Raw genomic sequence first — 56539 nt, 5'->3', positions numbered from 1 at the left:
TCGGTCGCCTCATGGTGGCCCTGAGCGACGGCCTCAACAGCCTGCAGGGCGGCTCGGCGATCATCCTCGGCGTCATCCTGGGCCTGATGATGGCCTTCGACATGGGTGGTCCCCTCAACAAGACCGCCTACGCGTTCGCCACGACTGGCCTCGGCGCCGCCGCGACCGCGACCGACGCACCCGAGCTCAAGGTGATGGCCGCCGTCATGCTCGCCGGCATGGTCCCGCCGCTGGCGCTGGCCCTGGCCACGGTCGTACGTCCGAAGCTCTTCACCGTCCCCGAGCGTGAGAACGGCAAGGCCGCCTGGGCGATGGGCGCCTCGTTCATCACCGAGGGCGCCATCCCGTTCGCCGCGGCCGACCCGCTGCGCGTGATCCCCTCGATCATGGCCGGCAGCGCCGTGACCGGCGCGCTGTCGATGGGCCTCGACGTCGGCCTCCGGGCCCCGCACGGTGGCATCTTCGTGCTGTTCGCCGTCGACGGGATCCTCGGCTTCGTCATCGCCCTGGTCGCCGGCGTCCTCGTCAGCGCCGCGCTCGTCGTCACCCTCAAGAGCATCAGCCACACCGACACCGACCTCGCTACTGTCTAGTCGACCGACCGTCCGTACGACACCACCCTCAAGGAGAACCATGCCCAGCAAGTCCGTCGTCGTCGGCTCCGCCGTCGGCCTCCACGCCCGTCCCGCCGCGATCATCGCCGAGAAGGCCGGCGAGCTCGGCTCCGACGTCACCATCAACGGTGTGGACGCCAGCTCCTCGCTGATGATCATGACCCTCGGCGCCGGCAACGGCGACACCGTGGAGGTGGCGGGCGACGACCAGGCGGCCGTCGACACGATCGCCGCGCTGGTCGAGCAGGACCTCGACGCCTGACCCGCTGATCGCCCGACGGGCGGTGCGCCGGCCACATCCCTCGTGCGGGGAAGGTGGCTGGCGCACCGCCCGTCGGTGCGTCCGGGACGTACGTCAGTCGCGGGCGCGCGTGGCCAGGTAGACCGCACGCATCCCGACGGCCCGCTCGAGCTGGCTCTCGACGACGGAGAAGAACTGGCGGCGGTAGGTGTCGTCGGTGACGGCGGAGACCGTGAAGTAGAAGCCGCTGAACGAGGCCAGGAACAGCGAGACCTTCATCAGCGACAGCGAGACGTGCGGCAGGAGCGGCGCGGCCGGGATGAAGTCGCGGCCGGTCCACGACTCCTGCGTCTTGGTCTCCATCACCAGCGAGCCGAACAGCATGAAGAACACGAAGACGGTGATCGACAGCAGGAGCACCTGCACCGCCTGGATCACCAGCAGCACGAGGATCAGGTTCCAGCGCTCGAAGCCGGACACCTGGGCGTGGGCCTGCGGGTCGATCGCGGGGTCGGCCGCCACCTCGCGGCTGGCCGCCTCGAGCGGGGTGCCGGCGCACGCGCGGACGATGAAGGCGTCGTCCACCTCGTCGTCGACGCGGTCGACCTCCTCGGGCAGGCGCACGAGCAGGAACAGCACGGCCAGGCCGAACATCAGCAGGACCGTGACCCACAGCAGCCCGAAGGGCAGGTTGCTGGTCATCTCCCACGCCTCGGCGTTGACGAACAGGAACGTCACGAAGACCAGGAGCAGCGGCAGCGCCCGCGAGGCCATCGGCGCGATGAAGCGCACGCTGCCGAGGGTGCGGGACAGCGCGAAGCCCAGGATGGGTCGGGCGTGCAGGGCGGTGGAGGCGTACCAGAGCAGCCCGAGCACGGCGACGGAGAGCCACAGCGCGGGTCCGGCGGCGTACGACTCCGAGGCCCACGCGAGCACGCCGGCGCCGGCCGCGAGCACGACCAGGACGACGACCAGCGACACCAGTCGTCTCGGTCGCAGCCCGGCACGGGCAGCCGCCCGCTCCTCGGCGACGAAGTAGGGCAGCCCGTGGGCGAGGAACCACGCCTCGACCGCCGTACGGTCCCCCGTCACGCGAGCAGCTCGCGCGCCCGGCGCACGTCGTCGTGCATGGTCTCCACGAGCGCCTCGATCCCCTCGAACTTCACCATCCCGCGCAGCCGGTCGACGAAGGCGACCTCGACCTCGACCCCGTAGAGCTCGAGGTCGTCGCGGTCGAGGACGTAGGACTCGACGCGCCGCTCGCGCTCGCCGTCGAAGGTCGGGTTGGTGCCGACCGAGATCGCGGCCGGGAACCGTTCGCCGGTGTCGAGGCGGGTCAGCCACCCGGCGTAGACGCCGTCGGCCGGCGCCGCGTCGACGGGCGGGAGCGGGACGTTTGCGGTCGGGTAGCCGAGCTCGCGACCGCGCTTGTCGCCCTCGACGACCGTGCCGCGCACGGTGAACGTCCGGCCCAGGGCCTCGGCCGCGCCCGCGACGTCACCCGTCGCCAGGCACTGGCGCACATAGGTGGAGCTCCAGACCTGCGGTCCGCCGTCGAGGGCGACCCCGACGGTCTCGAAGTCGCGGCTCTTCCCCGCCTCGACGAGGGTGGCCACGTCGCCGGCGGCCTTGGCGCCGAAGCGGAAGTTGGCACCCACGACGACCGCACCCGCGTGCAGCGTGTCGACGAGGATCCGGTCGATGAAGTCCTGCGGCGTCCACGCCGCGATCTCGCGGTCGAAGCCGACGACGAGGATCGAGTCGACACCGGCTGCCTCGAGCAGCCGGGAGCGGGTCTCGATCGAGGTGAGGGTGGGTGGGGCGTGCTCGGGCCGCAGCACCGCCATGGGGTGCGGGTCGAAGGTCACCGCCACCACGGTGTCGATGCCCAGCCGCCGCGCCGTCGCCCGCGCCTCACGGAGCACGTGGGCGTGGCCCAGGTGCACCCCGTCGAAGTTGCCGATGCTGACGACCGTGCGGCCGAGGTCGGCCGGCACGTCGTCGACGTCTTGCCAGATCTGCACCTGCGCAGCCTAGCGACGCGGGGCCGGCACCCCGCGTCGCCGGGTCTGCCTGTCGCTAGCCGACCTTGATGCCGCGGAACATGCCCATGAACGCGTGGGGCATGCCGCCCATCGAGGCATCGGGCCAGAAGCACACGAGGACGTAGTCGCCCTTCGGCAGGCGGTAGTTCATCGCCACCGTCTTGCCGGGCGACACCACACCACTGTCGAAGCCGACGCGGAAGCTGACCGGCGGCGGACCTTCCTCGCCCTCCATGAGGCCGTCGAGCCACGCCGCGAAGTCCTTGGCCGTCTTGCCCTTCTGGAGCTTCACCAGGCTCACGAAGTGGTTCTGCGAGCTGAAGTTCTCGAAGGTCAGCGTGCCCCGGCGCGGAATGGTCTTCGGGCGCTTGGACCAGCTGGCGCTGCCGACCGCCCTGACCGTGGGTCCCGACGGCATGGCGGCACCGGTGTCGGTGCCCGCGACCGTGAACGCGGTGAACGCCGACGGCCGGTTCCTCTCGATGTCGGCGGCGTAGTAGGTGCCGACCGGCAGGTTCACCGTGAGCTTGCCGATCTTCCCGCGCAGCACGTTGACGCCGCCGAACAGGGTCACGTTGGCCTCGAACCGCTTGAGTGCCCTGAGCCTGCCCTTGTCCAGGCCCGCGTCGACGTCGGCGATGGCGTCCTCGAGGGTGTAGCCCTCAGCGAGCTGGAGCAGCTGGAAGCCGGACCGCTTGGCCTCGGTCGTCACCCGGAACTGGCTGACGCCGGGCTGGATCGTGGTGGCCATCACCACGTTGTGGGCGGCGGTGATGCTGACCGACACGGTGCCGGCTGCTGTCTCCCGTGCAGCAGCACCGGCGGCTCCGGCCGTGGTCCCTGTCAGCGCACCGGCGGTCAGCACCAGGACGCTGACGGCGGATGCGGCGATGCGATGGACGAACATGGATGCCTCCTCGAGCGCCGGGCCGCACCCTGCGACCTCTCGGCCCTCTCACACCTTGCGCCTGCATCGCGCCTGGCACCACCGACATGTCAGGTGGTCAAGACCAGCCGTTCACCCGCAGGGGTGGAAGTGGCTCGGGTCAGACGAAGACGGCGACCGGCCGGGCCTGCTCGCCGCGCTGCTCGTAGAGCGCCAGGAACGCACCGTCGGGGGCGAAGACCGCGTGCGGGCCCTCGCCCGGGAGCGCGAGCTCCAGTGCCCGCCCGACGCGCACGTGCGCCGCCTGCTCGTCGTCGACGTCGACGGCCGGGAAGGTCGCGCGCGCCGCCTCGGCGATCGGCAGGACGGCGAAGTCCTCGGACAGCTGCTCGAGCGTGCGCGCGACCGAGAGGTCGAAGGAGCCCACAGCCGTGCGCCGCAGCGCGGTCAGGTGCCCGCCGACCCCGAGCGCGGCGCCGAGGTCCCGCGCGATGGCGCGGATGTAGGTGCCGGACGAGCACCGCACCGAGACGCGTACGTCGGGCAGCGCCACGTCGTGCACCACCAGCTCGTGGATGGTGACCGGCCGCGGCTTCAGCTCGACCTGCTCGCCGTCGCGGACCCGGGCGTAGGCCCGCTTGCCGTCGACCTTGATCGCGGACACGGCGGTCGGCACCTGCTCGATGTCCCCGACGAAGCGCGCCAGCTCCGTGCGTACGGCCTCCGGGTCCACGCCGTCGGTCGCTCGGGTCGCGACGACCTCGCCCTCGGCGTCGTCGGTCGTCGTCGCGACGCCCAGCCGGATGGTCGCCTCGTAGGCCTTCTCGGTAAGCATGAGGTGGCCGAGGAGGCGGGTGGCGCGGTCGACGCCCAGCACGAGCACGCCGGTGGCCATCGGGTCGAGGGTCCCGGCGTGGCCGACCTTGCGGGTGCCGGCGAGCCGGCGCACCCGGGCCACGACGTCGTGCGAGGTCATGCCCGGGGCCTTGTCGACGACGACCAGACCGGGGTCGACCATCAGGAGCGGTCGTCCTCGTCGTCGAGCGCGTCGTCGAGCCTGTCGAGTTCGTCGTCCTCGTCCTCGTCCTCGAGGTCGTCCTCGGCCGCGCGGGGCTTCTTGTAGGGGTCGGGCTCGCCGGCGTAGGCCTCGACGCGACGGGCCGCGACCTCCTCGTCCTGCTGCTTGGCGCGCGCGAGCACCTCGTCGAGCGCGCGGGCGCTCTCGGGGAGGGCGTCGGGGATGAAGGTCAGCGTCGGCACGATGCGCATGCCGAGCTGCTTGGCGACCTCGGAGCGGATGACCCCCTTGGCGGACTCGAGCGCGGCGGCGGTGCTGGCCAGCTCGTCCTCGGTGCCCAGCACGGTGTAGAAGATCGAGGCCTGCTGCGAGTCGCCGGTGAGGCGTACGTCGGTGACGGTGACGAAGCCGAGGCGCGGGTCCTTGATCCGGCGCTCGAGCATCTCGGCGACGATCACCTGGATCCGGTCGGCGATCTTGCGCACCCGGGGATTGCTCATGGAAGTCACTCTCTCAGGAAGATGACGCTGGCCGAGCGGTCCCTTTGAGGGGACCGCTCGACCAGCGAGGGGTACTGCGTGATCAGCTGCGCGGGATCTCGCGCATCTCGAAGGCCTCCACGACATCGCCGATCTTGATGTCCTGGAAGTTGCGGAGCACCAGACCGCACTCGAAGCCCTCGCGGACCTCGGAGGCGTCGTCCTTCTCGCGGCGCAGCGAGGCGAGGTCGAGGTTGTCGGCCACCACCGCTCCGTCGCGCAGGACCCGGACCTTGGCGTTGCGCCGGATGAGGCCGGAGGTGACCATGCAGCCTGCGATGTTGCCGGCCTTGGACGAGCGGAAGATCTCGCGGATCTCCGCCTGACCGAGGGTCGACTCCTCGTAGACCGGCTTGAGCATGCCCTTGAGCGCCGCCTCGATCTCCTCGATCGCCTGGTAGATGACCGAGTAGTAGCGGATCTCGACACCCTCCTTGTCGGCCATCTGGCTCGCCTTGCCCTGCGGGCGGACGTTGAAGCCGATGATGATGGCGTCGGAGGCTGCGGCGAGGTCGACGTTGGTCTCGGTGATCGCACCGACACCGCGGTCGATCACGCGCAGGGAGACCTCGTCGCCCACGTCGATCTGGGACAGCGCGTCCTCGAGCGCCTCGACCGAACCGGACACGTCGCCCTTGAGGATGAGGTTGAGCTCCTGGCTCTCGCCCTTCTCCATGGACGCCATGAAGTCCTCGAGGCTGCGGCGCACGCGACGCTTGGCCTGCATGGCCGCACGCTCGCGCGCCTCGCGCTTCTCGGCGATCTGGCGGGCCATGCGGTCGTCGTCGACCACGATGAAGTTCTGGCCCGCACCCGGCACCGCCGAGAGACCCAGCACCATCGCGGGACGCGACGGGTCGGCCTCGGCGATCTCGTTGCCGTGCTCGTCGAGCATCGCCCGGACGCGACCGTGGGCCGGACCGGCCACGATCGAGTCGCCCACGCGGAGGGTTCCGCGCTGGACCAGGACCGTGGCGACCGGACCGCGACCGCGGTCGAGGTGCGCCTCGACCACCAGGCCCTGGGCGTCCTGCGTGGGGTTGGCCCGCAGGTCCAGGGACGCGTCGGCGGTGAGCACGACGGCCTCGAGCAGCTTGTCGAGGTTGAGCCCGGCCTTGGCCGAGACGTCGACGAACATCGCGTCGCCGCCGTACTCCTCGGGGATCAGGCCGTACTCGGTGAGCTGGCCGCGGACCTTGGTGGAGTCGGCCTCGGGCTTGTCGATCTTGTTGACCGCGACCACGATCGGGACCCCGGCGGCCTTGGCGTGGTTGAGCGCCTCGACCGTCTGCGGCATCACGCCGTCGTCGGCCGCGACCACGAGGATCGCGATGTCGGTGGCCTGGGCACCACGGGCACGCATGGCGGTGAACGCCTCGTGGCCGGGGGTGTCGATCAGGGTGATGCGACGGTCCTCGCCCTCGACCTCGGTGTGGACCTGGTAGGCACCGATGTGCTGGGTGATGCCACCGGCCTCCTTGTCGACCACGTTGGCGTCACGCAGCGCGTCGAGGAGCTTGGTCTTTCCGTGGTCGACGTGACCCATGACCGTGACGACCGGCGGTCGGACGACCAGGTCGGCCTCGTCGCCCTCGTCGGCGCCGAACTCGAGGTCGAACGTCTCGAGCAGCTCGCGGTCCTCGTCCTCCGGGGACACGATCTGGACGACGTAGTTGAGCTCCTCGCCGAGCAGCTCGAACGTCTCGTCGCCGACGGACTGGGTCGAGGTGACCATCTCACCGAGCGAGAACAGCATCTGGACCAGGGCGGCCGCGTCGACGTTGATCCTCTCGGCGAAGTCGGTCAGGGACGCACCGCGCGGCAGGCGTACGGTCTCGCCGTTGCCCTTGCGGACGCGCACACCGCCGATGGTCGGGGCCTCCATGGCCTCGAACTCCTGACGACGCGCCCGCTTGGACTTGCGGCCGCGACGCGACGGACCGCCGGGACGCCCGAAGGCACCCTGGGTCTGACCGCGCTGACCGGGACGACCGCCACCGGGACGACCGCCACCGGACGGGCCGAAGCCGCCGGGGCGTCCGGGAGCGCCACCCGGGGCGCCGGCACCGGCGCCGGGACGACCCGGGGCACCGCGGCCGGGGGCACCCGGACGACCGGGGCCGCCACCGGGGCCACCACGGGCCGGACGGGCGCCCGGACCGTTGCCGAAGGCCGCCGGGGACTTGGGCATCATCGCCGGGTTGGGGCGCGGCATGCCGGGGCGGGCGTCGCCGCCACCAGCACCCGGCGGACGCGGCGGACGGTTGTCGTCGCCACCCGTACGGGGTGCGGGGCGCTGCCCCATGCCCTGGCTGGGGGCGAACGGGTTGTTGCCGGGGCGCGGGGCACCCGGCCTGCCGACGGGCCGCGGGGCCGGGCTCGGCGCCTTGGCCGCCGGAGCGGCGGGGGGCTCGGGCTCGGCCGCGGGGGCCTGCGGCTCGGCGGCCGGAGCCTTGGGGCCGGGCTTGGGGCCGGGCCTCGCCGCCGGAGCGGCCGGCTCGGCAGCCGGCTCGGCGGCGGGCTCTGCAGCGGGCTCGGCGGCAGCCGGGGCCGGAGCCTCGGCAGGCGCCTCGGTCGCGGCAGGCGCAGGCGCCGGCTTGGGGCCGGGCTTGGGCGCGGCCTTCTTGGCGGCAGGCTTGTCGGCCTCGGGCGCCTTGTCGGCGGCGGGAGCGGAGGCCGCAGCGGCCTTCAGCTCGTCGCCGTACTGCTTCTTGAAGCGCATCTCGACGGGGGGCTCGACGGTCGACGATGCCGACTTGACGAACTCACCCATCTCCTTGAGCTTCTCGAGAACGAACTTGCTCTCGACTCCGAACTCCTTGGCGAGTTCGTGGACTCGGGTCTTTGCCACGGTTGGTAACTACTCCTTCTGGTCCGTGACCCCAGAAGGAGAGGGGAAACGGAACAGCTAGTGGGTGTGCACACTCATTACGAGTTACTCATCGAGTGCTCATGAGCTGCGTGCTCCAGTTTCTGGTCGGTCGTGCTGTGGATCGGATGGGTCGTGCAACGAGGCGAGGTAGTCCTCCACCGGTGCTCCGGCGAGCGGGACTCCCGAGCGCAGGGCCCGGGGGAATGCTCGGCGTCGCACCGCGAGCTCCCAACACTCGTGCGTGGGGTGCAGGTGCGCCCCACGACCGGGTGCCCGGCGGTCCGGATCGGGCACCAGGGCTGGCGTGCCCCCGGCGTCCGAGCCTGCGACCACTCGCAGCAGCTCGCTCGCAGCGGCCCTGGTCCGGCAACCCACGCAGGTCCGGACGGGTCCGGGCGCAGGGGTGTCAGACGTGGTGGCCACTGATCGTCACTCTACTGCGTGGGGCCACTGGTTTACGAACTGAGCCCCACGCCGGCACCTACTCCGGGGCCGGCGCCTCGTCCGAGCGGATGTCGATGCGCCATCCGGTGAGCCGGGCGGCGAGGCGGGCGTTCTGGCCCTCCTTGCCGATGGCGAGGGAGAGCTGGAAGTCGGGCACGACCACCCGGCACGAGCGCGCGGCGAGGTCGACGATCTCCACGGAGTTGACCCGGGCCGGCGACAGCGCGTGCGCAACCAGCTCCGCGGGGTCCTCGGCCCAGTCGACGATGTCGATCTTCTCGCCGTGCAGCTCGCTCATCACGTTGCGCACCCGCTGTCCCATCGGGCCGATGCACGCGCCCTTGGCGTTGACGCCGGGGACGGTGGAGTGCACCGCGATCTTGGTGCGATGGCCGGCCTCGCGGGCGATGCCGGCGATCTCGACGGTGCCGTCGGCGATCTCGGGGACCTCGAGCGCGAAGAGCTTCTTGACGAGGGTCGGGTGGGAGCGCGAGAGCGTGATCTGCGGTCCGCGCATGCCCTTGCGCACCGAGGTCACCAGGCACTTGATGCGCTCGCCGTGGACGTACTTCTCCCCCGGCACGCGCTCGCTGACGGGCAGGATCGCCTCGAGCTTGCCCAGGTCGACCATGACGTCGTCGGGGTTGCGGCCCTGCTGGATGGTGCCGGAGATGATGTCGCCCTCCTTGCCGGAGAACTCGCCGAACTTGATCTCGTCCTCGGCGTCGCGCAGGCGCTGGAGCATCACCTGCTTGGCAGTCGTCGCGGCGATGCGGCCGAAGCCCTGGGGCGTGTCGTCGTACTCGGGGCCGGCGGTGCCGTCCTCGTCGAGCTCGCGCGCCCACACGGTGACGTGACCGGTCTTGCGGTCGAGCTCGACGCGGGCGGGGTGGTGGGACTCGGTCGCGCGCTGGTAGGCGGTGAGCAGCGCCTGCTCGATCGCCTCCGCGAGCACCTCGAAGGAGATCTCCTTCTCCCGCTCCAGCATGCGCAGGATGCTCAGGTCGATGTCCATCAGTCGTCCTTCTTCTCGGTCTTGCGGTTGAACTCGATCTGCACGAGGGCCTTGGCCACGTCGGCGTAGGACACCTCGTGCCGCTCGCCGTCGACGGCGAGCGTGGCGGCGTCGTCACTGGAGGCGACGACGCGACCGGTCAGGCTCGACCCGTCGACGAGGGTGGCCTTGACCAGCCGGTCCTCGTTGCGCCGCCAGTGCCGCGGGAGCGTCAGGGGGCGGTCGACGCCGCGGGAGGTGACCTCGAGCGTGTAGGGCATCTCGCCCATCACGTCGGACTCGTCGAGCACGCGGGAGACCTCACGCGTGGCGTCGGCGACGTCGTCGAGCGTGACGCCGCCGTCCTTGTCGACGGCGACGCGCACCACACGGCGCTTGCCGGCGGGGGTGACCTCGACGGCCTCGACGTCGAGGCCCAACACGCGCAAGGGGTCGACCAGCTCCGCCTCGATGCGGTCCCGGGTGGCTTCCTGTCGGGGAGTGCTCATCGGGTGCGACCTCCTTGTGTAGTTGTCGAGGGATCACGATAGCGGCCCCCTACCGGGCGTCGACATCCCCGGGCGACCGGTCCGGACCGGAGCGTCGGATGGGTAGGGTTCGGGGGTGCCCGGACGCCCGCTGACCCGTCGTACGGCGGTCGTCTCGGCGGTCGGGTCGGCGCTCACGGCGCCCTTCGTCCTCGCGGCCTGCGACATCGATCCGCCCGCGTCGTCGGACGGGTCGTCCCCGGCCACTCCGCCGCCACCCGAGGACGCCGAGCTCGTGGCGACCGTGGTGGCAGAGCTCGTACGCGCCGGCGCGGTGCTGGAGGCGGCGACCCTGTCGGTCCCCGCCCTCACTCCCCTGCTGGAGCCCGTCGCGGCGGCCCACGCCGACCACCTCGCACTGCTCTCCGGCGCGGTCGCGGACGCCGACGTACCTGCCTCGGAGCCGCCCGCGATCGCCGCCGGTCGGGCACGCGCCCTGGCCGCGGTGCGACGCTCGGAGCAGCGGCTGCAGCGCGCGGTCAGGCAGGCCTGCCTGACCGCCGCGAGCGGCGACCTGGCGCGAGTGCTCGCCAGCGTGGCGGCCTCGACGGCCCAGCACGGCGCGGCCCTCGCGGACCCCGCGGTCGGTCAGGCGGAGGCACCATGAGCACCCTCGACGCCCTCCAGGCCGCGCTCGCCGAGGAGCACGCCACGCTCTGGACCTACGGCGTGCTCGGTGCGCGTACGTCCCAGTCGGCCTCCCCGGCGCTGTACGACGCGGTGACGGCGGCGTACCGGCGCCACCGGGCGCGCCGCGACCAGCTGCGCCTGCTGGTCCGCGACGCCGGCGGCGAGCCCGTCGCGGCAGCCGTCGCCTACGAGCTCGACGGAGCGCTCGTACGTCCGCCGCAGGTCCAGCGGGCCGCGGTCGGCCTCGAGGCGGCCGGCGTGGAGACGCTGCTCGCGCTGGTCGCCCGGTCGAGCGGCGAGGTGCGCGACTGGGCGCTCACCGAGGCGACGTGGTCAGCCGTGTGGCAGCTCGAGCTCGGCGGCGCCGCGCAGACCTGGCCAGGCGCGCCCGAGCTGGACTGAGGGCACGACCGAGGGCTTGGCCGAGAGCTTGGCCGAGAGCTTGGCCGAGAGCTTGGCCGAGAGCTTGGCCGAGAGCTTGGCCGATGAACCGCCCCGGGAACGGGAAAGCGGCCCGCGGCCTCAACCCTTGGGAAAGTCCCGAGATCTCTCCCAAGGGCCGAGGACGCGGACCGCCTGATGGGGTTGGTCAGCATCACCCTGTGTCGGCCGGCCTGTGGGGTGGCCGGTTCGACATGCACAATCATGCATTCGATCCCGGGCGAACGTAAGCACATCTCACTTGCATGTTCCTGCAACGCACGAAGTTGCAGAAGTGCCGCGCTCAGGGGGCGTCGAGGCGCCGTACGACCCCGGGGACCTCGGCCAGCGACATGACGGTCGCGTCCGGGTCGCCCTCGGTGTGCCCGACCTGGGCGGGCGGGATGGTGCTGTGCGGCACGTGGATGGCCCGCAGGCCGGCGTTGTGGGCGCCCCACACGTCGTCGAAGAGCCGGTCCCCGACGTAGACGCACGCGGCCGGGTCGCTCACGCCCACCGCCTCCATCGCGGCGCCGAACGCCTTCGGCGAGGGCTTCGTCCACGGGATCTCGCTGGTGTAGACGTCACCGTCGACCAGGTCGTAGACACCGTCGCGCTCGAAGAAGCCCACGTGCCACTCACGCGGCCAGACGGTGTTGGACAGCACGCCGACCTTGAGCCCCATCCCCCGGAGCTCCTCCCACATCGGCCGCACCTCGGGGTCGGTCGAGGTGTGCGGCTCCCAGAAGTCGTAGTAGGCGGACAGCAAATCGGGGTCGTGGTCGAGCCCCGCCTCGGCGAAGAGGTCGGCGATGGTCGCGCTCTGCTGGTGGTCGCGGCTGCGTCCCCAGACGACGTCACCCGCGCGGTGCAGACGTGCCGCGTGGGCGTGGTGGTCGTCGTCGGGCGTGGGCGTGCGGCGTACGGCCTCCGCCAGGGCCAGCGACTCGGCATGGAAGTCCACGTCGTGCCAGCGGGTCAGGGTCCCGCCCCAGTCGAAGATGACGGCCTCGATGCGCGTGGAGGTCATGGGGGCGAACCTATCGGGGGACGGACGGCGGGATCGTGGAGGATCCGAGCCACCCGGTGACTCGGATCCTCCACGATCACGGGTGACCTAGCTGCGGACGATCTCGGTGATCCGCGCGACGGCCGAGCCGACGGCGACGTCCTCGCGCTCGCCGGAGCGGCGGTCGCGGACCTCGACGTTGCCGTCGGCGAGGCCGCGGCCGACGGTGACGATCGTGGGCACGCCGATGAGCTCGGCGTCCTTGAACTTCACGCCCGGGCTCACCTTGCCGCGGCGGTCGTCGTAGATCACCTCGACGCCCTGCGCGGCGAGGTCGGCGACCAGCCGCTCGGCGGCGTCGAAGATCGCGTCGTCCTTGCCGGCGGCCACGACGTGCACGTCGGCCGGCGCCACGGCGCGTGGCCAGCACAGGCCCATCTCGTCGAGGGTGTTCTCCGCGATGGCGGCCACGGCGCGCGAGGGGCCGATGCCGTAGGAGCCCATGGTGACGGTGACGAGCTTGCCGTTCTCGTCGAGGACCTGGAGCCCGAGGGCGTCGGCGAACTTGCGGCCGAGCTGGAAGATGTGGCCCATCTCGATGCCGCGCGCGGCCTCGAGGATGCCGTCGCCGCGCGGGCACGGGTCGCCCGCGCGCACCTCGGCGGCCTCGATCGTGCCGTCCGGGGTGAAGTCGCGGCCCACGGTGAGGTCGAGCACGTGGCGACCGGGCTCGTCGGCGCCGGTCACCCAGCGCGTCCCCTCCACGACCCGCGGGTCGACGAGGAACCGGATGCCGGACGTGCCCTTCTCGCCGAGCACGCCGGGGCCGATGTAGCCCTTCACGAGGTCGGGGTACTTCGCGAAGTCCTCCTCGTTGAACGGCCGGAACTCCGCCGGGTAGAGGGTCGCCTCGAGCCGCTTGGGGTCGACCTCGCGGTCGCCGGGGACGCCGATGGCGAGCGGCTCGCTGGTGCCGTCGAGCTGGGTGACCACCATCAGCACGTTCTTGAGCGTGTCCTCTGCCGCCCACGGGCGGTCCTCGCGCGGGAACGAGCGGTTGAGCAGCTCGACCAGCGAGTCGATGGTGGGCGTGTCGGGGGTGTCCTCGACGTGCGCGTCGGGCGCGTCGTCGTACGGCACCGGCGCGGGGGACGGCGTCTCGACGGCCTCGACGTTGGCGGCGAACCCGCATGCGGGGCAGGTGACGTAGGTGTCCTCGCCGACCGCCGCCTTGGCGAGGAACTCCTCGGACTTCGAGCCGCCCATCGCGCCGGCGTGCGCCCGCACGATGACGTACTCGAAGCCGAGCTTGTCGAAGATGCGGATGTAGGCCTCACGGTGCTTGGCGTACGACGCGTCGAGGCCGGCGTCGTCGACGTCGAACGAGTAGGAGTCCTTCATGATGAACTCGCGCCCGCGCAGCAGGCCGGCGCGCGGGCGGGCCTCGTCGCGGTACTTCGTCTGGATCTGGTAGATCGAGAGCGGCAGGTCCTTGTAGGACGAGTAGAGGTCCTTCACCACGAGGGTGAACATCTCCTCGTGGGTGGGGCCGAGGAGGTAGTCGCCGCCCTTGCGGTCCTGGAGACGGAAGATGTTGTCGCCGTACTCGGTCCAGCGGTTGGTCGCCTCGTAGGGCTCACGGGGCAGCAGCGCGGGGAACGACAGCTCCTGCGCGCCGATGTCGTCCATCTCGTCGCGGACGATGTTCTCGATCCTGCGCAGCACCCGCAGGCCGAGCGGGAGCCAGGTGTAGATGCCGGGGGCGGCGCGGCGGATGTAGCCGGCGCGGACCAGCAAGCGGTGGCTCGGGACCTCGGCGTCGTTGGGGTCGTCGCGCAGGGTGCGCACGAACAGGGTCGACATGCGGAGGATGCGGCCAGTCATGGGCGCATGATAGGTGCGGGGCCCACGGCCCAGCGAACCCATGAGGCGGTCGACCCCCGGAGGCGACCGACGACCCCCGCCGGACGTCTCCTCGACGACATCCACGACACCCCGGGGGAACACCATGCGCCACCCACGCCGGACCCGCTCCATGCTCGCAGTCCTCACCACCGTGCTCACCACGATCCTCACCACGACCGCCACGACCGCCACGACCGCCACGACCGCCACGCCGGTGCTGCCCGCCCACGCCGCCGCACCGACCGTCGAGCTCCAGCCGGAGCGGTTGCCGCGTGGCGCCGACATCGGGGTCCCCCACATCGACGACGGCGACTTCGTCGACGGCGACCGGCGCGTCGAGCTGCCCGGGCAGGCCGCCGAGGTGATCGGCCGCTCCGGCGACGCCTGGCTCGTCGGCACCTACGACGTCGACCCCATGCGCAACCGGCGTGTCGTGCGCGTCGAGGCGGACGGCACTCTGCGCCCCGTCCTCCGCGGGCTGGACCCGTGGGAGGTGGTGCTCACTGCAGACGGCAGCCGGCTCGTCGCCGTGCCCCGCCCCCGACTGCGGGGGTCGGTCGTCAACGTCTGGGCCGCCGACGACGGGAGCCTGCTCGCCCAGCGCGAGTTCTCCGGCTACCTGGGCGTCGTGGACGCCGACGAGCGCCGGGTGCTGCTGCACATCAACCGTCGGCTGCTGTGGTGGCGGGTCGCGAGCGACCGCGTGCGCACGCTCACGCGGAAGTACCCCAACGCGGCCAGCATCGAGCACGACCTGATCAGCCTCTACACCAAGGACCCCTACCGCGGCGGCTGCACGAAGCTGGTGCGGCTCAGCGACCTGCACGACACCCTGTGGGAGTCGTGCCGCGATCGGATCGCGGACATCTCGCCCGACGGGGCGCAGATGTTCACGATGCGCATCCTCACCGACGGCCTCGGCGCCGACGAGATCCGCCTGCGCGAGATCGACGGCACGAGGTTGGCGACCTACACCACGGGCTGGTTCAGCGACTGGGCGTGGGAGTCGCCCACGACCGTGCTGCTGAAGGTCAACGGCACGAAGAAGGCGGCGACCGTGCGCTGCACCCTCGACGCCTGCGAGAACGCGACCGACCCGGTGAAGGTCCAGATGCCCTGACCCTCTCAGGTCCCCAGGACCGTGAACGAGGCGGCGGTCGCGGCCAGCACCGGGTCGCCGGCCGCGGCCTCGCGGGCGGCGAGCATCGCGTCGCCCAGTCCGCCGCCCTGCCGCAGCCTCGCGTGCAGCGCGACCATGACGTCGACGGTCGCGGCGTCGTCGACCTCGGCGAGGCTGGAGACGACCCCGGCGGTGCCCATCGACAGCAGTGCGGCGGCCAGGCCGAGGAGCTCCTGGTCGCCGACGGGCTGCATGACGCCGGACTCGCAGGCCGACAGCACGACCCGGTGGGGCGGGCGCTCGAGGCGCTGGAGGTCGTGCACCAGCAGCGGGCCGTCGGCGAGGGTGAGTGAGGAGAAGAGCGGGCTGTCCTCGCGGAAGTGGCCGTGGGCCGCGACGTGGGCCAGCGACGCGCCGTCGAGCGCGGCGAGCGCGGCAGCCACGGTCGCGGCGTCGCCGTCGAGCACCTCTGCGCCGGGGTCCTCCGCGGCCACCGCGGGCACCTCGGCCCCACCGCTCCCGAGGCCCGGCCCGACCAGCATCACGCGCCGGTCGTCGTCCGCGGGCCGCGCGGACCTCGCCCGCAGCCACAGCCGGGCAGAGGGGGTGCTGGTGACCGGCCGGTGCGCCAGCGACGGCAGCAGCCCCCACGGCACGCCCTGCAGCGCAGCGGTGCCGGACACCACGATGCGGGACTCCCCCACCCCGTCGAGCGCCGCACCGAGCAGCGAGCGCTCGAGCCGGGCCCCGGCGACGTCCAGCTGGGCCCGGCGGCCGCGCGCGGCCTGGCGCAGCGTGAAGAGGGCGAAGTCCACGGCCTTCGCGGCGGCATCGGCCTCGCCGACGACGCGGTGCCGTACGCGCCCACGCCCTGCGGTGAGTGCGTGGAGGACGCCGTCGACCTCCGTGAGCTCGACCATGACCGTGTCGTCATCCGCGAGCCCGTCAAGAAGCACCCTGACGTCGAGGCTCGCCGCCGTCTCCCCGGACCCCCGCTCCTGCAGCAGCCGGCGCCGCACGGTCTGCTCGAGCCGGGTCGCTCGCGCCTCGAGCGGGCCCGTGGGCGAGCCGTCCGCGCGAGCCTCGTCCAGGCGGCGCCGCTGCGCGCGCAGGGCAGCCAGGTCCGCTGCGGTCTGCGGGTCGTGGCGGGCCGTCCTCGCCGGCGTGGAGAGCGCCGTGGCCCGCCATCGCTCAGACCACCGCAGCACCTGCCGCGCGTCGCGACGCTCGATCGCGATCCGGGTGCCGAGCTCGGCGAGCGCCGCGCCGTGTCCAGCCGCCCCGGCCCGCAGCTCCTGGCTGCCGAGGGTCGCGTGGTGCTCGTCCAGCGCCCGCAACCCCAGCTCGCACGCGCGGAGCACACCGCCCGAGTCGCCGGCCGCCTCCCGCGCCCGGGCCTCCGCCAACCAGCCGAGCGCACGGACCGAGCCTGTGGCGGCCCTGCGGAAGGTCGCCGCCTCCGCGAGCCATGCGGACGCGAGCCCGTCGGCGCGCGACGACCGGACGCGGCTCGCCAGGCTCGCCCCGAGCAGCAGCGCCTGCGGCAGCTGCGGAGCGCCGGCCTCCCGCATCGCGGGAACGACCCGCTCCACCCGACGCAGCAAGGAGGCGGCCGGGGCCCCGGCCCGGTCCCGGGCAGTGATCGACAACAGGTCGGCCTCGAGCCTGTGGACGTCGCGAGACTGTCCGCGCAGCATGGCCGATCCGTCTTCCGCGGCCGAGACGGCGCGGTCCCAGTCCCCTGCTGCGAGGGCGACCTCGGCCACGGCCACGAGCAGGTCGGCCTGCTCCCGCGGCTGCAGGGGGCGTGCGACGAGTGCCGCCTCGACCACCGCCAGGGCGTCCCCCGCGAGTCCACCGGCCAGGTAGGCCACCGCCTGGTCGATGACGAGGTCGACCATGGTCACGCCCATCTCGTCCAAGATCGCCGCAGCCGCGGCGTAACGCTCCAGCGCCTCTGGCAGGTCGCCCCCGACGGATGCGAGCCAGCCGATGTTGAGCTCGCTGACGGCCACGTCGATCGGATTGTGCAGGGCGGCCGAGATCTCGCCGTAGCGGGCGAACGCCCGGGCAGCCGACGCGAGGTCCCCCGTCTTGGCGTCGACGAGTCCCTGCAGGTTGAGCGCTCGCGCCTCCCACACCTGGTCACCGGCGCCCGCGAACAGCCGGCGTGCCTGGCGCAGGTCCTCGGCGCTCTCCTCGAAGCGGGCGAGGACCTGGCCCAGCACGTGGGCGCGCCGCACCAGCACCCGCGCCAACGGCACGCCCTCGACCGCGGTCACGGCGTCGTCGAGGTGCCGCAGCCCCTCCCGCATCCGTCCGGCGAGGCACAACGAGCCGCCCAGGGTCGCCATGGCGTCGGCCGACCGGTCGGCATCACCTGAGCGGTACGCCAGCCACAGGGCCGTGCGCAGCTCGGCCAGTGCAGCATCCGTGTCACCGAGGTCGCGCAGCACGATCCCGACGACCTGGTGCCCGATCGAGGCGAGCGCCGGGTCCGGGCTCGGCACGAGGACCTTCGCCGCACGTGCGCGCGCTGCCCGCGGGTCGGAGAACAGGTTGCGGAGCAGCTCTTCTGCCTCGTCACGCTCCACTCGCCCATCCTCGCTGATCGGCACCGGAAACTGTGCGAAACCGGCATACGCCGCGCGCGACCGGCGCTAGCGTCGAACCATGGCGAGCGACTGGAAGATCGGCAGCGACGAGCGACGGCGTGCAACGGACCAGCTGCGGAGCTTCCGCACGGCCAACGACGGACAGGTGGCGTGGGACACCGAGGCCCCCGCCGACTTCACCTACCTCTTCCATCCGCACCGCGTGCTCGTGCGCGCCGCGGACGCCGCGAGCTTCGAAGGTCTCGTGGCCCAGCTGGGCGAGCGGGTCCTGACCGGCGAGCTGCGCCGCGACGATGTCTCGCTGCTGGACGGTGAGCTCGTGCGCTACGTGCTGCCCGAGCGTCGTGACGGCCAGTCGGTCCCGGAGGTGCTCGACTTCTTCGAGGAGAACGGGCTGCAGCGCGGCGCGGCGTCGCCCGACCACTGGGTGCACGTCGCTCCGGGAGGCGGCGGCGGCCTCCTGTGCCCGGCCATCGAGCCCCAGGAGACCGGCCTCACCGAGCCGTGGCCACCGGTCGCCCCGCAGGAGAAGGGGCACGAGGTCAGCGTGGTGGTCGTCGACACCGGCTGGCACCCGCCCGCCGCGAACGACCCCCGTACGCCGTGGCTGAAGGGCGTCGACGGCGACGACGAGCTCAACGGCCCGGACCTGCGCCCGTACGCCGGCCACGGCACGTTCATCGCCGGTGTGGTGCGGTGCGTGGCCCCGGTGACGAAGGTGTTCGTCGAGGGGTTCGCCATCGGCGGCGTCGGTGGCGGCGGCATCCTCGAGTCCGACCTCGTGGTGCAGCTCGAGGAGGCCCTCGCCCACGACCCGCAGGTGATCAACCTCTCGGCCGGGTGCCGCACCCGGCTCGACCTTCCGTCGATCGCGCTCGAGACGTTCTACCGCACCAGGCTGCGCAAGCGGGACTGCGTGCTCGTGGCTGCCGCCGGCAACGACTCGTGGGCGGCGCCGTTCTGGCCCGCAGCCTTCGACTGGTGCGTCGGCGTCGGCTCGCTCGACCGCGACGGCCGGGTCTCGGCGTACTCCAACTTCGGCGTCTCCGCGGACGTCTACGCCCTCGGGCGCAACCTCGTGAACGCCTTCCCCGACGGCACGTTCGAGTGCAACGAGACCCCGGACAAGGGCGACGTCCGGGTCTTCAGCACCGGAATGGCGCGGTGGAGCGGGACGTCGTTCGCCGCTCCGGTCGTGGCAGGCCTCATCGCCCGGGAGATCAGCGAGACGGGCTCGTCCGCCACGGACGCCCGCGACGCGGTCCTGGCCCGCGCCGCCTATGACTCCGACCCGACGATCGGTCCGCTGATGGAGCTGCGGCAGCCCTATCCCCGTCCCTGACCGGCCGGGCCCGTCGGGCAGCTCTCAGAGCTCGACCCAGCGGCTGCTGATCGCCTTGCGGCGGTGGCGGACGGTGAAGCGGATCGACCCCGTCGGCTCGGCGGCGATCGCGAAGAACCCGACCTCGTCGAGGCCGGTCGTCCAGCTCTGCCCGTCGGTGGTCTCGACGACGACCTCGACGGTCGCCAGGTCACCGTCGAAGTCGAGGAGCTGGCCGCGCACCTGGCCCTCGTCGAGCTCGGCGTCGAGCGACCAGCCCTCCGCGGCGGTGAAGTAGAGGATGCGGGACGTGCCGAGCCCCCGCACCTGGGCGGCTGGCTCGTCGGCGGAGTCGCGCACGAGGACGAGCATCTCCCACTCGGTGTCGAGGTCGGCGGCCGCGACGACCGCGATCATCGTCGGGACCAGGTCGGGCGGCGGCGGGTCGTAGGTCGTCCACATGTCACGGAGCTCCTCGAGCAGTGCGGCGTCGTTCGCGGCAGTCATCGCTCGCCTCCTCGCGTCAGGGCGGTCCGGACCTTGGCCAGGCAGCGGGCCCGCGTGGGCCCGATGCTCCCGACGGGCATGTCGAGCTCCTGGCTGAGCGACTGGTAGTCGGGGCGGTCCATGAAGGCCACGACCCGCAGGAGCTTGCGGCACCGCTCGTCGACGGACGCCACGGCACCCCAGAGCCGTGATGCCTCGTCGTCGAGCACGGCGAGGGCCTCGGCCGACTCCACGTCGGGGAGCGCGGCGTGCAGCGTCTCGTCCTGCACCGGAGTCGCACGGCGTGCGGTCCGGGCGTGTGCGGCTGCGCCGCGCCTGGCTGAGGTGATCAGCCAGGACGCGACCGCCTGCGGGTCCTCGATGGTCGCGTGCAGTCGTACGAAGCCGAGCCAGGTCGCCTGGACGACGTCCTCGGCGGCCTCGCGGTCGAGACCGTACGCCCGCACCACGTGCCACAGGACCGGTGTCATCGCGGCAACCAGCTCGTCCACCGCGCCGGCGTCCCCCGAACGCCAGGCGATGAACGCCCCACTGGCCATGTCCCACGGTGACAGCCCGGACTGCCCCTCAGTCCTTCGGTCCTCTGACATGGCGACCATTGTCCCCATGTCAGCACAGGTGTGCGTACACCCCTGCGTGATACGGACGGGGCAGATCTTTTTTTGCCGAGTGCCCTGCGCCTAGAACATGAGGGTCGCGAAGGTCGCGGTCTGCTCGAAGCCGACCCGGGCGTACGCCGCCCGCGCGGGCGTGTTCCACTCGTTGACGTAGAGCGAGACCACGGGCGCCATCCCCGAGCCGAGGACGTGGGAGACGACCGCGGCCATGCCGCTGGTGGACAACCCCTCGCCACGGCGGTCCGGGCGCACCCAGACGCCCTGCACCTGCGCGGCGTACGGCGTCACGCAGGCCACCTCCGCCTTGAAGACCACCCCGTCGTCGTCGAAGCTCGCCAGCGACCACCCGCGGCTGATGAGCTGCTGGATCCGCGCCCGGTAGAGGTCGCCCCCGCCCGCGTCGTTCTCCGGGGAGACGCCGACCTCCTCGGTGTACATCGCCACGCACGCGGGGTAGAGCACCTCCAGGTCGCGCGGGGTGTTGGGGCGTACGTCGGGGGCCGCCGGCACGGCAGGCGGCCGGGCGATCTCGAGGTGGGGCTGGGCGGCCCGGATCTCGCGGGGGCGGGACCAGCGCGGCTCGATGAGCTCCCACAGGGCGGTGACGACGTCGCTGGGGCCCACGATCGTGCCGACGGTGCCGCGGCGGCGCAGCGCGACGTCGGCGAAGGCCCCCACGTCGTCGGGCGTGCACTGCACCGGGACGAGGTTGGCGCCGAGGTGGCACCCGGCGACGAGCTCGTCGCCCTCGAACCGCCCCCACACCTGTCCGCCGAGCCAGCGCTCGTCGAGGTTGGTGAGGCGGGCGCGGTAGTCGGCGAAGACGTTGACGACCGGGTCCTGCTCCGCGAGCGCGATGAAGGCGTCCCGGTCACCCGGGCCCAGCACGCGCACCTGCTCGCGGGTCCTCAGCACGCTTGGAGCCTAGTGGGAACCGCGTAGGGCGACCTCGCAGAGCGAGGCCGTCTCACGACACGCTGACGGAGGCCTCCGCACCGTGGGGTGCCTCAGAGGTCGGCGAGCACGTCGTCAGCCGACGCTGACGACGGGCTCGCCGCCGTCAAGGGCCTCCATGCCCTCGGCGATGCGCATGGCCTCCTCGATGAGGGTCTCCACGATCTGCGACTCGGGGACGGTCTTGATGACCTCGCCCTTGACGAAGATCTGGCCCTTGCCGTTGCCCGAGGCGACACCGAGGTCGGCCTCGCGGGCCTCACCGGGACCGTTGACGACGCAGCCCATGACCGCGACGCGCAGCGGCACCTCCATGCCCTCGAGCCCGGCGGTGACCTCCTCGGCGAGCTTGTAGACGTCGACCTGCGCGCGCCCGCAGGAGGGGCAGGAGACGATCTCGAGGCGGCGCGGCTTGAGGTTGAGCGACTCGAGGATCTGGATGCCGACCTTGACCTCCTCGACCGGCGGGGCGGAGAGCGAGACGCGGATCGTGTCGCCGATGCCCTTGCTGAGCAGGTGGCCGAACGCGACCGCGGACTTGATCGTGCCCTGGAAGGCCGGGCCCGCCTCGGTGACGCCGAGGTGCAGCGGCCAGTCGCCGGCCTCGGCGAGCAGCTCGTAGGCGCGGACCATCACGACCGGGTCGTTGTGCTTGACCGAGATCTTGAAGTCGTGGAAGTCGTGCTCCTCGAAGAGGCTGGCCTCCCACACCGCGGACTCGACGAGCGCCTCGGGCGTGGCCTTGCCGTACTTGTCGAGGATCCGCTTGTCGAGCGAGCCGGCGTTGACGCCGATGCGGATCGAGGTGCCGCGGTCCTTGGCGGCCTTGGCGATCTCCTTGACCTGGTCGTCGAACTTGCGGATGTTGCCGGGGTTGACCCGGACGGCCGCACAGCCGGCGTCGATGGCCGCGAAGACGTACTTGGGCTGGAAGTGGATGTCGGCGATGACCGGGATCTGGGACTTCTGCGCGATGGCCGGCAGCGCGTCGGCGTCGTCCTGGCTGGGGCACGCCACGCGCACGATGTCGCAGCCGGAGGCCGTCAGCTCGGCGATCTGCTGGAGCGTGCTGTTGACGTCGGAGGTCAGGGTGGTCGTCATCGACTGGACCGAGATCGGCGACTCGCTGCCGACGCCCACGGACCCCACCTTGATCTGGCGGGTCTTGCGGCGCGGGGCCAGGACGGGGGGCGGGAGGGCAGGCATGCCAAGGCCGACGGTCATGACTGTCATCGTACGGGCCGGGCCGTGGGATCCCCGCGCCGCCGAGGTCCCCGCCCGAGCGGTGCGGGGCCGGCGTACGGGCCTCAGCTCAGGCGCAGCGGCACGACGATGTCGGCGACGATCAGCACCACGCCCATGACGAGCATCGCGAGCCCCACGACGTACGCCACTGGCAGCAGCCGGGCGACGTCGACGTGACCCGGGTCGGGGCGGCCGAGGAGCCGGGCGACCCCGCGCTTGAGGCCTTCGTACAGGGCACCGGCGATGTGGCCGCCGTCGAGCGGCAGCAGCGGCACGAAGTTGAACATGCCGATGAAGAAGTTGAAGCTCGCGACCAGGAAGAGCAGCGTCACGATCTTCTCGGTGAGCGGGAACGCCTCGCTGGCCGCGGCCTCCCCCGCGAACCGGCCGCCGCCCACGATCGAGACCGGGCTCTCGGGGTCGCGCTCCTGGAGCCCGACGACCGCCCGGCCGACCTCGTAGACCTTCACGGGGAGCTGGCCGAGCGCCTGGACCGTCTCGACGGTCATCGTCCCCATCTGCGCGGTCGTGTAGATCAGGCCGCCGGTCTCGAAGCGCGTCTCGGGCTGCACGCCGAGGAAGCCGACCTCGGTGAGGGTCTCGTCCTCGATCGACGTCTGGCGCAGCGTGACCGTGGTGTTGGTGGTCAGCGTGAGCTGCTCGTCACCGCGCCGCACCTCGATGACGGCGTCGCCGTCGGCGTTGCCGCGGATCAGCGACTGGAAGCTCTCCCAGTCGCGGAACGGGGTGCCGTTGAAGCTGAGGATCTCGTCGCCGGGCTGGATCCCGGCCTCCTTCGCCGGGGTAGGCGGGTCGTCGGCAGTGCAGGCACGACCCTGCTCCTCGACGGGGATCACGCACTCGGGGACCGCCGCGACCGTGGGCTCGACGACCTCGTCGCGCGGGTTGCCGTAGGTGGCGAAGAGGATCGTGAACAGGCCGAACGCGATGGCGATGTTGACCGTCGGGCCACCCGCCATCACGATCACCTTCTTCCACCAGGCCAGGCGGTAGAAGAGCCGGTCGGTGTCGTGCTGCTTGACGTACTCCCACTCCGCGGCGCGCGCGTCGGAGATCAGCTGGGTGAACATCCCCGTGTTGGAGCGGCGCACCTTGTGCACCGGCTCGCCGTCCTCGTCGTACGTCGTCTCCTCGACGAGGTGCTCGGCACCCGGCGGGAGCATGCCGACGATCTTGACGTAGCCGCCGAGCGGGATCGCCTTGATGCCGTACTCGGTGTCGCCGACCTGCCTGCTCCACACGGTGGGGCCGAAGCCGATGAACCACTGCGGCACCTTGCAGCCGAACTTCTTCGCCGGCACCAGGTGGCCGAACTCGTGGAGCCCGATGGAGACCAGGATCGCCAGGACGAAGGTGACGACACCCAGGGTGTAGAGCAGGGCGGTCATGTGCGCAGATCCTTGTCAGGTCAGGAGCGTCAGGAGCGTCGGATGAGGGCGGCCGCCTCGGCGCGCGCCCAGGCGTCGGCGGCGAGGACGTCGTCCACCGTGAAGTGCTCCCTCGATGGTACGTCGTGGAGGTCCAGGACCTGCGCCACTGTCGACACGATGTCGGGGAACCGCAGCCGGCCGTCGTGGAAGGCGTCGACCGCCACCTCGTTGGCCGCGTTGTAGACCGCGGGTGCGGTGCCGCCCCGCTCCCCCGCCGCCCGGGCGAGCGTGACGGCCGGGAAGACGGCGTCGTCGAGGGGCTCGAAGCGCCAGTCGGCCGCCTTCGTCCAGTCGATGGGCGTCTCGGCGTCGGGCACCCGGTCCGGCCAGCCCATCCCGAGTGCGATCGGGACGAGCATCGTCGGCAGGCCGAGCTGCGCCACCACGGCGCCGTCGACGAACTCCACCATCGAGTGGATCAGCTGCTGCGGGTGCACCACCACGTCGATGCGGTCGAACGGGATGTCGAAGAGCAGGTGCGCCTCGATCACCTCGAGGCCCTTGTTGACCAGGGTCGCGGAGTTGGTGGTGATCACGCGGCCCATCGCGAAGTTGGGGTGGGCCAGCGCCTGCTCCGGGGTGACGGCGGCGAGCTCGGCGGCCGTACGCCCCCGGAACGGGCCGCCCGACGCGGTGAGGACGAGGCGGCGCACCTCCGCGGCGGAGCCGGCGCGCAGGCTCTGCGCGATCGCACTGTGCTCGGAGTCGACCGGGACGATCTGGCCGGGTCGCGCGCGCTCCTTGACGAGGGGGCCGCCGATGATGAGGGACTCCTTGTTGGCCAGCGCGAGGGTGTTGCCGGCGTCGAGCGCGGCGAGGGTCGGCCGGAGCCCGACCGCCCCGGTGATGCCGTTGAGGACCACGTCGCACGTCCGCGCGGCGGCCTCGGTCGAGGCCTCCTCCCCCAGCCCGGCGTACGCCGGCGCGAACTCCGCGACCTGCGCGTCGAACAGGTCCCGGTTGGAGCCGCCGGCGGTGAGCCCGACCACGCGGAAGCGGTCGGGGTTGGCGCGGACGAGGTCGAGCGCCTGGGTGCCGATCGAACCGGTCGAGCCGAGGATCACGATGTCGCGCGCAGTCACCGCGCCAGTTTGTCAGGATGGGCGGCGTGAGCAGCGTTGGGGAGGACTGGCGGGCGCTCGCCCACGCCGAGCAACTGCTCGACCTGCGCCGCAACGCGGAGGCCGAGCAGCGCTTCCGCGACGTGCTTGCGAGCGACCCGCAGTCCGTACGCGCCCTCCTCGGCCTCGGCCGCGCACTGAACCGGCAGGACCGCCACGACGAGGCGGAGCGGGTCGTGCGCAGCGCGCTGGCGCTGGACCCCGAGCACGCGGGTGGCCACCAGGTGCTCGTCGACGTCCTCTGCGACCGCCGGGACGGACCCGCGGCGGTCGCCGCCGCCGAGCGCGCACTGGCGCTCGCACCCCACGACTTCACCTCGCACTACCAGCACGCCCGTGCGCTCCTGAGCCTGCGACGGCCGCGGGTGCGCGACGCGTACGAGGCGGCGTTGCGCGCCGTCGACCTCGCCCCGCACAGCGCCGACGCGCACAACCTCGTCGGCCTCTGCCTGGACTCGCTCGGCTACCACGACCACGCGCAGGCGGCGTTCCGCAACGCCCTCGCCATCGACCCCGGCCACACGCTCGCGCAGAACAACCTCGCGGCCACTGAGCTCGATCGCGGGCGGCTGGGCCGGGCCGCGGGGATGCTGCGCTCGGCCGTCGGCAACGACCCGCAGGAGAAGCGGCTGCACGAGAACCTCGACGCGGTTCTCCTGCTGCTCGGCCGACGGGTCCTGCGGTCGCTCTTCGGCGCGGCGGTGGTCCTCGGCATCATGCTGGCGACCGGCGCGCCGTGGTGGGCCCGCGCGCTCGGCGGCGCGGCGTACGTCGGGGCGGTGGCACTGCTCGTCCACCGCGTGCGTGCCGAGCTGCCCGCGGGCGTCAGCCAGTGGGGGCGCGGGCTCTGGGGGCGCACCCGCTGGACCGGCCGCTACCTGATGGCGCTCCTGGTCCTCCTGTCGGTCGGGGTCCTGCTGCTGGCGTTCGCGCCGTACGCCGTGGCAGTGGCGGCAGGCCTCGCGCTCGCGTCCTCGCTGCAGGTGCTCGGCTTCGTCTGCGTCCTCGGCTGGCTGGGCTACGCCGTGGTGAACCTCGTGCGCGGCCGCTGACGTCCCACCTAGGGTGGGCGCCGTGGACGAGCGCCTGATCGAGAGCCTGGCCGCCGCGGTGCGCGCCGCCCCGGACGACCTGACGCTGCGGCTGCACCTCGCCGGCCTGCTGGTCGACGCCGGGCGCGGACCGGACGCGATCGCGCACGTGGCGACGGTGCTGGCAGCCGACCCGGAGTCGGTCGAGGCGCGCGAGCTGATGGGGCGGGCGATGGGCAGCGCGCCGGTCGCCGGACCCCCGACCGCGGAGGCGCCGAGCCCCGCGGAGCAGCCGGACCCCGCGGAGGCTCCCTCACCGACGACCTTCGACTGGCACGCCGCCGAGTCCGACCTCGGTGAGACCGTGGGCCCGATGTTCGTCGACGGGTCGACCGAGGACCCCGGCCCGGCGGCGTACGACGCCGAGACCGCCGGCGTGCGGCTCGCCGACGTCGGTGGACTGACCGAGGTCAAGAAGCGCCTCGAGGCGAGCTTCCTCGCGCCCCTGCGCAACCCGGAGCTGCGCGCGCTCTACGGCAAGTCGCTGCGCGGCGGTCTGCTGCTCTACGGCCCGCCCGGGTGCGGCAAGACGTTCCTCGCCAAGGCGGTCGCGGGCGAGCTCGGCGCGTCGTTCCTGCACGTGTCGCTGGCCGACGTGCTCGACATGTACATCGGCCAGAGCGAGCGCAACGTCAAGGAGCTGTTCGAGGTGGCCCGCAGCTCGGCCCCGTGCGTGCTGTTCCTCGACGAGCTCGACGCGATCGGCGGCAAGCGCTCGCTGAACCGCAGCTCGGGCGCGCGTACGACCGTCAACCAGCTGCTCACCGAGCTCGACGGCGTCGGGTCGGACAACGAGGGCGTCTTCGTGCTGGCCGCGACGAACCACCCCTGGGACGTCGACCCCGCGCTGCGCCGGCCGGGTCGTCTCGACCGCACCCTCCTGGTGCTGCCACCGGACCGGGAGGCGCGCGAGGCGATCCTGCGCACCCACCTGCGCGACCGGCCGGTGGAGCGCATCGACACCCGACGCCTGGCCAAGGCCACCGACGGCTTCAGCGGCGCCGACCTCGCGCACCTGTGCGAGTCGGCGTCGGAGAACGCCCTGATGGAGTCCGTCGGCTCCGGCCAGGTGCGGATGATCGGGATGGCCGACTTCGACCAGGCCCTCTCCGAGATCCGTCCCTCGATCGGCCCGTGGATGGAGACCGCGCGCAACGTCGCGCTCTACGCCAACGCCTCCGGGGAGTACGACGACCTCGCGACGTGGCTGCGCAAGAAGCGCTGAGGACGCGGCTCGCGCTAGTCCCCCGGCGCGCCGAACGACCAGAACGTCAGTCCGCCGACCTCCACGAGCGTGGCTCCTGCAGGAGCGACGGGCTTCTGGTCGTCCGACGCGCCGAGGGCGGCCAGCACGGTCAGGGTGTCGTCGGCGTGCCGGCACAGGACGGCGTCACCGGGCACGTCGGCGCACGCGGCAGGGTCCGTACGCCCCGCGCGCATCGCGACGTCCCAGGCGAGGTCCTCGCCGTCGACCCTCAGGACCACCCCGTCCGGCGTTCCGGCGAGCACGACCTTGCCCTCGGCGCCCGGCGAGTCGTCGTGCTGGACGACGGCGCCCACGCGGGCGGACGCGAGCACCGCGACCACGGCCGTCTCGTGCGGCAGCGACCCGACGGCGACCTGGTCGCCGAGCCCGACGCCGAAGGCGCGCAGCACCCCGGCGCAGGCGGCCACGTCGGTCAGCAGCCGGGCGAAGCTGTGCTCCACGCCGTCGATCGTCAGCGCCGTGTCTTCCGCCCGCCCCCGGATGACGTGGACGTCGAGGGCGTTGTAGCAGGCGTTGAGGGTGCCGGGGTCGCCGTCGGAGGGCGCGCGGAACCAGTTCACGTCGTCGGTGGTCATCGCGGCCTCAGGCCAGCCCGTTGTCGGCGGTCGCCGCCGGCTTCGCGGGCGTACGCAGCCAGGCCGTGAAGAACGACCCCAGGTCCTGGCCGCTGACCCGCGCAGCCACCTCCTCGAACTCCGCGCTGGATCCGTTGCCGCCCTCCTGCTCGCGGATCCAGCTGCGGACGATCCGCCAGAAGACGGCGTCGCCGACGCGGTTGCGCAACGCCTGGAGCGTCATCGCGCCACGGCCGTAGATGGCGGAGTCGAAGATCCTCTCCGCGCCGGGGTCGCCCACGACCACCCTCCAGAAGTCGGAGGTGGGAGCGACGTTGTCGTAGTAGCTGCGCAGGATCGAGGCACCCGAGCGGCCACCGTGGGTCTCGGCCCACCGCCACTCCATGAAGGTCGCGAACCCCTCGTTGAGCCAGATGTCCGACCACTGCTGCACGGCGATGTCGTCGCCGAACCACTGGTGGGCGAGCTCGTGGACGACGAGGCTGGTGTAGCCGGCGCCGACGGCCGGGTAGGTCGGACGGGTCTGGTTCTCCAGCGCGAAGCCCGGGTTGAGGGCGGTGGTGATGCCGCCGACGACGGAGAACGGGTACGCGCCGAGGTCCTTCTCGAGGCCGGCCACGACGGCGGGGGTCTTCTTCATCAGGCGCATGCTGGCGGCCTGGTCGCGCTCGCTCAGCCGCTGGGAGACCGCGACGAGCCACGGCAGCCCGCGGTGCCGGCCCTTCTCGATCGTGAAGTCACCGGCTGCGAAGAAGGCGAGGTAGGGCACCATCGGCTCGTCCGCGCGCCAGTGCCACGTGGTCGTCCTCCTGCCGACCCTCCTGCCCTTCAGCTCGCCGTTGGAGATGACCTCGCGGCCCTGGGGGACGCGGATCCGCACGTCGACGATCGCCTTGTCGAGCGGGTGGTCGTTGGCGGGGAACCACCAGGGCGCCATGTGCGGCTCGTTCATCGTGACGACCTCGCGCTTGCTGGCGAGCCAGTTGCGCTGCCCGGCGTAGGAGTACTTCGCCGGGCGGCCGGCGTACCTCACCACGACCGCGTGCTCGGTGCCCGCGGCAAGGGGCTGGGCGGGGGTGATCCGCAGCTCGTGCCCCCCGTCGGTCTTCTCGAAGTCGGCCTCGACGCCGTCGACCACCACGTCCGAGACCTTCAGCAGGAAGTCGAGGGAGAAGCTGGACAGGTCCTGGGTCGCGGTCAGCCTCACCGTCGTCCGGCCGCTGAGCCGCTTGGTCCCCAGCGCGTAGCGGTTGGCGATCCGGTAGGACCGGACGTCGATGCCGCCGTTGCCGTCGAGCGGCCAGTAGGGGTCGCCGATCCCGGACGCCCCGGCGACCGGAGCGGCGGCCCGCTCCTCGCCGGTGGCCGGGACGCTGGTGAACGCCACGGCGAGCGTCGCCAGCAGCGCGACGGTCAGGAGGGGCCGGGACATCGCTCGGGTGGTCACCGTCCGAACCTAGCGCGATCAATTCGGTTGCGGTGGCGCACCGTGCTCGTGGACGATGGCGCCGGCGACACCAGCCCGCCGCGTGCAGCCGCACGCAGGTGCCCCGTGACCCGAGAGGAGCCGTGACATGTCCATGACTGTCCTCGGCCTGCCCGCCGACCACCTCTCGCACACACGGAGCACCCACGTTGTCCCACCTGCACACCGATCACACCTTCCCGGAGGACTTCCTCCGGCCTGACGACCGTTCGCCCCTCGAGGGCATCGACGAGTCGTTCGTCTTCACCTACGACACCTACTCCGACGAGCTCGGAGAGGGTCAGCGCTGGTCCCGCTGGGAGGACCTCGAGGCCCTGATGAAGGGTCCCGAGCCGCGCCCCGACTGGGTCGTGACCTCCAGCGGAGCCATCGACACCGAGCTCGGCGTCCTCAAGACGGGCAAGGAGGCCGACGTCTTCCTGCTCGAGCGCGAGGACCCGCACCGCCCGGAGACGGCGGTCGTGATGGCCGCCAAGCGCTACCGCGACACCGACCACCGCTCGTTCCACCGCGCCGCGTCCTACACCGAGGGCCGCTCGATGAAGCGCTCGCGCGACAACCGCGCGCTCAAGCGCAAGTCGACCTGGGGCCGTCAGGTCGCGGCCGGCGAGTGGGCGGTCTCGGAGTGGAACGCGCTGCGTCGCTGCTGGGAGCTCGGCCTCCCGGTGCCCTACCCGGTCCAGATCGACGAGACCGAGATCCTGATGGAGTGGATCACGGTGACCGTCGACGGGAGCACCGAGACCGCCCCGCGCGTGGCCCAGGTCCGTCCGGAGCGCTCGGTCGTGGAGGGCTACTACGAGCAGCTGCGCGACGCGATGGCCACGTTGGCCCAGGCAGGGCTGGTGCACGGCGACCTCTCGCCCTACAACACCCTGGCCGCCGGCGACCGGCTCGTCATCATCGACCTGCCGCAGATGGTGGACCTCGTCGGCAACCCGCGCGGCATGGACTTCCTGCTGCGCGACTGCGCCAACATGTGCGCCTGGTTCCGCTCCCGCGGCCTCGAGGTCGACGAGCAGGAGCTGTTCGGGGAGCTGATGGCGCACGCGTTCTGAGCCGGGCCCGGACCGCTGTGCCAACTCACCGGTTGGCACGCCAACGCGTCGGTTGGCGGCCTGGGGGCCTGCCACGGGCCACTTCCACCACCCAGGTCGCCAACTGATGGGTAGCAGCCGACCCTCGGCCGCCTAGGTTTGCTCCCGTGAAGCACTCCCACGGTCGCCTCGTCGACGTCACCGCCCTGCCCGAGCTCGACCGTCGGCTGGCGGCCGGCGCGACCTCGCTCACGGGGTGGCGCCTGGTCGGGCTCGACCTCACCGACCGCGGACCGGCCCTCCTGCAGCGCTCGCTCGAGCAGGCGCTGTTCCTCGGGTGCGAGTTCGCCGAGGGGGACGACGACGCCGTACGCCGGGCGGGCGCGATGGTGCTCCACGAGATCCCCGGCGTCCCGGTCGACACCTACCGCGCCACCCTCTACTCCCCCGGCGACCTCTACGACACGCCCCGCTACGAGGACAGCCTCGACGCGCGGGCGTACGCCTGGTCCCGACGCGGCGACGGCCCGGACGACACCCTCGCGATGGCGCTGCACGACCACCACGTCGACGCGGCGCTGACCGCCTGGGTGGCCGGTCGAGACGTCGTCGGGGTCATGGGCGGCCACGCGCTCGAGCGCGGCACCCCGGCGTACGCCGACGCGGCCCGCCTCAGCCACGCGCTCGCCGACCGCGTCACCGTCGCCACGGGCGGCGGGCCGGGCGCGATGGAGGCGGCCAACCTCGGGGCGTACGTCCCCGGGGACCTCGAGCCCGCCCTGGCGGCGGTGGCGCCGGTCCCCTCGTACGCCCCCGACGTGGGTGAGTGGGCGCGGGTCGCGCTCGACGTGGTGGGGGCGACGAGCGCCGGTCGGGAGTCGCTCGGCATCCCGACGTGGCACTACGGCCACGAGCCGCCGAACGTGTTCGCCACGTCCATCGCGAAGTTCTTCCACAACGCGCCGCGCGAGGCCGTGCTGCTCGAGGTCTGCAACGCCGGGATCGTGTTCCTGCCGGGTGCCGCCGGGACGGTGCAGGAGGTCTTCCAGGACGCCTGCGAGAACTACTACGCCGACGCCTCCGCCGTGGCCCCGATGGTGCTCGTCGGGCGGCACCACTGGACGGAGCAGCTGCCCGTCTGGCCGCTGCTGCAGGCCCTGGCCCGTGATCGCGCGATGGAGCCGTACGTCCACCTCGTCGACAGCGTCGAGGAGGCCGTCGAGGTGGTGGCCGGGTGAGCTCCCCGCGGCCGCGAGGGCTCAGCCTGCGCGGCGTCGCGTGCCGGCAGGGGCGCTCACGTCGCGGTAGTGGCTCACCAGCAGGTCGTTGACGGCCCGCCAGGTGCGGTCACGCACGCTGAGCCGGGCGGCGGCAGCCATCCGGCGCCGCAGCACCGGCTGCGTCACCAGCCGGTCGACGTGCGCCGCCAGCTCGTCGCCGTCGCCCGGCTCGTAGAGGTAGCCCGCGACGGTGTCGTCGACGACGTCGATCGGTCCGCCCGCCCGCGGCGCGACCACCGGGACGCCGCTGGCCAGGGCCTCCTGGGCGGACTGGCAGTAGGTCTCGTGGCGACCGGTGTGGACGAAGACGTCGAGCGTGGCGTACGCGCGGGCGAGCTCGTCGCCGTGCAGGACCCCGAGGAACGCCGCGTCCGGGAGCAGCGCCCGCAGGCGGGCCTCCTCCGGTCCGCCCCCGACCAGCACCAGCCGTACGCCCGGGAGCCGGTCGACGTGGGCGAGGAGCTCGAGCTCCTTCTCGGGGGCCAGCCGCCCTACGTACCCGACGAGCGCCTCGCCGTGCGGTGCCAGCTCGGCGTGCAGCGCCTCGTCCCGCTTCGCCGGCTCGAAGAGCACCTGGTCCACCCCGCGCGGCCAGCGGGCGACGTCGTCGATGCCGAGCCGGGCGAGCTGGGCGATGCTGGCCGTCGACGGGGCCAGCGTCCGGTCGACACCGAGGTGGATCCGGCGGGTGAGCGACTCCATCGCCCGGGCGCCGCCGGGCACGCCGTAGCGGTCGGCGAACCCGACGAGGTCGGTCTGGTAGATCGCCACGGTGGGGACGCCGAGGGGCCGTGCCGCCTTGGCGGCCTGGTAGCCGAGCGTGGCCGGCGAGGCGATGTGCACGACGTCGGGACGGAACCGTTCCATCGTCGCGCGCAGGCGGCGACGGGTCTCCAGACCGATCCGGAAGTCGGCGTAGAACGGCAGGCTCGCCCCGCGCGCGTGCGTGACCGGGAACCCGGCGTACGTCCCGGGGCCCGTCGGGGCGACCAGCTCGGCCTCGTGGCCCTCCGCCGCCAGGTGCTCCAGCACCCGCCGGACCGAGTTGGTGACGCCGTTGACCTGGGGCAGGAAGGACTCGGTGACCACGAGGACACGGAGCCGGGACGGGGTGGTGCGGCTGCGACGCCGCCTCTCGAGCAGGTCCATGCCACGGACGCTAGGAAGCGACCCGCAACGGAAGCCCCGGTCCGTGCGAAGGTCACGTGAACGGTCTTCGACGCCCCGGCGCCGCGACCCGGGCTACTCCTTGGCGGCGAGCTGCCCGCAGGCGCCGTCGATCTCCCGGCCGCGGGTGTCGCGGACCGTCGTCGGGATGCCCTTGGCCTCGAGGCGCCGGACGAACTCGCGCTCGTCGGCCGGGTCAGAGGCGGTCCACTTCGAGCCCTCGATCGGGTTGAGCGGGATGAGGTTCACGTGGACCCAGCCCCAGTCGCCGTACGAGTTGAGCACGTCGCCGAGCAGGTCGGCGCGGTGCGCCTGGTCGTTGATGCCGCGCATCATGGCGTACTCGATGGAGACCCGGCGCTTGGTCTTCGCCGCGTAGTTCCAGGCGGCCTCGACGGTCTCGGCGACCGAGAAGCGCGTGTTGATCGGGACCAGCTCGTTGCGCAGCTCGTCGTCGGGCGCGTGCAGGCTCAGCGCGAGCGTGACCGGGATGCCCTCGTCGGCGAGCTGGTTGATCCGCGGCACGAGGCCGACGGTGGAGACGGTGACCCCGCGGGCGCTCATCCCGAGGCCGGCCGGCGAGGGGTCGGTGAGGCGGCGTACGGCCCCGATGACCGCCTTGTAGTTGGCGAGGGGCTCACCCATGCCCATGAACACCACGTTGGACACGCGGCCGGGACCACCGGGGACCTCGCCGCGGGCCAGCGAGCGGGCGCCGGCGACGACCTGCTCGACGATCTCGGAGGTCGACATGTTGCGCTGCAGCCCGCCCATCCCGGTGGCGCAGAACGGGCACGCCATGCCGCAGCCGGCCTGGCTCGAGACGCAGATCGTGGCGCGGTCGGGATAGCGCATCAGCACCGACTCGACGAGCGCGCCGTCGAAGAGCTTCCACAGCGTCTTGCGGGTGGTGCCCTTGTCGGCCTCCATCGTGCGCAGCGGCGTCATGAGGTGCGGCAGCAGCGCGGACACGAGCTCGTCGCGCTGACCGGCCGGCAGGTCCGTCATCTCGGCCGGGTCGTCGACGAGGCGGGAGAAGTAGTGGTTCGAGAGCTGCTTGGCACGGAAGCCCGGCAGTCCCATCTCCTCCAGGCGTGCCTTGCGGCCCGCCTCGTCGAGGTCGGCGAGGTGCGGAGGCGGCTTCTTGCGGCCGCGCGGCTCGTCGAAGACGAGGGGCAGGGTCGTGATCGGCTGCTGAGTGGAGTCGGACATCGCCCCGATCCTCCCACCCCGGCGGGCACCGGGTCGATTCAGCGAGCAGGCGAGGGCGTCAGGCGTCGACCATGAAGTAGAGCACCAGCGAGGCCACTCCCAGCACCACGAGGGTCGTGACGACCATCCCGACGAACATGAACTGGGCGAAGCGCCGGGTCTTGCGCTTGACCAGCATCGCGATCGGCACCACGAGGGCGAGCAGCACGAAGGGGAAGAGCTTCTCGGCGGTCTCGTAGGTGAAGAGGAGCCGCAGGATGCCGGCGAAGGCGCCCGGCACGGCCGTGACGTAGAGCATCCCGGCGAAGAAGCCGGTGATGCCGGCGAAGGTGGGGTGGCTGTGGTGCCACCACTCGAAGTGCCGGTCCTGCGGCAGCTCGCCCTGCTGGGCCTCGTGCGTCTCCACGCCGTCAGCCTAGGTGGTCGACGGCGCCCGACGACGCGGGGCACGCGGTGACCGGGGCATCCGGCCGGGTGGTGCCGGTCACGGGTCGACGCGGATGACGTCCGGCATCGCCAGCGACTCCCAGCGCTCGAGGTCGGGCGGCTTCCCCGTCAGGTCGGCCGCCACCAGCGTCCAGGCCGTGCCGTGCCCGACGAGCACGACGTCCGCGCCGGCGTGCACCTCCAGCACCCGGCGTACGGCGGTGGTCACCCGTCTGCGGCAGTCGTCCAGGGGCTCCCACCCGTCGACTGCGGGGCGGTCCGGGTGGTCGAAGGCTCGGCGCACGGCTCCGGCGAAGTCCTCGACCCACTCCCCCGTGCGCTGGTGCTCGCGGAGGTCGGCCAGGACGCCCACCTCGCCGTCGGTGAGGAGCTGGGCCGTCTGCACCGCCTTCGGCTCGGGCGAGGTGAGCCACGCTGCTCGCGCGGGCAGCCGTCCCGAGTCCCGCAGCGCCCACACGCCGTCGTACGCCGCCGGGTCGAGGGCCCACTCGGCGGCGGGGACACCGGGCGTGACGAGGGGACGTCCGTGCCGGACCAGGTGCAGGGTCATCGTGCCGTCACCCCGTCGTCACCCCGCCAGGAACTCCCGCGCCCCGCGCAGCCGGGTCGCGAGCAGCCGCGAGGCGAGGGACGAGTCGAGGCGTACGTCGATGGGGCCGGGGTCGGCGAGGTCGGACCGTCGACCCGCGCGCAGGACGCCGGGGTCCAGGCCGTCGCGCCGGGCGACCAGCCGGCCGAGCTCGAGGCGGCTCACCGGGTCCGCTCCGCCGACGTGCAGCACCCCGCGCACGTCGTTGCCCGCGAGCTCCACCAGGGCCGCCGCCAGGTCGGCGACGTGGACCGGGCAGCGTCGCTCGTCCTGGAAGAGCGCGCCGTCCGCGCCGCGGGCCAGCTCACGGAACAGCGCCTCGTGCTTCGACTCCCCGTCGCCCAGGAGGAGCGAGGTCCGCGCCACCACGACGTCTGCACCGGACGCGAGCGCAGCCGACTCGGCCAGCACCTTGGCCTCGCCGTAGGCCGACACGGGGTCGGGCACCGCCGACTCGTCGTAGGGCTGGTCGGAGCCGCCGAACACGACGTCGGAGGAGACCAGCACCAGGCGCGCCCCGACGCGGGCGGCGGCCTGCGCGACGTGGACAGCGCCGGCTCCCGTGACGTCGGGGTCGGACTGGACGTAGGCGGTGTGCACGACCGCGTCCGGGCGGTGCCGGTCGACGAGCGCGTCGACGGCTGCGGGGTCGCGTACGTCGGCGTCCGCGGAGCCCACCGCCACCACGTCGTGGCCCGCGGCAGCGCGTACGACGTGCCGGCCGAGGTATCCCGTCCGGCCGCCCGTGACCAGCAAGCGCATCTGGGGCTGCCTCAGAAGACGAGGTAGTAGAGGACCAGCCAGATCGGCGCGACCGTCGCCAGCAGCGAGTCGAGTCGGTCCATCAGGCCGCCGTGGCCGGGGATGACCTGGCTCATGTCCTTGATGCCGAGGTCGCGCTTGATGACGGACTCGCACAGGTCGCCCAGGGTGGCCATCACCGCGGCGATCACCCCGAGCAGGACCCCGACCCACCAGTCGCCGCCCAGGAACGCCGTGACCAGCCAGACGCCCACTGCGATCGTGGCGACCAGGGAGCCGACGAAGCCCTCCCACGACTTCTTCGGCGAGATCACCCGGGCCATCGGGTGCTTGCCGAACAGGACACCGGCGACGTAGCCACCGGTGTCGGAGGCCACCGTGATGGCGATGAACGTGACCACGCCGCGCATGCCGGGGTCGTCGAGGTTGAGCCCGAGGACCGGCGCCTTGCCGCCCTCCCCCAGCAGCAGCGCGACGAAGGAGGCGAGGAACGGGACGTAGACCAGGGTGAAGACCGAGGCGGTCGCGTTCTTGACGTAGCCGTCGACGCCTCGTCGCAGGAGCCACAGCATGATCACCAGCGCCGTGACGGCGGTGGCGGTCACCAGCGCCGGCGCACCCCACACGTAGGCGACGACCACCATCACCACGCCGCCGAGCATCAGCGGCTGCTCGGGGATGTCGATCCCCTTGGCCGACAACCCCTTCTGCAGCTCCCAGACCGCCACCACCACCGCGACGGCGACGATGCCCATGAAGGCGGGCTTCCAGAACAGCAGCGACAGCAGGATCGCCGCGACCAGGAGCACCGCGGAGGTGACGGCGGCGCGCAGGTCGCGGCCGGCGCGGCCGTGGTCCTTGGGCGCCTGGTTCGTCGCTCCGGGCTCGGGAGCCGGCGGCGCCGGAGGTTCGGGTGTGCTCATCGAAGGGGGGTGCTCAGACCTCGAGCAGCTCGGCTTCCTTGTGCTTGACCAGCTCGTCGATCTTGTCGGTGTGGGTCTTGGTGAGGGCGTCCAGGCGCTTCTCCGCGCCGGTGACGTCGTCCTTGCCGACCTCGCCGTCCTTCTCGAGCTTCTCGAGGGCCTGCTTGGCCGTGCGGCGCACGTTGCGTACCGACACGCGTCCGTCCTCGGCCTTCGCCTTGGCGAGCTTGATGAACTCCTTGCGGCGCTCCTCCGTCAGCTCGGGGAAGACGCAGCGCAGCACCCTGCCGTCGTTGGCGGGGTTCACGCCGAGGTCGGAGTCGCGGATGGCCTTCTCGATCGCGGTCATCGCACCGACGTCGAACGGCTGGATCAGGATCGTGCGCGCGTCCTGGGAGGTGAAGCTGGCCAGCTGCTGCAGGGGCGTCTGGGTGCCGTAGTAGTCGGCCGTGATCTTGGCGAACATGGCCGGGTTGGCGCGACCGGCGCGGATCGCGGCGAACTCCTCGCGGGTCGCCTCGACGGACTTGCCCATCTTGGCGTCGGCATCGTTCATGACGTCGTTGATCACGGTTGCTCTCTCTCGTCGTACGTCCGTGGTGCGGGCGCGGTGAAGGGTGGTCGCCGGGCCCGGTCAGGCCGAGCTGCTGACCAGCGTGCCAATCTTCTCACCCCGCACGGCGCGCACGATGGTGCCCGGCGTGGAGAGGTTGAAGAAGACCATGTCCATCTTGTTGTCGCGTGCCATCGCGATGCCCGTCGCGTCGGCGACCTTGAGGTCGCGGGCGAGGTACTCGTCGTAGGTCAGCCGGTCGAACTTGACCGCGTCGGGGTTCTGCTTGGGGTCGGAGTCGTAGACGCCGTCCACGCCCTGCTTGCCCATCAGGATCACCTCGCAACGCGTCTCGAGCGCGCGCTGGGCGGCGACGGTGTCGGTGGAGAAGAACGGCATGCCGGCACCTGCGCCGAAGATCACGACGCGGCCCTTCTCCATGTGCCGGATCGCGCGGCGCGGGATGTAGGGCTCGGCGACCTGGCCCATCGTGATGGCGGTCTGCACGCGGGTCTCGACGCCGTGCTTCTCGATGAGGTCCTGCAGCGCGAGGCAGTTCATCACCGTGCCGAGCATCCCCATGTAGTCGGCGCGGGCACGCTCCATGCCGCGCTGCTGGAGCTCGGCGCCGCGGAAGAAGTTGCCGCCGCCCACGACGATGGCGATCTGCACGCCCGACTTGGCGACCTCGGCCACCTCGGAGGCCAAGGCGTTGATGACGTCGAGGTCCAATCCCACCTCGCCTCCGCCGAACACTTCACCGGAGAGTTTGAGGAGGACTCGCTTGTACGCCACGTGCTTCCCTTCGCGCGCCTGGGTGGGTCATCCGAAACCTACCGGCCAGCAGCCCCGGGGGTCGAACCCGGACGCGACCCCCGACGACGGAGGGGCCGTACGCCGTGGCGTACGACCCCTCGTCGGTGATCAGGTGGAGCGTGGCGTCAGGCGCCGACCTCGAAGCGGGCGAACCGCGTCACAGTGGTGCCGGCCTCGTCCAGGACGGCCTTGACCGACTTCTTGGACTCGGTGACCGACTCCTGCTCGAGCAGGACGATCTCCTTGAAGAAGCCACCGAGGCGACCCTCGACGATCTTGGCGATCGCCTGCTCGGGCTTGCCCTCCTCGCGGGTCTTCTGCTCGGCGATGGAGCGCTCGGACTCGACGACGTCGGCGGGGACCTCGTCGCGGGTGAGGTACTGGGCCTTCATCGCGGCGATCTGCATCGCGGCGCCACGGGCGGCGGTCTCGTCACCCTCGAACTCGACCAGCACGCCCACGGCGGGGGGAAGGTCGGCGGCACGCTTGTGCATGTAGGTGACGGTGTTGCCCTCGAAGTAGGCGACCTCGCCCAGCTCGATCTTCTCGCCGATGGTGATGGCCAGGTCCTCGACGACCTCGCCGACGGTCTTGCCGTCGAGCTCGGCGGCCTTGAGGGCCGCGGTGTCGGCGGCCTTGACCTCGTTGGCGACCTCGGCGATCTGCTGCGCCTTGGCGATGAAGTCCTCGTTCTTGGCGACGAAGTCGGTCTCGCTCTTGAGCTCGACCAGCGCGTTGCCGGCAGTGGCGACGAGGCCGGCGGCGGTCTCGCGCTCGGCGCCGCGGGCGGCAGCCTTGGCGGCACCCTTGACGCGGAGCAGCTCGACGGCCTTGTCGAAGTCGCCGTCCGTCTCGGTCAGCGCCTTCTTGCAGTCCATCATCCCGGCCTGGGTCAGCTCACGGAGCTTCTTGACGTCGGCAGCGGTGAAGTTGGCCATGGTCCTTCTTCCTTCGATCCAGAGGGAGTTCTACGTCCGGCTCCGCGAGCCGGCGCGGTGGGACGACGCGGGTCGCCGGCCGCGGGCAGGAGCCCGCGGCCGGCGTGACCTGCTCAGTCCTTCTTGTCGGCCTCGGCCTCGGCGGCGGGCGCCTCGGCAGCAGCGTCCTCGGCGGGAGCCTCGGTCTCGGCGGGAGCCTCGACAGCCGTCTCGGCGTCGTCGGCGGCAGCGGCCTCGGCCGGGGCGTCGGTCGCAGCCTCGGCGGCGGCCTCGGCCTGCGGGGCCTCGGCAGCAGCACCGGTGGCCTCGGAGGCCGGGGTCTCGGCGGTGGCGTCGCCGGTGGCGGCCGCGGCCGTCTTCTCGGCGTCGCCCTCGAGGAGCTCGCGCTCCCACTCGGCCAGGGGCTCCTCGGCACCGACGGTCTCGTCGGCGTCGCCGGCCTTGGCACCCGAGCGGGCGATGAGGCCCTCGGCGACGGCGTCGGCGACCACGCGGGTCAGCAGGCCGACCGCGCGGATGGCGTCGTCGTTGCCCGGGATCGGGAAGTCGACGAGGTCGGGGTCGCAGTTGGAGTCGAGGATGCCGATGATCGGGATGCGCAGCTTGCGCGCCTCCTCGACCGCCAGGTGCTCCTTGTTGGTGTCGACGATCCACACCGCGGAGGGGACCTTGGACATCTCGCGGATGCCGCCGAGGGTCTTGTCGAGCTTGTCGCGCTCCCGCTTCATCTGCAGGAGCTCCTTCTTGGTGCGACCGGAGCCCGCGACGTTGTCGAAGTCGACCTCGTCGAGCTCCTTGAGGCGGTTGATCCGCTGGTGCACGGTCTGGAAGTTGGTGAGCATGCCGCCGAGCCAGCGCTGGTTGACGTAGGGCATCCCGACGCGCGTCGCCTGCTCGGCGATGGCCTCCTGGGCCTGCTTCTTGGTGCCGACGAACATGATGACGCCGCCCCTGGCGACCGTCTCCTTGACGAAGGCGTAGGAGCGGTCGATGTAGGCGAGCGACTGCTGCAGGTCGATGATGTAGATGCCGTTGCGCTCGGTCATGATGAAGCGCTTCATCTTGGGGTTCCAGCGACGGGTCTGGTGACCGAAGTGGACGCCGCTCTCGAGCAGCTGGCGCATGGTGACGACTGCCATGGGTTCTCCTGTTGTAGCGGAGGCGCTCACCGATGTGCCCGACCTTGCGGCAGGTGCGGACCGGGAGCGGACTCCTGTTGGTTTTCAGTTGCTGCGCCCGGCGGGTGCCGGGTGCCCTGACGCTCGCGCGCCGGTCCGATCCGCAGCGTGGAGCTGGCGGAACTGAGGACCGACGCCCACGGGCGGTCCGGAACCAGGGATGCATTCCGACGCGGTCAGCGAGCGTGCGAAGTCAGTCCGGGTGGACTGCTCCGCACATCGTAGGCCTTCTTTTCCCGCATCGGCGAATCCGTGTGGGGCCTCGTCACCGCCCAGCCCGAGCGTGCATCCGGCAGCCACGGACCGTCCACAGCCCGCCGCGCCGGCTCTTCGTCCACAGGCAGGGGCGGCGCGCGCCGCGAGGCGGTGCCGGATCCCGCGACGATCGGCCGATGCGCGCCCTCCTGACCGCCCTCCTGAGCACCCTCCCCGCCGTCGCGCTGACGACCCTCGTCCTGCCCTGGACCTCGCCCGCCGCGTCGGCGTCGGAGGGCCCGGCAGGCGTCTGGCCGCTGGATCCCGAGCCCGAGGTCGTCCGGGGCTTCGAGCCGCCCCCGCACCCGTACGCCGCCGGGCACCGCGGTGCCGACCTGGCCGGGGCACCGGGGCAGGCGGTGCGCGCCGCCCTGCCGGGGACCGTCGGCTTCGCGGGGTCGATCGGCGGCAAGCCCGTCGTGACGGTGCTGCACGGGGGCCGGCGTACGACCTACGAGCCGGTCGCGGCCACCGTGGAGCGCGGCCAGGCCGTCGCAGCGGGCGAGGTGATCGGGCGGCTCGTCCTCACCGACAGCCACTGCTTCCCCGCCTCGTGCCTGCACTGGGGCCTGATCGCGGGCCGGGGTGCGGACGAGGAGTACCTCGACCCGCTCACCCTCGTCGGCGGCGGTCCGGTGCGGCTGCTGCCGCTGTGGCGCGACGAGCCGGTCACGGTCAGGCTTCCGTGGGCTCCGCCGCTCGACGTCTGGCGCCGCCCGGTCGACTGGCTGGTCTGAGGTCGGCGGGCTCGCGGCGGGAGCCCCGCCGCCCCGCAGCGTCATACCGACCGGCACGTATGGGTGCGGGTTCGTCTGACGCTCGGTCCGGGGCCCGCAGCGTCATACCGACCGGCACGTATGAGTGCGGGTACGTCTGACGCTCGGCCCGGGCGCCCGCAGCGTCATACCGACCGGCACGTATGAGTGCGGGTTCGTCTGACGCTCGGCCCGGGCGCCCCCCAGCGTCATACCGACCGGCACGTATGGGTGCGGGTACGTCTGACGCTCGGCCCGGGCGCCCCGCCCCGAGCTGGAGGCCGGGCGTCAGGCGCGCGGGTGGGCCTGCTGGTAGGCCCGGCGCAACCGGTCGGTGGTGACGTGGGTGTAGAGCTGCGTCGTGGCCAGCGATGCGTGGCCGAGCAGCTCCTGCACCGATCGGAGGTCGGCCCCACCCTCGAGCAGGTGGGTCGCGGCCGTGTGCCGCAGACCGTGCGGTCCGATGTCGGGCGCTCCGGGTACGTCGGCGATCCGCCGGTGGACCAGGTCGCGGACGGCTCGCTGGTCGATGCGCCGACCACGGACGCCGAGGAAGAGCGCCGCGCCCGAGCCCTCCACGCGCAGCGACGGCCGTCCGGTCGTCAGCCAGCGGTCGACCGCGCGGCCGGCCGGGACACCGTAGGGCACCGATCGCTCCTTGCGGCCCTTGCCGAAGACGCGTACGACACGACGCTCGGCGTCGACGTCATCGATGTCGAGGCCGACCAGCTCGCCGACGCGGATGCCGGTCGCGTAGAGCAGCTCGAGCATCGCGACGTCGCGGACACCGACGGCGGTTCCGTCGTCGGCACGGGCCGCCGCCGAACGGATCAGCGCCTCGGCCTCGTCCGCGCGCAGGACCGGTGGCAGGGTCTTGTGCTTCTTCGGCGAGCCGAGTGCCGCGCCCGGGTCCGTGGGCACGCGGCCGGTGCGGTGCAGCCACGCGGTGAAGACCCGCGCGGCCGTGGCGCGGCGCGCGATCGTCGTACGGCTGCGGCCGGTGGTCTGCAGCTTCGCCAGCCAGCTGCGCAGCGTGCGCAGGTCGAGATCGGCGACGTCGTCGACGCCCAGGCGTACGCAGTGGTCGAGCAGACCGGCGATGTCGCCGAGGTAGGCGCGGACGGTATGGGGGGCGAGGTCGCGCTCGGAGACGAGGTGACGCTCGTAGTCGCCCAGCAGCCGGACCAGCCCCTCTGGGAGGGCCTCGGCGCCGGGCTCGGCCTCGCTGTCGCTCACTCCCGCATCGTAGGTGTCCCGGCGCCCCTCATCCCGCACCTGCGAGTCGCCAGCCCCCGTCGACCCGGTCGACGAACCCCCTGGCCTCGAGACGACTGAGCGCGCCCATCGCGTCGCGGACGTGGAGCAGGCTCTGGCTTGCGATGGCGTCCACCGCCATGGGCGACGCGGGCGGCACCTGCTCGAGCACCCGCCGATCGACCGCACTGAGCCGGTCACGGGGCCGCTCCGGCCCGCGTGGCACCTCGACCAGGTGCTCCCCCGACCCGCCGACGACCTCGAGCACCTCGGAGCCGTGGGTCACGAGGGTGGCGCCGCCACGCCGCAGGCACTGGTGCACGCCCGCCGAGGTGTAGCTCGTCACCGGACCCGGAACGCCCATCACCGCCCGGCTCATCTGCTCGGCCCACCCGACGGTGTTGAGGGCACCGCTGCGCAGTGCCGCCTCGACGAGCACCGTCCCACGCGTGAGCGCCGCGATCAGGCGGTTGCGCGCCAGGAAGCGCAGCTGCGTCGGACCTGATCCCGGCGGCTGCTCCGACACCACGGCGTACTCGGCTGCGAGGTGGGCCAGCAGCGGACGATTCTTCTCCGGGTAGACCCGGTCGACACCGCAGGCGAGCACCGCGACCGTGGCCCCGCCGGCTCGCAGCGCGGCGTCGTGGGCGGCGAAGTCGATGCCGAGCGCGCCGCCCGAGACCACGGGCACGCCGGACAGGGCGACATGGTGGGAGATCGCTCGCGCGGTTTCGATGCCGTAGACCGAGGCGTCCCTCGAGCCGACCACCGCGACCGAGCCGGCCAGCTCGGTCAGCGGCATCGGACCACGCACCCAGATGCCCGGCGGGGACCCGCCGAAGGTCACCGGCTCCCCCTCCGCGCTGTCCCCTGAGGTCCGGCACCGGTGGTCGAGCTGGTCGACCTGGTCGAGGTCGTCGAGCCCGGGTGGCCACTCGCGGTCTCCCGGCACCAGGAACCGGATGCCACGCCGCCCGGCCTGCTCGAGCTGGCGAACGGGGTCGACCCCGGCCAGCCTCTCCGCGAGGCCGCTGCCCGGCTTGGGCACCAGCTGCTCGGCCAGCGCCCGCTGCGCACCGAGGTCGCGAACCAGCCGCGAGGTGGTGATGTCGCCCGGCTCGACGCCGACACTCAGCACGACCCGTGCGAGCCGGTCGGCCTCGGCCGCCGTCCCACCGCCCACATCGGCGCCGGAGTCCCCGACGCTCCGCAGCCCGCTCACGAGGCAGCCACCGCGACCGCCTCCGCGGGCAGGCTCCGGGCCGGATCGCTGGAGCGCAGGGCCAGGGCCACCCGCGCCTCCTCCTCCCCGGGGCGGGGCACGCCGGCGCAGTCGGCGACCGTCCAGGCAAGTCGCTGGACCCGGGTGAGGCCACGCCGGGTGAGCCGGCCGTCCGCGAGCTCGCCGTCCACGAGATGCTGCGCGTCGGGCGTGAGCGGCCACCGCTGGTCGAGCACGGGTCCGGGAGCGGCCGCGTTGAGCATCCAGTCGCAGCCGCGGTAGCGGGCGGCCTGGCGCTCCCGGGCCGCGGACACCCGGGCTCGTACGTCGGCGGACGACTCCCTGGCCGGCGCGTAGGGGGCCTGTGACATCCGTGGCTGCGGGCGGACCTCCATCCAGATGTCGACCCGGTCGACGATCGGACCGCTGAGCTTGCGCAGGTAGTGCTGGCGCTGGACGGGGCTGCACTCGCACGCGCTGCCCGACAGTCCGTGGTACCGGCCACAGGGGCAGGAGTTGGCGGCCAGCACGACCAGCGAGCGGGCCGGGTAGGTCGCGGACTCCTCGCCGCGCGCGATGGTCACCTCGCCGGACTCCATCGGCTGCCGCATGGCCTCCACGACGTCGGCGCGGAAGTGCGGGAACTCGTCGAGGAAGAGCACCCCGTGATGGGCGAGGCTCACCTGGCCCGGCCGCACCCGGCCCGTACCGCCGCCGAGCACGCTGGCGCCGGTGGCGGAGTGGTGCGGTGCGTACCACGGCGGGCGCCGCAGCAGACCGGACCCGTCGGGGAGCGTGCCGGCGACCGAGTGCAGCGCGGTCACCTCCAGGGACTGCTCGGTCGTCAGGTCGGGCAGGATCGTGGGGATCCGCTCGGCGATCGAGGTCTTCCCGGAGCCGCGTGGACCGACCAGCATCAGCGGGTGCCCGCCGGCGGCAGCCACCTCGACGGCGTAGCGCACGTCCTCGAGGCCGTCGACGTCGCTGAGGTCGACGCCGGCGAGGCGGTCCTCGCCGCGCCACGTCGCCAGGGGGCTCGCGGACGGCGCGACCACCGGCGAGGCCTCGGGCACCTCGGCCCCACGGAGCACGGCCGACACCTGCGCGAGGGACCTGACCCCGAACACCGTCATGCCCGGCACCAGGGACGCCTCGGCCGCCTGCGGCTCCGGCACGAACACGCGCGTCAGCCCGTGGGCCGCTGCCGCGATCACCATCGGGAGCACGCCCGGGACCGGGCGCAGTCCGCCGGAGACCGACAGCTCCCCCACGAACGCCCAGCCGTCGAGCAGGTCGGGGGTGAGGTCCCTGCAGGACGTGTCCGCCGCCAGCACCGCGACGGCGATCGCCAGGTCGTAGTGGGTGCCACCCTTGGGGAGATCGGCCGGCGAGAGCAGCACCGTGACCCGCTTGGTCGCCGGCCAGCGCCCGCAGTCGTTGTTGATGGCCATCCGCACCCGGTCGCGGGCCTCGGAGAGGCTCTTGTCGACGCGGCCCACCAGTGTCGTGCCGACGACCCCGGGCGAGACGTCGACCTGCACGTCGATCACGTGCCCGTCGGCTCCCTTGAGGGCCAGGGAGCGGGCCGTCGCGAAGGCCATCAGCCGGCCCCCTCGACGTGCTCGATCTCGACCGGCATCCCCGGGGGCGCCAGGACCCCGACCATGTCGATGCGGACGTCGTCGGGGTGGCAGTCGTGGACCCGCAGCCACCGGGCGGCAAGCCGCCGCAGCCGGTCGAGCTTGCGCTGGTCGATGGCCTCGAGCGGCGCGCCGTAGGCGGTCGAGGTGCGGGTCTTCACCTCGCAGACGACCAGCACCCGGCCGTCACGCAGCACGAGGTCGATCTCGCCGGCGTCGCAGCGCCAGTTGCGGTCGATCACCTCCATGCCGAGACCGGTCAGGTGTCGGGCGGCGATGGCCTCCCCGCGCTGGCCGAGCAGACGCTTGCGCTCGGCGGCGGGGTCGCGGGCGAAGGGGGAGGCGGCAGCGGTTCGGGCCATCGTGGGGGCCTTCCGGGTCGAACGGATCGGGAAGGGACCAGCACACCGCGACGCACCGACCGTGGCGCGCTGCGCGGTGCGCCGGCTGTGGAGAACGGCTGCGGGAAGCCGCCTGTGGACGGTTCGCGGCCCTCGGCGCGCGCCGGCGTACGGCTGGTCACCGCCGTCGGACGGCACGACCTCGAGGGGTGGTCCGACACTTCGTGGGGGTTGCACGGGCCGCGAAGTGGCGGACTCCCCGCTCGAGCGGGGAGTCCCCGACCGGGCGCCGAGCCGCCCCCGGATCACACGAGCCTCGTCAGTCCTTCGGCGGGTCGATCTCCTGGGCCGCGAGCTCCTCGACGTTGACGTCCTTGAAGGTCAGCACCTTCACGTTCTTGGCGAAGCGCGCAGGCCGGTACATGTCCCACACCCACGCGTCGCTCATCGACACCTCGAAGAACACGTCCCCGCTCTCCGAGCGGGCCTTCACGTCGACCTGGTTGCAGAGGTAGAAGCGGCGGTCGGTCTCCACGACGTACTTGAAGATGCCGACGACGTCGCGGTACTCGCGATAGAGGGTGAGCTCCATCTCGGTCTCGTACTTCTCGAGATCCTCGGCGCTCATGCGTCCTCCTCCACGGTGTCGCCCCCCGGTGCCGGCTGGTCCTCCCCGACACTAGTGGCCGCCTCCAGCCCCAGCGCCGGCATCGGCTCGAGACCCGCCGCGCGGCGTACGTTGACGAACCGCATCCGGTGGACCGGCGAGGGTCCGTGCTCGGCGAGCGCGGCCTCGTGCTCGGCGGTGATGTAGCCCTTGTGGGTCGCGAAGTCGTACGCCGGCCAGTCGTCGTGCATGCCGACCATGAGCCGGTCGCGGGTCACCTTGGCGATGACGGAGGCGGCGGCGATGCACGCTGCGACCCGGTCGCCCTTCCAGACCGCGAGGCCGGGCACGCCGAGCCCGTCGACGGGGAACCCGTCGGTGAGGACGTACGCCGGGCGCGTCGAGAGCCGGGCGACCGCCCGGCGGAGCGCCTCCACGTTGGCGACGTGCATGCCGAGCCGGTCGCACTCCTCGTTGTCGATGACCACGACGGACCACGCCACGGCGCGGCGCACGACCTGGGCGTAGACCCGCTCGCGCGCGGCCTCGGTCAGCAGCTTGCTGTCCGCGAGCCCCGGCACGATCCCGGCCTTGCCGGGCGGCAGCACGACCGCTCCGGCGACCAGCGGGCCCGCGCACGCCCCGCGACCGGCCTCGTCGACGCCCGCGACCGGCTCGAGCCCGGCCCGGCGCAGGGCGCGCTCGTAGCCGTAGATCCCGGCGTCGCGGCGTACGGTCACGCCGCCGGGCAGGGGCTGCGGCGGCAGGTGTGACGGGGAGGTCACGGTGCCGGGTCCGGCACGTCCTCGAACGTGGCCGGACGGGTGTCCCAGCGGAAGCGGTCGGCGGGCCAGAGGAGGACGAAGACCTTGCCGACGACCAGGTCGACCGGGACGAACTCGTCGCCGGGAACGCACTCGGTCTCGTCGGACTGGCACATCTTCTGCGAGGAGTCGGCCGAGCGGGAGCGGTTGTCGCCCATCACGAAGATGTGGCCGTCGGGGATCGGTCCGACCGACCACTTCTCGTCGCACGCGCTGTTGGTCGGCATCGGGCCGTTGCAGGCCGCGCCGCCACGCTTGACGTAGGCGCCCTCGACGAGCGGCTGCCCGTTGACGATGAGGCGGCCCCGGTCGTCGCAGCACTCGATCGTGTCGCCCGCGACGCCGATGACGCGCTTCACCAGGTGCCCGCCGGTCGGGTAGAGGCCGATCTTGGCCATCACCTTGGCGACCGGGTTGGTCGGCCCCGCGGAGTCCATCGGCGGCAGCCAGCCGCCCGGGTCCTTGAAGACCACCACGTCGCCGCGCCCGGGTGCCTCGTCGCCCCAGTAGGAGACCTTCTCGATGAGGATCCGGTCGTTGAGGATCAGGCCGGGCTCCATCGACTCCGACGGGATGTAGAAGGCCTGGACGAAGAAGGTCTTGATGACCACCGCCAGCACGAGGGCGACCCCCAGCAGGAGGATCGTCTCCTGCCACAGCGGCAGCTGCTTGCGCTTGCCGCGGCGCGTCCTGTGCTCGCCGTCACCGCTCACCACGTCGTCCCCCACCGGCTCCCCTGCATGCGACGACCGCGGTTCCTCGTCCATCGAGACAGACGTGGAACCGCGGTCATCAGAAGTCACTCGCAGAGACTAACCAGTCCCTGGTCGGAGCCACGCCCCGCGGGGCGCGGTCCGAGGATCACGCCTCGCGGCGCTCCTTGATCTTGGCAGCCTTGCCGCGCAGGTTGCGCAGGTAGTAGAGCTTGGCGCGGCGCACGTCACCGCGGGTCACGATCTCGATCTTCTCGAAGATCGGGGAGTTGACCGGGAAGGTCCGCTCGACGCCGACGCCGAAGGAGACCTTGCGGACGGTGAAGGTGCGGCCGATGCCGGATCCGTGGACGCGGATCACGACGCCCTGGAACACCTGGACACGAGAGCGGCTGCCCTCGATGACCTTGACGTGGACCTTGACGGTGTCGCCGGCGCGGAAGTCCGGGACGTCGTCACGCTTGATGGCGGTGCCGAGGTCGGCGATGACGTTGGTCATGACGTTGCTCCTCGCGAGTGCCACAGGTCAGCCGCGGATTCTGGTGGTGGAATCGGTTGGTGCCCGGTCCGGCCGGCCGACGCGCCCCCTGTGGCAGGTGCGGTTCGGCGGATCCCCGGTGCGGTGCATCCTGCGATGCCTCCGGGCGACCCTGGCCTCGAGCAGACCAAGGGTGAAGTCTGCCAGAGTGCGGGGTCAGCGTGAAATCCGGCCGCGCACCTTCTTGGTGAGCACGACCGCGCCCGCGGGAGCCGCCCGGTCGGAGCGCAGCCGGAAGCCGGCCTTCTTGTACATCCGCAGGTTGTCGGCCGAGCCCGCGCCCGTGAACAGCACGTACGTCTCGACGTCGGCGGGGGCGAGGCCCTCGACCAGCTCCAGCAGCGCGCGCCCGAGGCCGCGGCCCTGGAGGTCGGGGGCGACCATCACCCGGCCGATGTCCCACTCCCCGGCAGGGTCGACGTGCGTGTCCACCCGCCCCCGTACGGCTCCGACCAGGCGCCCGGAGGACGGCTCGCGGGCGACCATCACCGTCCACTCCCCCAACCCGCGGCGCACGTCGTCGAGCGACTCGCGCAGCGCCGGGATCTCGACCCCGGGGTTGGCCTCCAGCTCCTGGAGCCAGCAGGCCCGCTGCAGGGTGTAGAGCTCGCCGGCGTCGGCGGGGACGGCGGGACGTACGTCGAGGTCGGCGAGGGCGCCGACCGTCGCTGTCGGCGGCAGCAGGTCAGGGCGTCGCTCGGCGGTGCGCCGGGCGGCCTGCTCGCGCCGCCAGGCCGCGATCCGGGCGTGGTCGCCGGACAGCAGCACGTCGGGGACGTCGCGGCCCTGCCAGGACGCCGGCTTGGTGTAGACGGGGTACTCCAGGAGCCCGTCGGCGTGCGACTCCTCCACCAGCGAGTCGGCGTTGCCCATGAAGCCGGGCAGGAGGCGTACGACCGCCTCGGTGATCGCGAGCGCGGCGACCTCGCCGCCGTTGAGGACGTAGTCCCCGAGGCTGATCTCGCGGACCGTCCCGACGGTCGCGGCGTGCTCGATGACCCGCTGGTCGATGCCCTCGTAGCGACCGCACGCGAAGACGAGGTGCTCGTGCCCGCTGAGCTCCTCGGCGAGGGCCTGGGTGAACGGCTCGCCGCTCGGGGTGGTGAAGATGATCGTGGCGCCCTGCGCGACCGCGTCGAGCGCCCGGCCCCAGGGCTCGGGCTTCATCACCATGCCCGCGCCGCCGCCGTAGGGCGTGTCGTCGACCGTGTGGTGCCGGTCGGTCGTCCACTGCCGCAGGTCGTGGACCGCGACGTCGAGCAGGCCCTTGTCGCGCGCCTTGCCGGGCAGGCTCAGCTCCAGCGGGGCGAGGTAGTCGGGGAAGATCGTGACGACGTCGATCCTCACGCGCCGGACCCCTCGTCGTCCGGCCCCTGCTCGTCGGGGAAGGGCGAGACCAGTCCCGGGCGGTCGGCCACCACGACCCGGCCGGCGACGAGGTCGACCTCGGGCACCAGCGCGGTGACGAACGGCACCAGGGCGTCGCGGCCGTCGGGGGTCCGTACGGTCAGCAGGTCCTGCGCCGAGCCGTGGACGAGCGCCTTCACGGTGCCCAGCGCGGTGCCGTCGAGGTCGACGACGTCGAGGCCCACGAGCTGGTGGTCGTAGTACTCGTCGGGGTCGTCGGGCGACTCGTCGTGACCGATCGTGGCGTACAGGACGGTGCCGCGCGCCGCCTCGGCGGCGTTGCGGTCGGCGAGCTCCTCGAAGGTGACGAGCAGGGTGCTCTGGTGCCAGCGGGCACGGGCGACGGTGAGCGCCGAGGGGCGGCGGTCGGCGCCGGCGGGGGCCGCGGCGCGCAGCGTCGTGCCGGGGGCGAAGCGCCGGTCGGGCTCGTCGGTGCGTACGTCGAGGGTGACCTCGCCGCGGATGCCGTGGGGCTTGCCGATGCGGCCGACCACGACCTCGATGTCGCCGGGTTCCTGGGGACTCACAGCGTCAGCGTAGAGGGACTGCCGCCTGAGTCTCCCAGCGACTCAGCCGCCAGGGCCCGTCTCGAGAATGCCACTGACCCGGCAGAGGATCTCTGCCGGGTCAGTGTGAGGTGCTGTGTCAGCGCCGCCGGTCGGTGTCGACGAAGTCGACCCGCGCACCGCCGCGGCCTGCGAGGGCCGAGACGACGGTGCGGAAGGCGGTCGCGGTGCGGCCGTTGCGGCCGATCACCTTGCCGAGGTCGTCGGGGTGGACCCGGACCTCGAGGATCGAGCCACGACGGAGCTGCTTGTCGCGGACGATGACGTCGTCGGGGTGGTCGACGATGCCACGCACCAGGTGCTCGAGAGCCTCGGCCAGCACGTCGCTCACGCCTCGCTCTTGCCGGCGTCCTCGGCGGTCACCGTCTCGGTGGCCTCCGCGGCGTCGGCAGCGCCCTCAGGGGTCTCGGAGGCAGGAACCTCGGCGGGAGTCTCGGAAGCGGGGGCCTCGGAAGCGGGGGCCTCGGAAGCGGGCTCCTCGGTCTTCTTCTCGGACTTCTTCCTGGCGGTGGTCGCGGAGCCCTTCGACTCGGCGGACACCTCCTTGAGGGCCTCGTTGAAGATGTCGAGCTTGGAGCGCTTGGGCTCCTTGACCTTCAGGGTGCCCTCCTCGCCCGGCAGGCCCTTGAACTTCTGCCAGTCACCGGTCACCTTGAGGATCGCCTCGACGGCCTCGGAGGGCTGGGCGCCCACGCCGAGCCAGTACTGGGCCCGGTCGGAGACGACGTCGATGTAGGACGGGTCCTCCTTCGGGTGGTACTTGCCGATCTCCTCGAGGACCTTGCCGTCGCGCTTCTTGCGCGAGTCGACGACGACGATGCGGTACTGCGGCACCCGGATCTTGCCCAGGCGCTTCAAACGAATCTTGACGGCCACGTTTGTGGTGTCTCCTCAGAAATTGTCGTGGGTGAGGGACCGTTCCCAGGTGGGGTCACCGGTGCTGGTCACTCGAAGGGCGCTACGTCGTCCGGATGAGAGGGTCCGGGCGCGCAGGACACGAGGACTGATTCTGCCAGAGGGTCGCTGCACCCACCAATCCGGCCGCGTCATCCGCCCGTCGCGGCCCGGCACACGGTCTCGAGGAAGTACTCCTCGGGCATGATCTCGTCCAGCGGCTCGTCCTCGTGGTGGGTCGTGACGCCCTCGCGCGTGACCTGGCCGCTGAAGGTGCCGACCACTCCGGGCGGCTCGACCACGGTCCCGACCACCCGCACGATCGCTGGGCCGTCCACGGGGCGGATGTCCCAGATCGTGCCGGTGGTGATGATCGTGACGGTCGAGTCGTCGCCCGGAACTGCGAACGGCTCCGCGAACCCGACGAGCGAGGTGATGGTGGCGGTCGCCGGCCCACCTGGCTCGGTGCTGAAGTAGTCGACGTCGCGGCTGCGGAAGTCACGGTCGTAGTTGAGGAGCTCGTGGTCGTAGTACCGGGTCTGGTGGCGGTGCGAGACGTACCTGTTGTGCAGCTGCGCGTCACAGGGGAAGTCGACCGGCTGCCACCCCGTGTCGAGGTGGCGCTCCCCCGTGCAGACCGGACCGGTCGGTCGGGCGCGGCAGGTGAACGGCGCGAAGGACGAGTCGAGGGTCGTCGGGACGAGCGACGACTGGTCGATCTCCTCCGGCGGGTCGGCGTGCGTGACCGATGCCGGCCAGGCACCCGGGGCGAGGACGAGCACGGCGAGCGTGGCGACGCGGATCGCGAGCGAGCGTGAGGTCATGGTGGGCTCCCTTCTCACGTGGTGGATGTCTTGTGACAGTCGCCAGACGCCTCGCCGGTTGACCTCACCCGTCGGCGGATCGCCAGGTCCCGAGATACATCACCCGGTCGACAGGATCCAGCGCGCCGGTGGCGTCGCTGAGGTGCAGCTCCCCCGCCTCGAGCCGCCAGTCCAGCGTGAACACGCACCGGAAGCACCCGGTGCTGCTGCTCGTGAGCACCAGCCTGCCCTCGTCGTCGTACGACACCCGACCCGCGTCGCCCCCGCTCCAGCCTCCCGCGTAGCGAGCGCTCTGGCTGAAGACGTCCTGCGAGAGTGCGAGAAGGACGGGCATCTGCTCGGCAGACCCCAGGTGCTCGCGCAGGGAGGCCGGATCCTCCCCGGCCGCGACCAGCTCGTCACGGGTGACCACCTTGCGCCAGTTGGAAGCCGGTATGACCGGATGGGAAGGCGAAGAGAGCGTCGTCGGCGCGTCGGCCGGGTCCACGCCACGACCCCCTGTCGACCCCTGACCACTGAGCAGCCAGCCGAGGGCCGCACCGCCACCCACCAGCAGGACGACGACGAGCGCTCCGGCGACCAGGGCATGACGGCGGCGGTGCCGGCGGCGTACGGCGTCGAGGCGCAGCTCCTCCGCAGGACGGACGGTGGCGGCGTTGGCGGCGAGGCCCGCGCGCAGGCGGTCATCGACGGACATCGTCGACCTCCTCCTCGCCGAGCACGGCCGCGAGCCGGTGCCGCGCCCTGTGCAGGTGCTGCTTCACGGTCGAGTCCGAGACCCCGAGCAGCTCGGCGATCTCGTGCACAGGTCGGTCCTCCCAGTAGAACAACACCACCACGGCCCGCTGCATGGGCGCGAGCACGGCGACGGCGCGGGCGACATCGGGGTCGGGGAGCTCGTGGTGGGGAACGGGCTGGGCCAGGCGTTCCTTGGCGGGCCGCGCGGCCGCGCGCTGCGCCTCGCGGACCGCCATCCGGATCGCCACGCGACGCACCCAGGCCTCGGGGCGCTCGTACGTCGACACCGTCCGCGAGTGGCGCAGCATCTGGTAGAGCGCCTCCTGCGTGACGTCCTCGGCCAGCATCCGGTCGTGCACGATCAGGAACACCGTGCGCGAGACCGGCGCGAAGCAGGCGCGGAAGTACCAGTCGTACTCCTGCTGCTCGAGCGATCGCATCGATGCCTCCATGACAGGACACAGCCGCGACGCTCCCGGGCGGTTGACCCGTCGGAGCGAGTTTCTCCCGCGCTACCCGACGGCGTCGAGGCCGATGAACGCCCGGAACGCGGCGAGCCCCGACACCCGGAGCCGGTGCGGGCCTCGGACGAAGGTCTCAGGCGTCAGCAGCAGCGCCTGGTTGAGCGCGAGCTCGCCCTCGCGGCGCTTGAGCCGACGCAGGCCGTTGGGTTGGTAGCCGAGCTTGCGGGAGACCGCCAGGGATGCAGGGTTGTCCACGAACGCGCCCGAGGTGATCGCGGCCGCTTCGAGGTGGTCGAAGGCGAGCGCGCACACCACCTGCCGCATCGCGGTGCCGATGCCGCGCCCCTGGAACCGGCGACCCAGCCACGACCCGGTCTCCCCGGTGCGCGTGACGAGGTAGTCCGACGTCTCGAACCCCTGGGTGCCGACGAGCTCACCCTCGTGGAAGACCGCCAGGTGCAGCCCCCACCCCTCGCGGCTGAACTCGGCGCGCGAGCGCCAGTGGTACGCCGCGGTGTTGCGCGCCAGCTGCTCCGCGGGGACGTCTGTCCACGGGAAGTAGAACGGCATCTCGCCGGGCTCGTGGATCCCACGGACGGCCAGGTCGCACAGCTCGGGGAGGATCTCGTCGGTGATCCCGCGCAGCACCACAGGTCCTGCCTCGACGGTGAGCCCCAGTGGCGGGAACAGGTCGGAGGCGGTGGTCATGGGTGCCATCCCACCGTGCGGGGCCGTGCCGGCTCAACCCGGTTTCGGCCCGGGCCCCGGCTCATCGACCCCGGGCGACCCCGCGCAGCACGACGGTCGTGGGCGTACGCAGCACGGACAGGTCCTCCACCGGGTTGCGGTCGTAGACCACGAAGTCGGCCGACGCCCCCTCGGTGAGCCCGTCGACGCCGAGCCACTCGCGGGCCCGCCAGCTCGCCGCGCCGAGGGCGTCGTGGGCGGGGATCCCGATCCGCACCAGCGCCTCGACCTCGCCGGCGATGTTGCCGTGGCGGCTGATGCCGCCCCCGTCCGAGCCGGCGTAGATCGGCACGCCCGCCTCGTACGCCGCCATGATCGTGGCCGGCATCCGGGCGTAGAGGTCGGTCATGGTCTGCGCGTAGGCGGGGAACCTCTCCTGCCCGGCCGCCGCGTGCTCCGGGAACTTGTCGAGCTGCATCACGGTCGGGACGAGCCGGGTGCCGTGGGCGACCATCGCGTCGATGAGGTCCTCGGTGAGTCCGGTGCCGTGCTCGATGCAGTCGATGCCGGCCTCGATCAGCCCCGGGAGCACACCGTGGCCGAAGCAGTGCGCGGTCACCTTGGCGCCCTCGGCGTGGGCGGCGTCGATCGCGTCACGGAACGCCTCGGCGGGGAAGGACGGCGCGAGGTCGCCCTCGTCGCGTGAGATCCAGTCGCCCACCAGCTTGATCCAGCCGTCGCCGTTGCGGGCCTCCTGCGCGGCGTACGCCGCCAGCTCGGCGGGCTCGACCTCGTGGGCGTAGTTGCGGATGTAGCGCTTCGTGGCCGCGATGTGGCGCCCGCACCTGATCAGCCGGGGCAGGTCGTCGCGGTCGTGGATCCACCGGGTGTCGGCCGCCGACCCGGCGTCGCGGATCAGCAGCGCTCCCCCGTCGCGGTCGTCGATCGCCTGCTGCTCGGTGGCCTCGGCGTCGGTGGGGCCGAAGTCGTCGAGTCCCAGGTGGCAGTGCGCGTCGACCAGCCCGGGCACGATCCAGCCCTCGGCGGCAGTGTCGGCGCCGGGCTGCGGCTCGTAGGTGATCCGGCCGTCGACGACGTAGAGGTCGCGTGCCTCACCGTCGGGCAGGACCGGGCCACGGAAGCGCTGGGCACTCATGCCCCGACCCTAGTGGGGATCGACCACCCCGACCGTCGGTCGCGGCGTCTGCCGGCTCCCACAAATGGGGTACGTGGCCGGATCCGCGAGGCCGTCGGGCCGGAGCCTTGCCAGCATCGTCGGATGGGGAAGGCACGTGGCTGGGTCCGCGGAGGACGGGTCTGCGCTGCTGCGGTGGCGGTGGCGGTCGTGTCCGGCTGCGGCGGCGACGCCGACGCGCGCTGGTCCGAGGAGCCTGCGGGCGCGGAGCGGCTGCCCGACTTCGCCCCCGCGCCGCCGGAGGACATCCACACCAAGAAGGTCGGCGACAGCTGGTCGGTCGAGTTCAGCTCGGCCTTGGTCAACGTCGGCTCCGGGGACTTCCACGCCACGGCGGAGAAGAACCTCGGCGGCGAGTGGACCGTGACCCAGGACATCGAGCACGCCGACGGCGGAGCCAGCCACGCTCCCAGCGCGGCGCAGCCGGTCTGGGGCGGCGACGGTCACGAGCACTGGCACGTCGAGCGCTACGTGACCTACCACCTGTACGCCCTCGACGAGCAGGGCGAGGAGTCCGGGGAGCCGCGTACCGACCACAAGGTCGGCTTCTGCATCTACGACTTCGAGCACTCGGGGCTCGACCTGGGCCCGGACGAGGCGGTCTACGAGCGCGAGGGGTGCGGCAGCGAGGACTCCAACCGCCTCGTGATGGGTCTCAGCCGGGGCTGGGTGGACTACTACCACTGGAACCTCCCGGGCCAGAGCATCCCCGTCGACGGCCTCGCCGACGGCGACTACCGCATCTATGCCGTGGCCGACGAGCAGGGCGTGTTCCGCGAGGAGACCACCGACAACAACCGGACGTGGGTGGACTTCACGCTGGCCACCGACGCCGGCGGCATGCGCTCGGCCCTCGTGTCGGACGTGGGTCCCGAGCCCGGCTGACCACGCGACCGTCCCCCGAATTGGCGATCTGGGGGTCGGCGCCCACCGATCGCCGGCCTGCCGGCGGACAGTGGGAGGTCACCGCCGGGGGGACGGTTGCGTGCGGCAGGTCGCCGTACGGGATCCCGAGTGAGGAGCGCAGCATGAGGAGCAGGAAGTACTGGGTGATGGGCGCGACGGCTGCCTTGGTGATGGTGAGCTCGCCCGCGATTGCCGCCGAGCTGAGCAACGCCAACGGACAGTCGTGCGGTGACGCCATGGGCGTGTGGCACTTCGTGAACAACCAGACGGGC

60 protein-coding genes (2 of these 60 cut by a window edge) are annotated in these 56539 nt (G+C 72.3%); 13 read left to right on the top strand and 47 right to left on the bottom strand.

All coding sequences use genetic code 11. The annotated features are described in order from the left end of the window. Positions 1–593, top strand: partial view of a PTS fructose transporter subunit IIABC gene (locus IEZ24_RS15005; protein WP_129454779.1) — the 3' end only. The gene continues 1474 nt to the left of window position 1, outside the view; the window shows 593 of its 2067 coding nt (coding positions 1475–2067); its start codon lies off the left edge, out of view; its stop codon occupies positions 591–593. A gap of 40 nt (positions 594–633) precedes the next feature. Beyond that, positions 634–876 (top strand): HPr family phosphocarrier protein, encoded by a 243-nt coding sequence (locus IEZ24_RS15000; RefSeq protein WP_129425779.1) that lies wholly within the window; start codon positions 634–636, stop codon positions 874–876. A 93-nt stretch (positions 877–969) separates the two neighbouring features. On the opposite strand, the gene IEZ24_RS14995 is transcribed toward IEZ24_RS15000, so the two are convergent. The 9 genes from IEZ24_RS14995 to rimP all read right to left on the bottom strand — a co-directional run bounded on the left by IEZ24_RS14995 (position 970) and on the right by rimP (position 10162). Beyond that, positions 970–1947: a hypothetical protein gene (locus IEZ24_RS14995; RefSeq protein ID WP_129454778.1), complete on the bottom strand. Its 978-nt coding sequence runs from the start codon at positions 1945–1947 to the stop codon at positions 970–972. After that, positions 1944–2879 carry a bifunctional riboflavin kinase/FAD synthetase gene (locus tag IEZ24_RS14990; protein ID WP_129454777.1) on the bottom strand — a complete coding sequence of 312 codons (936 nt, stop codon included), beginning with the start codon at positions 2877–2879 and terminating at the stop codon, positions 1944–1946. Before IEZ24_RS14990 ends, IEZ24_RS14995 begins: the two co-directional genes overlap by 4 nt. 55 nt (positions 2880–2934) lie before the next feature. Further along, positions 2935–3807, bottom strand: coding sequence for a hypothetical protein (locus IEZ24_RS14985; protein ID WP_129454776.1), 873 nt, complete (start codon positions 3805–3807; stop codon positions 2935–2937). Positions 3808–3946: 139 nt separating this feature from the next. Further along, positions 3947–4804, bottom strand: a complete 858-nt coding sequence (truB, locus tag IEZ24_RS14980) for a tRNA pseudouridine(55) synthase TruB (protein WP_129454775.1) — start codon at positions 4802–4804, stop codon at positions 3947–3949. Then, positions 4804–5304 carry a 30S ribosome-binding factor RbfA gene (gene rbfA, locus IEZ24_RS14975; RefSeq protein ID WP_129454774.1) on the bottom strand — a complete coding sequence of 167 codons (501 nt, stop codon included), beginning with the start codon at positions 5302–5304 and terminating at the stop codon, positions 4804–4806. Before rbfA ends, truB begins: the two co-directional genes overlap by 1 nt. 82 nt (positions 5305–5386) lie before the next feature. Continuing rightward, on the bottom strand, positions 5387–8194 hold the full coding sequence (infB, locus tag IEZ24_RS14970; RefSeq protein ID WP_129454773.1) for a translation initiation factor IF-2: 2808 nt from the start codon (positions 8192–8194) through the stop codon (positions 5387–5389). Between the two features lie 99 nt (positions 8195–8293). Beyond that, entirely contained in the window at positions 8294–8590 is a 297-nt protein-coding gene (locus IEZ24_RS14965; protein WP_275938080.1) for a YlxR family protein, read from the bottom strand. 106 nt (positions 8591–8696) lie between these two features. After that, positions 8697–9674, bottom strand: coding sequence for a transcription termination factor NusA (nusA, locus tag IEZ24_RS14960; RefSeq protein WP_129454771.1), 978 nt, complete (start codon positions 9672–9674; stop codon positions 8697–8699). Next, entirely contained in the window at positions 9674–10162 is a 489-nt protein-coding gene (gene rimP / locus IEZ24_RS14955; RefSeq protein WP_129454770.1) for a ribosome maturation factor RimP, read from the bottom strand. Before rimP ends, nusA begins: the two co-directional genes overlap by 1 nt. Positions 10163–10277: 115 nt before the next feature. Between rimP and IEZ24_RS14950 the strand changes: the two genes are divergently transcribed. Beyond that, positions 10278–10808 (top strand): hypothetical protein, encoded by a 531-nt coding sequence (locus tag IEZ24_RS14950; protein WP_129454769.1) that lies wholly within the window; start codon positions 10278–10280, stop codon positions 10806–10808. Beyond that, on the top strand, positions 10805–11233 hold the full coding sequence (locus IEZ24_RS14945) for a DUF4439 domain-containing protein (protein ID WP_129454768.1): 429 nt from the start codon (positions 10805–10807) through the stop codon (positions 11231–11233). The genes IEZ24_RS14950 and IEZ24_RS14945 overlap by 4 nt, the downstream gene beginning before the upstream one ends. Positions 11234–11555: 322 nt before the next feature. On the opposite strand, the gene IEZ24_RS14940 is transcribed toward IEZ24_RS14945, so the two are convergent. Both IEZ24_RS14940 and IEZ24_RS14935 read right to left on the bottom strand, forming a co-directional pair. Then, positions 11556–12281 (bottom strand): HAD family hydrolase, encoded by a 726-nt coding sequence (locus tag IEZ24_RS14940; protein ID WP_129454767.1) that lies wholly within the window; start codon positions 12279–12281, stop codon positions 11556–11558. A gap of 87 nt (positions 12282–12368) precedes the next feature. Next, entirely contained in the window at positions 12369–14144 is a 1776-nt protein-coding gene (locus tag IEZ24_RS14935) for a proline--tRNA ligase (protein WP_224745357.1), read from the bottom strand. A gap of 124 nt (positions 14145–14268) precedes the next feature. On the opposite strand from IEZ24_RS14935, the gene IEZ24_RS14930 reads away from it, so the two are divergent. Further along, complete coding sequence (locus IEZ24_RS14930; RefSeq protein ID WP_129454766.1) at positions 14269–15285, top strand: hypothetical protein; 1017 nt, start codon at positions 14269–14271, stop codon at positions 15283–15285. 5 nt (positions 15286–15290) lie between these two features. Here IEZ24_RS14930 and IEZ24_RS22405 read toward each other — a convergent pair whose 3' ends face one another. After that, positions 15291–17879, bottom strand: coding sequence for a CHAT domain-containing protein (locus tag IEZ24_RS22405; protein ID WP_129454765.1), 2589 nt, complete (start codon positions 17877–17879; stop codon positions 15291–15293). A 79-nt stretch (positions 17880–17958) separates the two neighbouring features. Between IEZ24_RS22405 and IEZ24_RS14920 the strand changes: the two genes are divergently transcribed. Continuing rightward, entirely contained in the window at positions 17959–19242 is a 1284-nt protein-coding gene (locus IEZ24_RS14920; protein WP_129454764.1) for a S8 family peptidase, read from the top strand. Positions 19243–19266: 24 nt separating this feature from the next. Here the strand turns inward: IEZ24_RS14920 and IEZ24_RS14915 are convergent, their stop codons facing one another. The 6 genes from IEZ24_RS14915 to dxr form a co-directional block, all read right to left on the bottom strand. Further along, complete coding sequence (locus IEZ24_RS14915; protein ID WP_129454763.1) at positions 19267–19728, bottom strand: hypothetical protein; 462 nt, start codon at positions 19726–19728, stop codon at positions 19267–19269. After that, positions 19725–20318: an RNA polymerase sigma factor gene (locus tag IEZ24_RS14910; protein ID WP_191192868.1), complete on the bottom strand. Its 594-nt coding sequence runs from the start codon at positions 20316–20318 to the stop codon at positions 19725–19727. Before IEZ24_RS14910 ends, IEZ24_RS14915 begins: the two co-directional genes overlap by 4 nt. 90 nt (positions 20319–20408) lie before the next feature. Beyond that, positions 20409–21260: a GNAT family N-acetyltransferase gene (locus IEZ24_RS14905; RefSeq protein ID WP_129454761.1), complete on the bottom strand. Its 852-nt coding sequence runs from the start codon at positions 21258–21260 to the stop codon at positions 20409–20411. A gap of 114 nt (positions 21261–21374) precedes the next feature. After that, positions 21375–22523 carry a flavodoxin-dependent (E)-4-hydroxy-3-methylbut-2-enyl-diphosphate synthase gene (gene ispG, locus IEZ24_RS14900; RefSeq protein ID WP_129454760.1) on the bottom strand — a complete coding sequence of 383 codons (1149 nt, stop codon included), beginning with the start codon at positions 22521–22523 and terminating at the stop codon, positions 21375–21377. Between the two features lie 83 nt (positions 22524–22606). Next, complete coding sequence (locus IEZ24_RS14895; protein ID WP_129454759.1) at positions 22607–23953, bottom strand: M50 family metallopeptidase; 1347 nt, start codon at positions 23951–23953, stop codon at positions 22607–22609. Between the two features lie 29 nt (positions 23954–23982). Further along, positions 23983–25077 carry a 1-deoxy-D-xylulose-5-phosphate reductoisomerase gene (dxr, locus tag IEZ24_RS14890; RefSeq protein ID WP_165356056.1) on the bottom strand — a complete coding sequence of 365 codons (1095 nt, stop codon included), beginning with the start codon at positions 25075–25077 and terminating at the stop codon, positions 23983–23985. A 26-nt stretch (positions 25078–25103) separates the two neighbouring features. Between dxr and IEZ24_RS14885 the strand changes: the two genes are divergently transcribed. Beyond that, positions 25104–26168 carry a tetratricopeptide repeat protein gene (locus tag IEZ24_RS14885; RefSeq protein WP_165356055.1) on the top strand — a complete coding sequence of 355 codons (1065 nt, stop codon included), beginning with the start codon at positions 25104–25106 and terminating at the stop codon, positions 26166–26168. 22 nt (positions 26169–26190) lie between these two features. Next, complete coding sequence (locus IEZ24_RS14880; protein WP_242498445.1) at positions 26191–27432, top strand: AAA family ATPase; 1242 nt, start codon at positions 26191–26193, stop codon at positions 27430–27432. A 14-nt stretch (positions 27433–27446) separates the two neighbouring features. Here IEZ24_RS14880 and IEZ24_RS14875 read toward each other — a convergent pair whose 3' ends face one another. Further along, positions 27447–28049, bottom strand: a complete 603-nt coding sequence (locus IEZ24_RS14875; protein ID WP_129454757.1) for an AMP-binding protein — start codon at positions 28047–28049, stop codon at positions 27447–27449. A 7-nt stretch (positions 28050–28056) separates the two neighbouring features. Continuing rightward, a complete protein-coding gene (locus tag IEZ24_RS14870; protein WP_129454756.1) occupies positions 28057–29496 on the bottom strand; it encodes a M1 family metallopeptidase in 1440 nt (479 codons plus the stop codon). A gap of 188 nt (positions 29497–29684) precedes the next feature. On the opposite strand from IEZ24_RS14870, the gene IEZ24_RS14865 reads away from it, so the two are divergent. Both IEZ24_RS14865 and IEZ24_RS14860 read left to right on the top strand, forming a co-directional pair. Further along, positions 29685–30593 (top strand): serine protein kinase RIO, encoded by a 909-nt coding sequence (locus IEZ24_RS14865; protein ID WP_129454755.1) that lies wholly within the window; start codon positions 29685–29687, stop codon positions 30591–30593. Between the two features lie 146 nt (positions 30594–30739). After that, positions 30740–31810 (top strand): LOG family protein, encoded by a 1071-nt coding sequence (locus tag IEZ24_RS14860; protein WP_129454754.1) that lies wholly within the window; start codon positions 30740–30742, stop codon positions 31808–31810. A 21-nt stretch (positions 31811–31831) separates the two neighbouring features. On the opposite strand, the gene IEZ24_RS14855 is transcribed toward IEZ24_RS14860, so the two are convergent. From IEZ24_RS14855 to rpsB, 10 genes are all read right to left on the bottom strand, one after another. Further along, positions 31832–33001: a glycosyltransferase family 4 protein gene (locus tag IEZ24_RS14855; protein ID WP_129454753.1), complete on the bottom strand. Its 1170-nt coding sequence runs from the start codon at positions 32999–33001 to the stop codon at positions 31832–31834. Between the two features lie 93 nt (positions 33002–33094). Continuing rightward, a complete protein-coding gene (gene rlmN / locus IEZ24_RS14850; RefSeq protein WP_129454752.1) occupies positions 33095–34231 on the bottom strand; it encodes a 23S rRNA (adenine(2503)-C(2))-methyltransferase RlmN in 1137 nt (378 codons plus the stop codon). 58 nt (positions 34232–34289) lie between these two features. Further along, entirely contained in the window at positions 34290–34637 is a 348-nt protein-coding gene (locus tag IEZ24_RS14845; protein WP_242498444.1) for a hypothetical protein, read from the bottom strand. Positions 34638–34715: 78 nt separating this feature from the next. Then, the gene (locus IEZ24_RS14840; protein ID WP_129454751.1) at positions 34716–35228 is read right to left on the bottom strand and encodes a histidine phosphatase family protein; all 513 of its coding nucleotides are present in this window, start codon (positions 35226–35228) and stop codon (positions 34716–34718) included. A gap of 18 nt (positions 35229–35246) precedes the next feature. Next, positions 35247–36029, bottom strand: coding sequence for an SDR family oxidoreductase (locus tag IEZ24_RS14835; RefSeq protein ID WP_129454750.1), 783 nt, complete (start codon positions 36027–36029; stop codon positions 35247–35249). Positions 36030–36040: 11 nt separating this feature from the next. Continuing rightward, positions 36041–36952, bottom strand: a complete 912-nt coding sequence (locus IEZ24_RS14830) for a phosphatidate cytidylyltransferase (protein WP_129454749.1) — start codon at positions 36950–36952, stop codon at positions 36041–36043. Positions 36953–36965: 13 nt separating this feature from the next. Continuing rightward, positions 36966–37520 carry a ribosome recycling factor gene (gene frr, locus IEZ24_RS14825; protein ID WP_207206778.1) on the bottom strand — a complete coding sequence of 185 codons (555 nt, stop codon included), beginning with the start codon at positions 37518–37520 and terminating at the stop codon, positions 36966–36968. Positions 37521–37586: 66 nt separating this feature from the next. Further along, on the bottom strand, positions 37587–38300 hold the full coding sequence (gene pyrH, locus IEZ24_RS14820; RefSeq protein WP_129454747.1) for a UMP kinase: 714 nt from the start codon (positions 38298–38300) through the stop codon (positions 37587–37589). 146 nt (positions 38301–38446) lie between these two features. After that, complete coding sequence (tsf, locus tag IEZ24_RS14815; protein ID WP_129454746.1) at positions 38447–39259, bottom strand: translation elongation factor Ts; 813 nt, start codon at positions 39257–39259, stop codon at positions 38447–38449. A gap of 113 nt (positions 39260–39372) precedes the next feature. Beyond that, entirely contained in the window at positions 39373–40398 is a 1026-nt protein-coding gene (gene rpsB, locus IEZ24_RS14810; protein ID WP_129454745.1) for a 30S ribosomal protein S2, read from the bottom strand. Positions 40399–40829: 431 nt separating this feature from the next. Between rpsB and IEZ24_RS14805 the strand changes: the two genes are divergently transcribed. Continuing rightward, the gene (locus IEZ24_RS14805; RefSeq protein WP_129454744.1) at positions 40830–41429 is read left to right on the top strand and encodes a M23 family metallopeptidase; all 600 of its coding nucleotides are present in this window, start codon (positions 40830–40832) and stop codon (positions 41427–41429) included. A gap of 306 nt (positions 41430–41735) precedes the next feature. On the opposite strand, the gene IEZ24_RS14800 is transcribed toward IEZ24_RS14805, so the two are convergent. From IEZ24_RS14800 to IEZ24_RS14720, 17 genes are all read right to left on the bottom strand, one after another. Further along, positions 41736–42683: a tyrosine recombinase XerC gene (locus IEZ24_RS14800; protein ID WP_129454743.1), complete on the bottom strand. Its 948-nt coding sequence runs from the start codon at positions 42681–42683 to the stop codon at positions 41736–41738. Positions 42684–42711: 28 nt separating this feature from the next. Further along, positions 42712–43923 carry a DNA-processing protein DprA gene (dprA, locus tag IEZ24_RS14795; protein WP_242498443.1) on the bottom strand — a complete coding sequence of 404 codons (1212 nt, stop codon included), beginning with the start codon at positions 43921–43923 and terminating at the stop codon, positions 42712–42714. After that, entirely contained in the window at positions 43920–45524 is a 1605-nt protein-coding gene (locus IEZ24_RS14790; protein WP_129454742.1) for a YifB family Mg chelatase-like AAA ATPase, read from the bottom strand. The genes dprA and IEZ24_RS14790 overlap by 4 nt, the downstream gene beginning before the upstream one ends. Continuing rightward, positions 45524–45925 (bottom strand): YraN family protein, encoded by a 402-nt coding sequence (locus tag IEZ24_RS14785; protein ID WP_129454741.1) that lies wholly within the window; start codon positions 45923–45925, stop codon positions 45524–45526. Before IEZ24_RS14785 ends, IEZ24_RS14790 begins: the two co-directional genes overlap by 1 nt. Positions 45926–46223: 298 nt before the next feature. Continuing rightward, positions 46224–46532, bottom strand: coding sequence for a DUF2469 domain-containing protein (locus IEZ24_RS14780; protein WP_129454740.1), 309 nt, complete (start codon positions 46530–46532; stop codon positions 46224–46226). After that, positions 46529–47251, bottom strand: coding sequence for a ribonuclease HII (locus IEZ24_RS14775; protein ID WP_191192869.1), 723 nt, complete (start codon positions 47249–47251; stop codon positions 46529–46531). The genes IEZ24_RS14780 and IEZ24_RS14775 overlap by 4 nt, the downstream gene beginning before the upstream one ends. Positions 47252–47292: 41 nt before the next feature. Then, positions 47293–48063 (bottom strand): signal peptidase I, encoded by a 771-nt coding sequence (gene lepB / locus IEZ24_RS14770; RefSeq protein WP_242498442.1) that lies wholly within the window; start codon positions 48061–48063, stop codon positions 47293–47295. 133 nt (positions 48064–48196) lie between these two features. After that, a complete protein-coding gene (rplS, locus tag IEZ24_RS14765; protein ID WP_129454738.1) occupies positions 48197–48547 on the bottom strand; it encodes a 50S ribosomal protein L19 in 351 nt (116 codons plus the stop codon). A gap of 195 nt (positions 48548–48742) precedes the next feature. Then, positions 48743–49933 carry a tRNA (guanosine(37)-N1)-methyltransferase TrmD gene (trmD, locus tag IEZ24_RS22400; protein WP_129454737.1) on the bottom strand — a complete coding sequence of 397 codons (1191 nt, stop codon included), beginning with the start codon at positions 49931–49933 and terminating at the stop codon, positions 48743–48745. Beyond that, entirely contained in the window at positions 49930–50520 is a 591-nt protein-coding gene (rimM, locus tag IEZ24_RS14755) for a ribosome maturation factor RimM (protein WP_242498441.1), read from the bottom strand. Before rimM ends, trmD begins: the two co-directional genes overlap by 4 nt. Before the next feature lie 118 nt (positions 50521–50638). After that, complete coding sequence (locus tag IEZ24_RS14750; protein WP_129454827.1) at positions 50639–50881, bottom strand: RNA-binding protein; 243 nt, start codon at positions 50879–50881, stop codon at positions 50639–50641. A 5-nt stretch (positions 50882–50886) separates the two neighbouring features. Further along, positions 50887–51435, bottom strand: coding sequence for a 30S ribosomal protein S16 (rpsP, locus tag IEZ24_RS14745; RefSeq protein WP_129454736.1), 549 nt, complete (start codon positions 51433–51435; stop codon positions 50887–50889). 170 nt (positions 51436–51605) lie between these two features. Continuing rightward, positions 51606–52277, bottom strand: coding sequence for a hypothetical protein (locus IEZ24_RS14740; protein ID WP_129454735.1), 672 nt, complete (start codon positions 52275–52277; stop codon positions 51606–51608). A gap of 64 nt (positions 52278–52341) precedes the next feature. Then, entirely contained in the window at positions 52342–52974 is a 633-nt protein-coding gene (locus tag IEZ24_RS14735; RefSeq protein ID WP_129454734.1) for a hypothetical protein, read from the bottom strand. Beyond that, a complete protein-coding gene (locus IEZ24_RS14730; RefSeq protein WP_165356054.1) occupies positions 52961–53455 on the bottom strand; it encodes an RNA polymerase sigma factor in 495 nt (164 codons plus the stop codon). The genes IEZ24_RS14735 and IEZ24_RS14730 overlap by 14 nt, the downstream gene beginning before the upstream one ends. A gap of 72 nt (positions 53456–53527) precedes the next feature. Further along, positions 53528–54187, bottom strand: coding sequence for a GNAT family N-acetyltransferase (locus tag IEZ24_RS14725; protein ID WP_129454732.1), 660 nt, complete (start codon positions 54185–54187; stop codon positions 53528–53530). A 61-nt stretch (positions 54188–54248) separates the two neighbouring features. Further along, positions 54249–55322, bottom strand: a complete 1074-nt coding sequence (locus tag IEZ24_RS14720; protein ID WP_129454731.1) for an amidohydrolase family protein — start codon at positions 55320–55322, stop codon at positions 54249–54251. A 123-nt stretch (positions 55323–55445) separates the two neighbouring features. Between IEZ24_RS14720 and IEZ24_RS14715 the strand changes: the two genes are divergently transcribed. Then, positions 55446–56246 carry a hypothetical protein gene (locus IEZ24_RS14715; protein WP_129454730.1) on the top strand — a complete coding sequence of 267 codons (801 nt, stop codon included), beginning with the start codon at positions 55446–55448 and terminating at the stop codon, positions 56244–56246. Positions 56247–56389: 143 nt separating this feature from the next. After that, positions 56390–56539 carry the 5' portion of a hypothetical protein gene (locus tag IEZ24_RS14710; protein WP_129454729.1) on the top strand. 192 nt of this gene lie beyond the right edge of the window, so 150 of the gene's 342 nt are visible here — the first part of the coding sequence; its start codon is at positions 56390–56392; its stop codon lies beyond the right edge, outside the window.

This window comes from Nocardioides ganghwensis (assembly GCF_014779655.1).
GTDB lineage: Bacteria > Actinomycetota > Actinomycetes > Propionibacteriales > Nocardioidaceae > Nocardioides > Nocardioides ganghwensis.
The sequence above is the reverse complement of the archived record's forward strand: the minus strand, read 5'-3'. Positions and strand labels throughout refer to the sequence as shown.

Coding starts and splice junctions, on each gene's coding strand:
- IEZ24_RS15000 (WP_129425779.1), top strand. CDS start 634: ATGCCCAGCAAGTCCGTCGTCGTCGGCTCCGCCGTCGGCCTCCACGCC.
- IEZ24_RS14985 (WP_129454776.1), bottom strand. CDS start 3,807: ATGTTCGTCCATCGCATCGCCGCATCCGCCGTCAGCGTCCTGGTGCTG.
- truB (WP_129454775.1), bottom strand. CDS start 4,804: ATGGTCGACCCCGGTCTGGTCGTCGTCGACAAGGCCCCGGGCATGACC.
- rbfA (WP_129454774.1), bottom strand. CDS start 5,304: ATGAGCAATCCCCGGGTGCGCAAGATCGCCGACCGGATCCAGGTGATC.
- nusA (WP_129454771.1), bottom strand. CDS start 9,674: ATGGACATCGACCTGAGCATCCTGCGCATGCTGGAGCGGGAGAAGGAG.
- rimP (WP_129454770.1), bottom strand. CDS start 10,162: ATGAGCACTCCCCGACAGGAAGCCACCCGGGACCGCATCGAGGCGGAG.
- IEZ24_RS14945 (WP_129454768.1), top strand. CDS start 10,805: ATGAGCACCCTCGACGCCCTCCAGGCCGCGCTCGCCGAGGAGCACGCC.
- IEZ24_RS14940 (WP_129454767.1), bottom strand. CDS start 12,281: ATGACCTCCACGCGCATCGAGGCCGTCATCTTCGACTGGGGCGGGACC.
- IEZ24_RS14935 (WP_224745357.1), bottom strand. CDS start 14,144: ATGACTGGCCGCATCCTCCGCATGTCGACCCTGTTCGTGCGCACCCTG.
- IEZ24_RS14930 (WP_129454766.1), top strand. CDS start 14,269: ATGCGCCACCCACGCCGGACCCGCTCCATGCTCGCAGTCCTCACCACC.
- IEZ24_RS14920 (WP_129454764.1), top strand. CDS start 17,959: ATGGCGAGCGACTGGAAGATCGGCAGCGACGAGCGACGGCGTGCAACG.
- IEZ24_RS14915 (WP_129454763.1), bottom strand. CDS start 19,728: ATGACTGCCGCGAACGACGCCGCACTGCTCGAGGAGCTCCGTGACATG.
- IEZ24_RS14910 (WP_191192868.1), bottom strand. CDS start 20,318: ATGTCAGAGGACCGAAGGACTGAGGGGCAGTCCGGGCTGTCACCGTGG.
- ispG (WP_129454760.1), bottom strand. CDS start 22,523: ATGACCGTCGGCCTTGGCATGCCTGCCCTCCCGCCCCCCGTCCTGGCC.
- IEZ24_RS14895 (WP_129454759.1), bottom strand. CDS start 23,953: ATGACCGCCCTGCTCTACACCCTGGGTGTCGTCACCTTCGTCCTGGCG.
- IEZ24_RS14875 (WP_129454757.1), bottom strand. CDS start 28,049: ATGACCACCGACGACGTGAACTGGTTCCGCGCGCCCTCCGACGGCGAC.
- IEZ24_RS14855 (WP_129454753.1), bottom strand. CDS start 33,001: ATGGACCTGCTCGAGAGGCGGCGTCGCAGCCGCACCACCCCGTCCCGG.
- rlmN (WP_129454752.1), bottom strand. CDS start 34,231: ATGTCCGACTCCACTCAGCAGCCGATCACGACCCTGCCCCTCGTCTTC.
- IEZ24_RS14840 (WP_129454751.1), bottom strand. CDS start 35,228: ATGACCCTGCACCTGGTCCGGCACGGACGTCCCCTCGTCACGCCCGGT.
- IEZ24_RS14835 (WP_129454750.1), bottom strand. CDS start 36,029: ATGCGCTTGCTGGTCACGGGCGGCCGGACGGGATACCTCGGCCGGCAC.
- IEZ24_RS14830 (WP_129454749.1), bottom strand. CDS start 36,952: ATGAGCACACCCGAACCTCCGGCGCCGCCGGCTCCCGAGCCCGGAGCG.
- tsf (WP_129454746.1), bottom strand. CDS start 39,259: ATGGCCAACTTCACCGCTGCCGACGTCAAGAAGCTCCGTGAGCTGACC.
- rpsB (WP_129454745.1), bottom strand. CDS start 40,398: ATGGCAGTCGTCACCATGCGCCAGCTGCTCGAGAGCGGCGTCCACTTC.
- IEZ24_RS14805 (WP_129454744.1), top strand. CDS start 40,830: ATGCGCGCCCTCCTGACCGCCCTCCTGAGCACCCTCCCCGCCGTCGCG.
- IEZ24_RS14790 (WP_129454742.1), bottom strand. CDS start 45,524: ATGGCCTTCGCGACGGCCCGCTCCCTGGCCCTCAAGGGAGCCGACGGG.
- IEZ24_RS14785 (WP_129454741.1), bottom strand. CDS start 45,925: ATGGCCCGAACCGCTGCCGCCTCCCCCTTCGCCCGCGACCCCGCCGCC.
- IEZ24_RS14780 (WP_129454740.1), bottom strand. CDS start 46,532: ATGAGCGCCGAGGATCTCGAGAAGTACGAGACCGAGATGGAGCTCACC.
- rplS (WP_129454738.1), bottom strand. CDS start 48,547: ATGACCAACGTCATCGCCGACCTCGGCACCGCCATCAAGCGTGACGAC.
- IEZ24_RS14740 (WP_129454735.1), bottom strand. CDS start 52,277: ATGACCTCACGCTCGCTCGCGATCCGCGTCGCCACGCTCGCCGTGCTC.
- IEZ24_RS14735 (WP_129454734.1), bottom strand. CDS start 52,974: ATGTCCGTCGATGACCGCCTGCGCGCGGGCCTCGCCGCCAACGCCGCC.
- IEZ24_RS14730 (WP_165356054.1), bottom strand. CDS start 53,455: ATGCGATCGCTCGAGCAGCAGGAGTACGACTGGTACTTCCGCGCCTGC.
- IEZ24_RS14725 (WP_129454732.1), bottom strand. CDS start 54,187: ATGACCACCGCCTCCGACCTGTTCCCGCCACTGGGGCTCACCGTCGAG.
- IEZ24_RS14720 (WP_129454731.1), bottom strand. CDS start 55,322: ATGAGTGCCCAGCGCTTCCGTGGCCCGGTCCTGCCCGACGGTGAGGCA.
- IEZ24_RS14715 (WP_129454730.1), top strand. CDS start 55,446: ATGGGGAAGGCACGTGGCTGGGTCCGCGGAGGACGGGTCTGCGCTGCT.